This is a genomic window from Campylobacter sp. LR291e (genome assembly GCF_008633915.1).
Classification (GTDB): Bacteria; Campylobacterota; Campylobacteria; order Campylobacterales; family Campylobacteraceae; genus Campylobacter_D.
Genome location: NZ_VJNV01000035.1, coordinates 57,672 through 115,342, shown reverse-complemented (window position 1 = coordinate 115,342; position 57,671 = coordinate 57,672). Strand labels below are relative to the sequence as shown.

Sequence of the window (57,671 nt, the reverse complement as noted above, 5' to 3'; positions counted from 1 at the left end):
TGTAGTTTACAATACCCCACAAGTGCTAAAAAAAGCCGATTTTGCCTTTATTTGCAGTGGCACGGCTACCCTTGAGGCAGCTTTAATACAAACGCCTTTTGTATTAGCTTACAAGGCAAAGGTCTTGGATATTTTTTTAGCAAGATGCTTTGTAAAGCTTAATTATATAGGCTTGGCAAATATATTTTGTACCTTTGCAAATAAGGGCGTGGTGCACCCTGAATTTATACAAGAAAGTGTAAATGTAAAAAATTTATATTCAGCCTATCTTAAATATGATTATAAAGATTTTTTTGATAAAGTTTCATTTTTAAAAGAGTATTTAAAATTTGGTAGTGCGTCAAATTTGGCAAAAATGCTTAATGGAGTTAAAGGATAGATAATGAAAAAAGAACCTATGAGTCAATTTGGTTACGATAAAGTAGTAAGTGAGCTAGAAGATTTAAAGACAAATCAACGTCCACAAGTGGTTAAGGAAATTGATACCGCAAGAAGTCATGGTGATTTAAAAGAAAATGCTGAATACCACGCAGCAAGAGAAAAACAAGGCTTGATTGAAGGTAGAATCAAAGAACTTTCTCATATTTTATCAACCGCTCAAGTAATTGACCCTGGAAGTTATGAACATGATAAGGTAAAATTTGGTTCAACTGTTGTTATAATGGACTTAAATACAGAAAAAGAAAGCAAATATACCCTAGTTGGAATTTGCGAAGGAAATTTAGAAAAAGGCTATATTTCCATTGCTTCTCCTATTGCTAGGGCTATGCTTGGTAAGGAAGAAGGCGATGAATTTAAGGTTGTTTTACCTAAGGGTGAGAGTGAATTTGAGATAGTTTCTATAAGTTATGAGCCTTTAAAGTTTTAATTTGCAAGAAATTGTCTTAAAAAAGGGTGCTTTTTTAGTAGCTGATGCACATGAAAATACACAAAGAAAGGGATTTTGGGAATTTTTACAAGCCTTAAAAACTGATAAATTACATACCACTCAACTTATATTAATGGGCGATATCTTTGATGTCTTAGTTGGCGAAATAAAGGCATCTTGGGAATTTGCAAAGCCTTATATTAATCTACTTGAAGAACTTTGCGACAAAATGGAGATTGTTTACATAGAGGGCAATCATGATTTTAATCTTTCTTCCTTATTTAAAAGGGTTAAAATTTTTAGCATAAAGGACCAACCTATCAAGGCTATTTTGCATATAAGTAAAGTTAAAAAAGAAGAAATTTTTCTAGCACACGGGGACATTTTTTTAAATCCATTTGTACAATTTATCTTAAAACAGTTAAGAAATCATACTTTACTAAGCTTTTTAAACATATTTAACGAATTTAGCAAACACATATTTTTTGATAAAATTCTAATAAAACAAAGGGAAAAAAACCTTTTTTATAAGATAGAAAATTTTAAAAATTTAGCACAAAAAAGATATTTAAAATATGGAGTTTCAGGCATTTGGGTAGTAGAAGGGCATTATCATCAAAATTTTATTTTAAAGGAAAAAGAATATAAATATTTTAATCTTTCTACTTTTGCACATAAGAGAAGTTTTTTTGTAGTAGAATATAACCAAGAAATTAAATTTCAAGAACAGAAGGTGTCAAATGTTTGATGAGCAAATCGTGAAAACGGGTTCGAATGAAATGGAGCTTGTCGATTTTCGTATCTTTAAGCAAAGTGCTGACAAGGTGTATGAAGGAATTTATGGGATCAATGTTTCTAAAGTAAGAGAAATCATTAAAATTCCAACCTTGACAGAACTTCCGGGCGTTCCAGACTATATAGAAGGGATTTTTGACCTTCGTGGCGTGGTGATTCCTGTTGTTAATCTTGCTAAATGGATGCAAATCACTGAGCCAGAAAGTGCTACCTTAAAACCTAGGGTAATTATTACTGAATTTAGCAATATACTAATAGGCTTTATAGTGCATGAAGCTAAAAGAATTCGTAGAATTAACTGGAAAGATATAGAACCAGCAAGTTTTTCTACAGGTTCAGGTGCACTTGATAAGGGTAAAATAACAGGTGTTACTCGCATTGAAGATGATGAGGTTTTACTTATTTTAGACCTTGAAAGTGTGGTTGAGGATTTAGGAATTTATACGCCTAAAACCGAAGTAGAATACGATAAGATAGAAAAATTTAGTGGACTTACCCTTATCCTTGATGATAGCTTAACAGCTAGAAAACGTGTAAGGGATATGATGCAAAAAATGGGTCTTCAAGTTATCGAGGCAAAGGATGGCGTAGAAGGGATTAATAAATTAGAAGAATTAAGTCAAATTTATGGCGATTCTTTAACTGATAATTTAAGGATAATTATAAGTGATGTTGAAATGCCACAAATGGACGGCTTTCACTTTGCAGCAAGGATTAAAGAAGATGCAAGATTTAAGAATATTCCTATAGTCTTTAATTCTTCTTTATCAAATGAATTTATGAATGAGAAAGGCGTTCAAGAAGCAGGAGGAGAAGGTTATTTGGTTAAATTTAATGCAAGTAGCTTTTTCAATGAAATTTCTCGCATCTTGAAAAAAAGCCAAACTCAAACACAGGGGTAAAAAATGGAAGATATGCAAGAAATACTAGAAGACTTTTTGGTCGAGGCTTTTGAACTAGTTGAGCAAATCGACCATGATTTAGTGGATTTGGAAAATAGTCCGGAGGATTTAGAGTTATTAAATAGAATTTTCCGTGTTGCACATACAGTTAAGGGTTCATCAAGCTTTTTAAATTTTGATGTTTTAACTAAATTAACTCACCATATGGAAGATGTTTTAAATAAAGCAAGACATGGGGATTTAAAAATAACACCTGATATTATGGATGTGGTTTTAGAATCAGTTGATAAGATGAAAACCTTATTAAATTCTATACGCGATAATGGTAGTGATACAGCTATTGGAATGGATATAGAACCAATTTGTACTAGACTTACTGCTATTTCAGAAGGGGAAGAAATTCCTGGTAAAGAAGAAGTTGCACCTGCATCAGAAGCTCCTAAAGAAGAAGTTAAAAAAGAAGAAAGTCCTGCTACAAGCAATGAAGAAGAAGTTGATGTTAATCAGTTAAGTGATTCAGAAGTTGAAGCAGAGATTGAAAGACTTTTAAAGGTTAGAAAGGCAGAAGACCAAGCAAGACGTGAAAGGAAAAAAAGCGAGGCTACGTCTAAGCCAGCTACTCCTAAATCTACACCACAAGTAAAGGCAAGTGGGGCTGATGATAAAAAGGTACCTGCTTCAGGTGGGGGTTCTGGTTCGATGGATCAAACCATACGCGTTGAAGTAAAAAGGCTTGACCATTTAATGAATTTGGTTGGAGAGCTTGTTTTAGGCAAGAATCGCTTGATAAAAATTTATGATGATACTGAAGAAAGATATGAGGGTGAGAAATTCCTTGAAGAATTAAATCAAGTAGTAGCAAGTTTAAGTACTATTACTACTGATGTACAACTTGCTGTTATGAAAACAAGAATGCAGCCTGTTGCTAAGGTATTTAATAAATTCCCTCGTGTTGTACGCGATTTAAGCCGTGAGCTTGGAAAGCAAATAGAACTTGAAATTTCAGGTGAAGAAACTGAGCTTGATAAGTCAATTATCGAAGAAATAGGCGACCCTATTATGCACATGATTAGAAATTCTTGCGACCATGGGGTTGAAGAACCTGCTACTCGTTTAGCAAATGGCAAACCTGAAAGAGGCGTTGTTAAACTTAAGGCATATAATGAAGGTAATCATATCATTATAGAAATTACTGATGATGGTAAGGGACTTGATGCAACAGCTCTTAAAATGAAGGCTATGGAAAAGAATTTGATTACCAAAAAAGAAGCTGATCAGATGAATGATAAAGAAGCCTTTGCTTTAGTATTTAAGCCTGGTTTTTCAACAGCTGTTAAGGTGACAAATGTTTCTGGACGTGGTGTTGGAATGGATGTTGTAAAAACAAATATTGAAAAGCTTAATGGAGCCATTGAGATTGATAGTGAGGTTGGAAAGGGAAGTATATTTAAACTTAGAATTCCACTTACCTTAGCTATTATTCAATCCTTGCTTGTTGGAACTCAAGAAGAATATTATGCTATTCCATTAAGCAGTGTTGTAGAAACCGTGCGTGTGCCTGTTGATGATATTTATACTATTGAGGGTAAGAATGTATTGCGTCTAAGAGACGAGGTGCTTTCTCTTGTTAGACTTTCTGATGTATTTGGCGTTAAACAAGTGCTTGAAAGCGAAGATAAAACTTATGTTGTAGTTGTAGCTATTGCTGAAAATAAGCTTGGAATTATCGTTGATACCTTGGTGGGTCAAGAAGAAATCGTTATTAAGTCAATGGGCGATTACTTGCAAAATATTAGAGGTATTGCAGGGGCTACAATGAGAGGTGATGGTAGAATTACCTTAATCGTAGATATAGCTGCCATGATGGATATGGCCAAAGAAATTAAGGTAGATATTAAGGCACAAATTGAATCAAATGCTAAGAAGCCAAAAGAAAAACCAGCAGATTACAAGGTGTTAGTAGTTGACGATTCTAAGATGGATAGAACTTTAATGCAAAAGGCTTTAGAACCAGTTGGCATTAGTTTGATTGAAGCAACTAACGGCGTTGAGGCCTTAAATGTTATTAAATCAGGTGAACATGATATTGATGCTGTGTTAATTGATATTGAAATGCCTAAGATGGATGGTTATACCTTGGCTGGTGAGATTAGAAAATATTCTAAATATCGCTACTTACCATTGATTGCAGTTACTTCAAGGACAAGTAAAACTGATAGATTAAGAGGTGTTGAAGTTGGTATGACAGAATATATTACTAAACCTTATTCTCCTGAATATTTGGAAAATGTGGTTAGAAAAAATTTGAAATTAGGATAAGACAATGGCAAATGAAAAATTAGAACAAATTTTGCAAAAGCAAAAGTCTCAAATTGTAGGTCCTACAGAGCAAGGAGATGATGATATTGTCCAACTTGTAGGCTTTATTGTTGGTGATGAAGAATATGCTATTCCTATCTTAAATATACAAGAGATTATTAAGCCTATTGAATATACTAGGGTTCCCGGGGTCCCTAGCTATGTTTTGGGCGTTTTTAATATGCGTGGTAATGTAATGCCTTTGGTTGACTTAGCACAACGTTTTAATCTTGGTACTTCTAAGATTACTTCACAAACTCGTTATATAGTGCTTAGAGGTGATACTACCTCAATAGGCATTAGAGGAAGTGCTGGTTTTGTTATAGATAGACTAACAGAGGCTATTAAAATTCATAAAAGCAGGATTGACCCGCCACCTGAAACTTTACTTAGGGATAAGGGTATGATATATGGTATCGGTAAAAGAGATGATAGCATACTTACAATTTTAAAGGTAGAAGCTTTATTAAAGCGTGAGTTTTAATGATAAAGCTTTGTGTTTTTGATTTTGACTCTACCTTAATGGATGGCGAAACTATAGATATTTTCGCCGGTGCCTATGGAGTGGGTGATGAGGTAAAACTTATCACTCATAAGGCAATGAATGGTGAATTTGACTTTTTTGAAAGTCTTACAAAGAGGGTTTCTTTATTAAAGGGAATGCCTTATGAAAAGGTGCTTGAACTTGGGCAGAATTTGCCTTTAATGAATGGGGCAAATGAACTTCTTGCGTATTTAACTTCTAAAAATATTTTAAGCTTAGTTTTAAGTGGTGGCTTTCACGAAGGAATTGACCCTGCTATGAAAAAATTAAATTTTAATCTTGGCTTTGCAAATTATTTACACCATAAAGATGGCTTTTTAACAGGTCTTGTTGGTGGTGAGATGATGTTTTCAAATTCAAAGGGTTTAATGATTAGGGCTATGAAAAATTTTTTAAAATTAAATTCTAGCGAGGTAGCTTGTGTGGGCGATGGGGCAAATGATTTAGCAATGTTTGAAGAGTGTGGTTTAAAAATAGCCTTTTGTGCAAAGGCCATACTTAAAGAAAAGGCTGATATTTGCGTAGACAATAAAGATTTAAAAGAATTAATAAGGCTTATAAAATGAGTAAATTTTCTTTGTGGTGTGATTTTATAGAACATAGTTTTTTAGATAATGAATTTTTAAACTTGTTAAATAGGGGGATTAATGGGGCTACTTCAAATCCTGCTATTTTTAAACAAGCCATTTTAAATTCGAGCATTTATAAGGATAAAATAGCAAAATCAAAGGTAAAAAAGGCAAAGGAACTTTATGAAGAACTTGCCATTGCTGATATTAAAAAGGCGGCCGATAAACTAGCTTATAAATTTTTTCAAAATGATGATGGCTTTATAAGTTTGGAGATTGACCCAAGATTGCATGATAATACAAGTTTGAGTTTAGCCGAGGCAAAACGTTTATATAGCGTGATTGCAAAAGATAATGTAATGATGAAAATTCCAGCTACTAAAAATAGCTACGAGGTTATGTATGAACTTATGAAAATAGGCATTAATGTCAATGCTACCTTGATATTTTCAACAAAACAATGCCAAGAATGCTTTGACGCGCTAAATTTAGGCTTAAAAGAATTTCGCAAACAAAATCCAAGATTAAGAGCCCCACAAGGAGTTATAAGTATTTTTGTAAGTCGCTTTGATAGACTTTTAAAAAATGATAAAATAGGCATTTTAAACGCGAATTTAGCTTATAATTTAATTGAAAGAAATAAAGAATCAAATATTAGGGCACTTTTTGCTAGTACAGGTGTTAAGGGTGATGATTTAGCTAAGGATTATTATATTAAAGAATTGCTTTTTGATAATGCTATAAATACTGCCCCACTTGAAAGCATTCATGCCTTTAAGGGTGAATTTAATTTTAAAAAGCCTTTGTATAATGATGAACTTTACAAGGAATTAAATTTATTAATTAGCCCTGACAAAAAAGAAGAAGTAGATAAATTTTTACTTGATGATGGCTTAAATCAATTTTGCTTGGCCTTTGAGGATATTTTAAAAGCACTTTGGTAATTTTTTTTTATGATAAGATTATTTTTACTTTGTTTATGTGTGCCTTTTTTTGCTAGTGAGTTTGAAAATTTAAGCCTTGAAACTTGCATTCAAAAAGCAAGGGTATATTATCCTTTACATAAAAATACTGCACTGCTTGAACAAGCCCTTAATCTTAGCCTTGATAAAATCAATCTTACCTTCGTGCCTCGCCTTAAATTTACAGGCAAATTTACTCATCAAAATGAAGTAACTGATGCTAGATTTTTAGGGGTTAGTAGCCCACTATATGAACCAATTGATAAAACTCAATATCAAGTTGCAGCTGAACTTTCCTTGCCTATAATTGACTCAGGAAGTGCATGGGCAAATAAGGCATTGCAAAGGGCATCAAATGCTGTTTCAAAGGCAAGTGTGCAAAATGAGCTTTATAAGGTGCAAGAAAGTGTTATAAATGCCTTTTTTAGTTCTTTATTGTTTGATGAACAATTAAAACAAAATGAAATTTATATTAATGATTTGCAAAAAGATTATGAAAATATGCTTTCAAGGTATAAAAATGGCGTTGCTTTAAAGGATAATGTGGATAAAATTTCAATAGAACTTTTAAACGCAAAGCAAGATAAGCAGAATTTGCAAAGTCAAAAAGATATCGCAAATGATACCCTAAGCCGTCTTATAGGCTTAAAAGATTTTAATTTAGAAATACCTAGTTTTGAAAATTGTAAGGAAGAACTTTTTAAATTTGAGTTTGATTTTGAAAATTCAAGGGGTAATATTTTTAGCAAAAGACCTGAGCTTGATTATTTTTATCTAAGAAAAGAAGAAGCACAAACTCAAAAAAAACTTGAACTTTCTAAAAGTTTGCCCTATGTTGATGCCTTTGTACAAGGAGGGTATGGAAATCCTGGTCTTAATATGCTAAAAAATGGGACCGATAGTTTTTATATAGTAGGACTTAGATTTACTTGGGATTTTAGCAATCTTTACTCAAAATATCAACAAGATGAGTTAATTCGCAAAGAACAACTTCAAATAGGCTCACTAGAAGATGAATTTTATTTAAATGCTAAAATTTCCTTAAATTCAAATATCAAAACAGCCAAAAGCCTTATTTTTCAACTTAGCCAAGATGATGAAATAATAGCTTTGCAAGAAAAAATCGTATTAAATTCTAAGGCAAAATTTTTAAATGGAGTTTTAAGCATTAATGATTTTTTAAGCGATGTTAATCAATTTTATATTGCTAAACTTCAAAGAAGTTATAGGCAAATTCAATTTTTATCTATTATTTATCAAATAAAACAGCTTGTAAATGAGTGGAATTTAAGGAATTAAAATGAAAAATTTTTTGTTTTCTTTAATAGCTTTATTTTTTATGTCTTGTAGTTTAGATACAGATTTTGATGCAATGGGTATCTTTGAAAGCGATGAGATTTTGGTAAGTTCTGAGATTAGTGGGATAATAGAAAAGTTAAACTTTAAAGAAGGCGATGAGTTAAAAAAGGGCGAGTTGGTAGGAAATATTGACAATACGCAGTTAAGGCTTGAAATAAAACGTTTAGAAAGTGAAATTGTAGTTTTAGAAAATAAAAAATACAATATTGACAAAGAACTAGCCCCCTTAAGAGAACAAATCAAAAAGGCTAATCGCGAAAAATTAAGGCAAAGTAGGCTTGTAAGTGCAAATTCTAGCACTCAAAAATCCCTTGATGATGCGACTAGTGAGTTTGAAATTTTAAGCAAGGACTTAGATGCTAAACTTTCTAGTATGACTCTTTTTAATAATAGCTTAATGGCACAAATTGAAGAAAGTAAAACTCAAATTGAAATTTTGCAAGATAGGATTGAAAAAAGTTTGATAAAAGCACCAATTGATGGGGTTGTACTTGAAAAATACGCTTATGAAGGCGAGCTTAGTAACGCACAAAGGGCTATTTTTAAGATAGCAGATATTAAAATTATACGTTTAAAGGCTTATTTGATTGATACTGATTTAACGAGAATTAAGCTGGGTGATGAGATTAGGGTATTTAGTGATTATGGCAATGAGTATAAAGAATATAAGGGCGTTATTACTTGGATATCATCTAAGGCTGAGTTTACGCCAAAGACTATTATGAGTAAGGATGAGAGAAAGAATTTAGTTTATGCTATAAAGGTTGATGTGCAAAATGATGGCTTTTTAAAAATCGGTTCTTATGGTGAGATAAAGCTTAAATAAATGTTTAGCTTAAAAGTAGAAAATATAAGTAAAAATTTTGGCAAGATTAAGGCCCTTGACAATGTTAGTTTAAATGTCCCTTTAAATTCTATTTTTGGCATTATAGGACCTGATGGGGCAGGTAAGAGTACGCTCTTTCGTATATCTACTACACTTTTATTAAGTGACAGTGGAAAATGCTTTGTAAATGGCTTAGATAGTAAAAAAGATTTTATGCAAATTCGACAAATTGTAGGTTATATGCCAGGAAATTTTAGCTTGTATATGGATTTAAGCGTTGAAGAAAATTTAAATTTTTTCGCAGGGGTTTATGGCATTGATATAAAGGAAAATTATAATCTTATTAAAGTAATTTATGAACAATTAAGACCCTTTAAAAATCGTCGCGCCAAAGCACTTTCTGGAGGAATGAAACAAAAATTAGCCCTATGTTGTACCCTCATTCATAAGCCTAAAATTTTATTTTTAGACGAACCAACCACAGGCGTTGATGCAGTTAGTAGAAAGGAATTTTGGGAAATTTTACAAGAACTTAAAAAGCATATGAGTATAATAGTTTGCACACCTTACATGGATGAAGCCAGTATATGTGATGAAATAGCCTTAATGCATGAAGGCCAAGTTTTAAGTACAAATTCCCCTAGCAAACTTTGCAAACAATATCCAAGAAAACTTTTTAAGCTTTCAAATGTGCCTGTTAATACTTTAAGTGAGTTAAGAGTTTTGCCTTATGTGCAAAGTTGTTATTTATTTGCAAATAGTTTTCACATAAGTTTTAAGGATGAAAATTTTAATATTAATGAGTTTTTAAAAAAATATAAAGGTGCCCTTTTAGAGCCTATAAATGCAAATGTTGAAGATTGTTTTATGGAATTTTTAAGATGAGTGAAAATATCATAGAGATTAAAAATTTATATAAAATTTTTGGAAATTTTTATGCTGTAAACGATATTAGCTTTAATGTAAAAAAGGGTGAAATTTTTGGTTTTTTAGGGGCTAATGGGGCAGGTAAAACAACGGCTATTAAAATTTTATGTGGCCTTTCTTATCCAAGTAAGGGCGAGGGAATGGTGGCTGGTTTTGACATAAGAAAGGAAAATGAAAAAATCAAGCAAAATATAGGATACATGAGTCAAAAATTCTCACTTTATGAGGATTTAAAGGTATGGGAAAATATATATTTATTTGGTAGAATTTATGGGCTTAGTAAAAAGGAGATTAAGTTAAGAACTGAACTTTTATTAAAACGTTTAAACTTTGAAGATAAGCAAGATGCCTTAGTTTCAAGCTTACCTCTTGGTTGGAGACAAAAACTTGCCTTTTGTATAGCAAATTTTCATTCTCCAAAGGTGATTTTTTTGGACGAACCAACTGGTGGGGTTGACCCCATTACAAGAAGGCAGTTTTGGGAGTTAATCCATGAAAGTGCTCAAATGGGAACTAGCGTTTTTATAACTACTCATTATATGGACGAGGCTGAGTATTGCGATAGGGTGAGTATAATGGTTGATGGCAAGATTGTAGTTTTGGGCACTCCACAAGAATTAAAAACTAAATTTAATGTATTAAGCATGGATGAGGTTTTTTACATAGTGGCTACTAAAAAAAGATGAATATACAAGCATTTAAGGCCTTTGTAAAAAAGGAATTTTTTCATATTTTTAGAGATACTAGGACCATGATGATAGTATTTTTAATGCCTATTGTGCAAATTTTAATCTTTGGCTTTGCTTTAAGTGCTGAGGTTAATAATATAAATTATGCTGTATTTAACCCTGATAAAAATATCTTTACTCAAAAAATTTTAGAACATTTTTCTAAAAATATTTATTTTGATTTTAAAAAAGAACTTTTTAATAAAGATGAAATTCAAAGGGTTTTTAATGATAATAATATAGACTTAGCCCTTATCTTTGAAAATGATTTTTCAAAGGGGGCAAATATACAATTTTTGCTTGATGCAAGTGACCCAAATTATGCAAGTATAGTAAATTTATATGCAAGTAGTGTTTTGCAAAATGCTATTTTGAGTGAGTTAAAAATTAATAATGATAGTGTTATAAATATCCATTCTACTATGCTTTTTAACCCAAGTTTAAAAAGTGCTTATAATTTTGTCCCTGGTTTATTAGGGCTTGTGTTAATGTTAATTTGTGCTATGATGACTTCTATATCAATAGTGCGTGAAAAAGAACAAGGCAGCATGGAAATTTTGCTTGTTTCTCCTGTAAAGCCTATTATTATGATAATGGCTAAAATTTTGCCTTATTTTGTTATATCTTGCATTAGTTTAGGCATTGTTTTATTAATAACTATCTTTGTTTTAGAGGTAAAAATTAGCGGGAATATATTTTTTGTAATTTTTTATTGTATGCTTTTTATAAGCCTTGCTTTAAGCATAGGTTTATTGGTTTCTACCCTTGCTAAAACTCAAGTTGTAGCTATGCTTGTTTGTGCTTTAATGTTTATGTTGCCCGTGGTACTTCTTTCTGGCATGATTTTTCCTGTTGAAAGTATGCCCTTAATCTTGCAATATATCTCTTATGTAGTACCTCCTAGGTGGTTTGTAGCAGGGATTAAAAAAATTATGCTTGAAGGGCTTGGATTTGAATTTGTCTTAAATGAGTTTTTAGTTTTAAGCTTTATGTTAATTTTAGTGCTTTTCATAAGCATTAAAAATTTTAATATAAGATTGGAAAAATAAATGCTTTTTTTGATTGAAAAGGAATTTAAGCAATTTTTTAGAAATAAATTTTTTCCAAAAATGATTTTTGTCTTCCCTTTAATGATAATCTTAGTTATGCCTTGGGCAGCTACCTTGGAGGTAAAAAATATCTATATAGGCGTTTTAGATAATGACAAATCAATGCTTTCAAAGGATTTAATAACAAAGATTAAAGCAAGTGATTATTTTATTTTAAGCAAACATTTACAAGATAAAGAAGAGGCAAATAGGTGCATATACGAAAATAAATGCGATATTATATTAGAATTTCCCTTAAATTTTGAAAAGGACTTTTTAAAGGCAAAAAATGCAAATTTAGCTCTTTATGCAAATGCTATAAACAGCACTAAGGGTTCTTTAGGTAATGGGTATTTAAATAATATTATTTTAAAATTTAGCAATGAAAAGGCATCGCAGGGGCAAAAAGTAACAATCAATAATACTCAAATTTTAAGCACTTATCGATTTAATGCAAATTTAGATTATAAACAATACATGATTCCAGCCCTAATGGTAATGGTTTTAACGCTAATTTGTGGCTTTTTACCAGCCTTTAATATAGTACTAGAAAAAGAAAAGGGCAATATAGAACAAATCAATGTAACACCCATTTCTAAATTTCAATTTATACTATCAAAACTTATACCTTATTGGATAATAGGGCTTTTAGTAGTTAGCCTTTGTTTTATTTTAGCCTTTTTAGTTTATGGATTGTTACCAAAGGGAAGTTTTTTGTTAATTTATCTCTTTGTTTTTGTGTATATACTTGTAATAACAGGCTTTGGCTTGGTTATTTCAAATTACTCAAATACCTTGCAACAAGCCATGTTTGTGACCTATTTTTTTATACTTATTTTAATATTGCTTAGTGGTCTTATGACATCTATTAAATCAATGCCACTATGGGCTCAAAATATTACCTTTCTTAATCCACTTCGCTATTTTATAGAAGCCTTGCGTTTAATTTATTTAAAGGGAAGCGGGATAAGTAATTTATGGCCAAATTTACTTATCTTACTTGCTTTTGCCTTTATTTTTTGCCTTTGGGCTATTTTAGGGTATAAAAAAAGAAATTAATGCAAAGTGCTATTTAAAACAACAACCTTTTTATTTGCACTTACTATCATAGCCCCACTTATTGAATCTTGGCGAAAATGTAGCCCATTTAAGCCCTTTAACTCAATACCCTTATAAATTTCTTTGCTAAAATCAAAATTTGTATTTATCTTTTTAAGCTTTTCTTTATCTTTTAATAAGAATTTAGTACCTTCTAAAACGGCTATTCCTGCATCAACTATGCAATTATCCCCTAATGGAATTCCAGTAACTGAATTTGCCCCAAGTAAACAAGCCTTACCCACGCTTATAGCATTGCCACTTGTCCCACTTAATACGCCTAAAATGGATGCCCCTCCTCCTATATCACTTCCTTCTCCTACTATGGCTGATGAACTTATCCTACCTTCTACCATGCAAGCACCGGTTGTTCCAGCGTTGAAATTTATATAAGAAGCACCCGGCATTATAGTAGTACCAGCTGCTAAACTAGCACCCATTCTAACCTTAGCAGTATCTAAAATTCTAGTATTATCATCAGGTATAATATGGGCTAAGAAACGAGGGAATTTATCTACAAAATCAATCTTAGGATACTCACCTTTCATTTTTAAACTAAGTTCATTTTCTCTTAAATAATCAAGTTCTATAGGCTTATCATTACTCCACGCAACATTGCTTAAAAGTCCAAATGCCCCGTCTAAATTCACACTTCTTAAAGGCATTTTTTTATGAGAAAGTAAGTAAAGCTTTAAATAAACTGCTTCAACGCTTAACGGGGCTTCGTTTTCAAATAAACACACAAAGACAAAGCTTTCATTTTTAAAATTTTCTTTAATAATCTTTAATAAATCTATATTTTTATGTCCTTCTTCTTCTATAAAAGGGGCAAAACACTCAAGGGCAAAATTTATATCTTGGATTGTTAAATTTTGAGTAAATTCGCTTAGATTAAAGTCTATGTTTATTCCTCTTTGCATGAAAGATTCAAGCAAGATTGCAGCTGAGCCATAATTTTGTTCGTAATTTATCAAGGCAAAATTAGCTTGTAAAATTTTATCCTTATTAATTTGTCCTCTATCAACTCTTGCTATACCAAAGGCTTTAGGTTTTTTATAATTTGTTTTTTGTTCTATTTGTTTTACAAAAAGTATAAAATTTTCTTTTGATTGTATTTGCATTTTAATCTCCTTTTTAATGCGAACAGGCACTCTTGCCATTTGTGATAGGCTGAATTTGTGAATTATCAGCCAGACCTTCTTTATTAACCTTTTCTATAAATTCCCAAAGTTTTTCAGCAGCCTCTAAGTATCTTTTTGCACTCACACTCTCACTTTCATAAAAACTTATAGGCTTACCATTATCTCCACCTTCTCTAATATTCATTTCAATAGGAATTTGTGCCAAGCACTCACAGTTATATTCCTTAGCTAAATTCAAAGCTGCCCCTTTTCCAAAAATTTCATATTCTTTATTATTATCAGGGCAGATAAAGCCACTCATATTTTCTATTATACCAGCTACTGGGATATGTAATTTTTCAAACATATCTAGCGAGCGTTTGCTATCATCTATTGAAACAAGTTGAGGGGTACTAACGCAAATTCCTGTTGTAATAGGTATGCTTTGTGCTGCCGTAAGTTGTGCATCTCCTGTGCCTGGTGGCATATCTAAAAATAATACATCTAAATCATCCCATAGCACGTCGCTTAAAAGTTGTTCAACAGCCTTCATTATCATGGCCCCTCGCCAGATAAGTCCTTGACCATCTTCCATAAAAACGCCCATACTCATCATATAAATTCCATGGCTAAGTACAGGCTTTATTTTTTCCCCTACTACTTCTATGTCATCTTTACTAACTCCAAGCATTCTAGGGATATTTGGTCCATAAATATCCATATCTAAAAGTCCAACTTTTTTACCAATCTTTGCCATAGAAATAGCCAAATTTACAGCAGTGGTACTTTTTCCAACTCCACCCTTTCCACTTGAAATCATAATGAAATTTTTAATTTGTGGGGCTATATTTTTTTTAGTCCTTGAATTGCTTTTTTCATCTGGAATTTTAGGTGTTTTAATGTTTAAATTTATATCCTTTAAATCTAGGTCCTTTAAGGTTCTTAAAATATTTTCTTTAAGTTCTTTTGCAAGATTTGGGTTTGAGGATGGAATTTCTAAGTTTATAAAAGCGATTTTTTCTTTAACCTCTATATTTTTTACAAAATCAAAGCTTATAATATCCTTTTCAAAACCAGGATATTTAACGCCTTGAAGTCTTTGTTTGATTTTATCTACCATAATTTATCCTTGAAATTTTTTGCGATTATAACCAAAAAAATTTAAATCCATTTAAAATAAAAGAGTGTAAATTTATTAAATTTAAGTTAAATATATCGTGTAATATGGTAACATTGCATAAAAAAGAAATTGAAGGTAAAATATGTTAGATATTAGCTTGATAATGCTTGCTGCTGGTAATTCTTCGCGTTTTAATCTTGGTGTAAAAAAGCAATTTATTCGGCTAGGCGGTCTTCCATTATGGCTATATGCTACTAAAAATTTGAGTTCTTTTTATCCATTTAAAAAGATAATTGTTACTTCTAGTAATACTTCTCATATGCAAAAATTTATACATCATAACGAAAAATATGAATTTGTTAAGGGTGGTGATACTAGAATGCAATCTTTAAAAAATGCCCTTGATTTAGTGACAAGTGAATTTGTAATGGTTAGTGATGTTGCTAGGGTACTAGTAAGCAAGGAATTATTTGAAAATTTGATTGAAAATATAAATAATGCTGATTGTATAACACCTGCCTTAAAGGTTGCTGATACCACGCTTTTAGAAGATGAAGTAGTTGCTCGTGAAAAGATTAAACTCATTCAAACTCCACAACTTTCACGCGTATCCTTATTAAAAAAGGCACTAGCTCAAAATATCGAATTTAGCGATGATAGTACGGCAATTGCAAGTGTGGGTGGTAAAATTTGGTTTATAAAGGGCGAGGAAAAAACGCATAAAATTACCTTTGATGAGGATTTAAAAAAGCTTGATTTACCACCACCTAGTAGTGAAATTTTTACAGGCAATGGTTTTGATGTGCATGAATTTGGCGAAAAAAGGTCCTTGATTTTAGGTGGGGTTAAGGTGCATGAAAGCATGGGTTTAAAGGCACATAGTGATGGAGACGTACTAGCCCATTCTTTAACCGATTCTTTATTAGGGGCTGCTAGTCTTGGCGATATAGGAGAACACTTCCCAGATACTGATAAGGCCTATAAAAATGCTGATTCTATGAAGCTTTTAAAAAAGGCCTATGATTTAGTGAAAGAATATGGCTTTGAACTTGTGAATGCTGATATTACTATTATAGCTCAAACTCCTAGATTAAAGGATTTTAAGGATAAAATCGCCTGTAATATAGCTAGCGTATTAAATGTTGAAAATTTTAGAATCAATATAAAGGCTACTACTACTGAAAAACTTGGTTTTATAGGTAGAAAAGAAGGCATTGGGGTGCTTAGTAGCGTGAATTTAAAATATTTTGATTGGATGAAAATATGAAAGTTTTGATTGTAGAAAATGAAATTTATTTAGCACAAAGCATTAGCATGAAACTTGCTGATGTGGGTTATGAATGCGATATAGTAGGTTCATTTAATGAGCTTAACACGGATAAATATTATGATATAGTCTTGCTTTCTGCAAGCACTAGTAATTTTTTAAAGGTGGTTGAAAAATTTAAAAACTCAATAGTAATCTTGCTTATTTCTTACATTAGCACAGACACGGTTTCAAATCCTTTAAATATAGGGGCAAGCGATTACATACAAAAGCCCTTTATGATAGAAGAATTAGTTAGAAAAATCAAGCATTATCAACATTTTAAAAAAATTTCTAGTCTAAATAATGCGTATAAAAACTATATAAAATCTCGCTTAGAAACGATTCAAATCCCTGAATTTAATTACAAAAAAATCAAACTTCCCTTAATTATAAAAGCAGATAAGCAAATTCTAGCTGATACCTTTGTCTTTAATTATATAAATGAGTGTGATATTAGCTTTTCTTATATAAATCTTTCTACAAATAATGCAGTTTATAAGGCCTTAAAACAATTAGAAGCTAATAAATTATTATTTTTAAGCAATTTTCAAGTACTAAATGCAAATGAAAAGGAAAAGCTTCTAAGTTCTATTAAAGATAAAAATGTTATTTTGCATACAAATTCTAATATACAAGATTCTCAGATAAATGTTTTAAATTTTAGCACTAATGAAAAAAATATGGATAATAACGAAATTTTAACTATTGATGAATATGTAAAATATATCATCTTAACTTATCAAAATGTCTTCCCTGATACTGATTTATCAAAGAAGTTAGGCATTTCTCGCAAGTCCTTATGGGAAAAAAGGAAAAAATATGGATTTAGCAAAAAAAGATAGTATTTATATAGATAAAAGAGAATTTGGCATACTTTCCTTAATAAAAGAAGGTTTGCTTGGTAGTTGTACGCATTTAATGAATGAAAAAGAAAGCGAAAATGTGCTTAAAACGGGCAAATTTAATAATGAAAGTTTTCCTTATCCACTAAGCTTTGCCCCAAGGATAAAAAATGAAAATTTAAAAAATGTAAAGTCCGGTCAAAGGCTTAATTTATGTCTTGATAATGAGATTGTAGGGTTCATTGATATAGAAAGTAAATTTAAAAATGATAAAGATAGACCTAGTATTTTTAATCCTAATACTTGCATTTTAGATGATATTAGCGAGTTTTGTTTAAGTGGGGAATTTGAAATTTATAATTCAGATATTAAAAAATCTAAAAATGAATTTATTGAGCTTAAAAAAAGTCACAATGCAAGAAGAATTACTGCTATTGTTTCTAGTTTTGACCCCTTGCATAGAGCACATGAGCGAATTTTTAGGTGGACCATTGATAAGGCTGATTTTGTAGTTGTTTTTTTGATTGAATCTTATGAGGATAATGGCTTTAATTTTGAATTAAAAGAACAATATTTAAGAATTTTTGCACAAAAATATCTGCCAATGGATAGAATTTTTATCTTTCCTTTAAAGGATATTGATATCTTTCATGCACATTTAAATCCGGGGCTTGAGAGCATTTTAGCTAAGGGTTTGGGTTGTACTAAGCTTGTAGTTGGGCAAAATCATAGTGGTCTTGGAATGCATTATTCTCACAATCAACCTTGCACGATTTTAGACCAATTTTCAAGGGATTATAATATAGAAATTATCATTTTACCCGAATTTGTCTTTTGTGATAAATGTAAAATGATAGTTAGTACCCATTCTTGCCCACATGGCACGCATCACCATTTGCATTATAATAGCCATTCTTTAAAAGAACTTTTAAGGGCTGGTATAATACCTCCTGTTGTCTTTGTTAGAAAAGAAATTTCAGCCCTAATTTTAGCTAAGCTTTTTTCTCATCGTTTTAAAAATATGCAAACAATTTATAATAGTTTATTTTCTACAAATGGAATTTTAGAATACAAAAAAGATGAGGAATTTTATGAAAAGCTTTTAGAATTACACCAAACTTCTTATATGGCTTAGGAAAGATTATGCAAAGATTATTTTTAACCTTTTTTTATTCTGGGGCTATTAATTTTGCCCCGGGTACCTTTGGGACAATTGTAGCATTAATACCTGCTTTTTTTATTTTAAAATATTTAGGAATTCAAACCTTATTTTTACTTTCTATTCTTATCTTTGTTGTTTCTATTAAAATCATAGATGATTATGAAAAAAAAACAAAAAAGCACGATGATAAGCATATAGTAATTGATGAGGTAGCTGGAGTTTTCTTAGCTTGTAGCATAGCAGCAAGTACTAGTAATTCTATATTAAATTTTATTCTAGCCTTTGTATTTTTTCGCCTTTTTGATATTACTAAGCCCTCAATCATAGGCAGGGTTGACAAAGGTGTAAAAGGTGGGCTTGGCGTTATGTTAGATGATATGTTAGCAGGTTTATTTGCCGGGCTTTTAACGGCTGTAATTTATGGATTTTTGCTTAAATTTGACTTGCTTTTATGGGATTTAAATTTAAAAGATATTTTTTAAATTTGGATAAATTTGCTTATTTTAGGTTATAATATTTGCATTGTTTAAAAAAGGATAGGGAATATGTCTAAGGTAGATATTGTTGTAGGAATTCAATGGGGCGATGAAGGAAAGGGAAAAATCGTCGATAAATTATGCGCAAATTATGATTTTGTTTGTCGTAGTGCTGGTGGGCACAATGCTGGGCATACTATTTGGGTTAATGGCGTTCGCTATGCCTTGCACTTAATACCTAGTGGAATCTTACATACTCGTTGTATAAATGTTATAGGAAATGGTGTTGTTGTAAGTCCTGAAGCACTTATTGCAGAAATAGCTCAATTTGAAAATTTACAAGGAAGACTTTATATAAGCGATAGGGCACATTTAAATTTAAAACACCACGCCTTAATAGACATAGCACAAGAAAAGCTTAAAGGAAAAACTGCTATAGGTACCACTGGAAAAGGCATAGGACCAAGTTATGCTGATAAGATTAATCGTAGTGGTTGTAGGGTTGGAGAGCTTTTAAATCCTGAAAAATTATGTGAAAAATTAATGGATTATTTTAATACCTATCAAATTTATTTTAATAGTTTAGGTATTGAATTACCCGATGAAAAAAGCTTACTTGAAGAATTAAAAAATTATTCTTTGATTTTAAGTCCTTATATAACAGATACTACTCGTTTATTGTGGAGAGCAATTGATGAGAATAGGCGAATTTTACTTGAAGGGGCACAAGGTTCTATGCTTGATATTGACCATGGGACCTATCCTTTTGTAACTAGTTCAAGTACTATTAGTGCAGGAGGACTTACCGGACTTGGTTTAAATCCTAAGGATGCTGGTTCTATAATAGGCGTGGTAAAGGCTTATACAACTCGCGTTGGAAATGGGGCTTTTCCTAGTGAAGACCTTACAGAAGATGGAGAAAAAATCGCACAAATAGGTAAAGAAATAGGGGTTAGTACTGGTCGTAAAAGAAGGTGTGGGTGGTTTGATGCAGTAGCAGTAAAATACACTGCTAGGTTAAATGGGCTTGATAGCTTATCTTTAATGAAGCTTGATGTGCTTGATGGTTTTAAAAATGTTAAACTTTGTTATGCTTATAAATATAAGGGGCAAATTATTGATTATATGCCCAGTGATTTAGAAAATGTTGAACCAGTTTATGAAGAATTTGAGGGCTGGGATAAGGTTTTTGGTATTAGAGATTATGATTTATTGCCTCAAAATGCTAAAAAATATCTAGAAAGAATTCAAGAATTAGTCGGTGTTAAGATAGAATTTATATCCACAAGTTGGGAAAGAGAAGATACTATAGTATTATGAAAACAAATAAATATAGCGTGATTGTAAAGGTAAGAAAACAGCAACTTGATGATGCTGAAAATAATCTAAATGTAGCCAAACAAAGACAATTACAACACCAAAGGCTTTATGAGCTTTGTTATGCTGAATTTTTAATGGCAAATTCCTTGCCAACTCAAGGAAGTATTAGTGAATTAAAATCTAGTGTAGAATTATCTCACATAGGGCAAGATACTTTAAATAGGGCAAAAGAAAAGGTTGAACTTAGTAAAAAAGAAATGGCACATTATCAATTTTTATATAAAAAAGCCTATATGGATTATGAAAAAATCAAGGCCCTTGAAGGCGAGGAGCTTAAAAAAATTCAAAAACAAATGTTAAAAGATGAGCAAAAATTTCTAGATGAAATCGCTATAACACGTTTTTTTACAAAGGATAAAGATGTTAAAGAAAGCTAGTTTATGTGCTATTTTGCTTTGTTTGAGTGTAGCACAAGAAGGCGTTGATTGTGCTAAATATTTTGAGGCAAGAAAAGAACAAATAGAACTTCAAACAAGGGAATTTGACGAGGCTAGGCAGTCCTTAGAAGCTTATAAGGCTTCTTTTGAAATTTTACATAATCAAAAATTACAAGCCTTAATTGAAAAAGAAAGCGAGGTAAATGCTACATTAAAAAGGATTGAAAATTTAAAAAAAGAAAACGAGGCCTTGTTAGCTCAAACCAAAAAACTTCAAGATTCTATAAATGAAAAAACAGATGGCAGGATAAAAGAAATTTACTCACAAATGAAAGATAGTGCCGTGGCAAATGTATTATCTACAATGGATACGGACGAGGCCAGTAAAATAATGCTTTCACTAGAAACTAGAAAGGTTTCAGGCATACTTTCAAAAATGGAGCCTCAAAAGGCTAGCGAACTTACTTTATTGCTAAAAAATTTAGATAGCAATGCTACAAGGGAATAAGTGAATTTTAGCCTGGAACAAATCATCATAGCTATGATTTTAACCCTTTTTGCAGGTTTTTCTACCTCAATAGGTGCGATTTTAGCCTTTTTTTCAAAAAAAGATGATTTAAGAATTTTATCTCTTGGGCTTGGTTGTTCAGCAGGGGTTATGATATATATAGCCTTTATGGAGATGTTGCCAAGTGCGTTGAAAGATTTTTCTACTTATTTTAATTCTCAATGGGGCGAGCTTTTAGCCTTGCTCTGCTTTTTTGGTGGAATTTTATTTGCCTTAATTATTGATAAATTAATACCAGAAGATGTTAACCCTCACATTCCAAAGGATGATTTTAGCGAACTTAAAATTTGTCCCTTGCCTAAAAATCCTAAAAAAACGCCTAAATATCACCCAGGAATCAAGCCAATAAATGTCCATACCCTAAAAAGAACGGGAATTTTTACAGCCCTAGCCATTGCTATACATAATTTTCCAGAAGGCTTTGCTACCTTTATGTCAAGCCTTGAAAATTTAACCCTTGGCGTTGCCATTGCAATAGCCGTTGCTATACATAATATACCCGAAGGACTTGCCGTTTCTTTGCCTATTTATCATGCTACAAATGATAAAAAAAAGGCCTTTGTTTATTCTGTGCTTTCAGGCTTTGCTGAGCCTTTAGGTGCTCTTGTTGGGGCTTTGATTTTACTACCCTTTATAAACGAACTAACTTTGGCTATTTGCTTTGCCTTTGTAGCTGGGATTATGGTTTTTATATCATTAGATGAACTTTTACCAGCAGCAAAGACTTATGATAGGGCACACGATAGCCTTTATGGCTTGTTAATGGGCATGGCTATAATGGCCCTATCCTTAGTCCTATTAGCGACCTAATTCCTTTTTAAGCTTTCTATACTCAAAATAAAATTTAATAAAGCCACCCTTATACCAGTTTTTATAAGCCTTACACCAAGCAAGTCCAAGTTTATAGGAAAAATAATTTTGTATCTTTAAGGCTTCTTTGTAATCACAATACTGGTTTAATGGCTTTAAATTTGGCTTTGAATCTTTTAAATTTTCTTTGTGAAATTTGTTTATAAAATATAATTCTATGGGTAGTATCATATAACCCATTAAGGATTTTGAGTTGTTAGCTAAGCTTTTGCCATCTTATAAGCAAGATGATTTTTAACCCTAGTTGTAGCTAAAATTTCTTTGTTTAAAGTATCGATTTTTATGTTTAAAGGCCTTGTAAATCGTGGTACTATTCTTTGTTCGTACTCGTTTATTAAATCAGAATATGCCTTAATATCAGGCAAGATATGATTAAAATTATATTTTTCATCTATTAAAATATTATAATCATTTAACTTTTCAAAATCAATTTCAGGGGCTTTCTTTTCATCTTTTACCAGCAAAAAGACTACTATATCACAAACACTCAGCCTTTTTGAGTTTTTATCCCAGCTATGACAATTATGAGCATACTCGCTAAATTCATCACTCTCATTTAAACTCACAAAGTTTTCATCATCTATAATAAATTCATTGCAAACATTGATAAAGGCGTTATTAAATTTAAATTCTTTGCTAAAATTTTTTGTTTTATTTTTAAATAATATACTAGAAAAGCACTTTGTAGGATTTATTTTTGGTTCAAATTCTTCTTGCCACTTCGTTGCATCATTCCAAGTACGAATGCCTATAAGTTTATAGCCCTTGTATTTTTCATTAAATTTTAATAGGGTATTTTTATCTATCCTAAAGGTTATCTCATTAAAGATAGAATTACTTTTATGAAGTTCTTCTAAACTCCCTTTTATTAAGTTCATTTCATTTGGCTTAACTATGATAAATTTAGAATTTTTTAAATTTTCTTTTAAGGGCTTTGGTGCGTAAAAATTATCTATATTTAAGGCTACTTGCTTTCCAATATTTCTTGAAATAGTGTTAAAGTGGTGCCAAGTATCTAGCATATTACACAATTTGCTTAAATCAAATTTTTGATAATACCTTTGCAGATCAAGCACATTAAAGCCAAATTTCAAGGCATAAAATCTATGTAAATTTGCTATCACATTCGCATTTTTATATTTGTCACAAGGATAGATTTAAACAACAACCTTTTGTTGCGTAAGATACAAGCTTTCATAAAGCCAGTACAAATAACTGTTTATCTTTTCTAAGGATAATTGTTCGTAAAGGTTGATATGATGAGATATATCATTTATATTACTAGCAACTATTATAAGTTTTGTATTTTTGATATTTTCTTTATTTTTTATGAGTTTGTATAAAGCCATTGCTCCTTCAAGGCTTTCGTTTATACACTCAACCCCTCCTCGTTAGTTCACCTTGAAAGCCGTCAAAAAAGCTATTTTTAGCCATAAGATAACAATCTCCAAATAGTAATACATTTTCTTTCATTAAATCTCCTTAATTTTCTTTGAAAAATTTAAATATTATATTGATAAAAAAGCCAATACAAGCAATTATTATAATGCTTGCCCCACTTGCTAAATTTAAATAATAGCTTAAAAATAAGCCTAAAATGCAAAAAATAGCACTAAGAAAAGAGGCTAAAATCATCACTAAGCCTAGTTTTTTTGCAAGATTTTCAGCTATAAAGCTTGGAATACTAAGCAGTGCTATTACTAGTACAATGCCAACTAATCTTATACAAATTACTATACAAAAAGAAAGCATAGCAATTAATAGATAATAAAAAAAAGTTGTCTTTACTCCTTTTAAACTTGCAAATTCCCTATCAAAGCTAAGGGCTTCAAATTGTCTAAAAAAGCATACTAAACATAGGATAATTAAGCTATCAACCCCAAACATTAGCCATAAATCAGCACTTGAAACGGCTAAGATATTGCCAAATAAATAAGCCATTAAATCAGCATTATAACCAGGGCTTAAATCAATCAGCAAAATTCCAATAGCCATTCCAAACGCCCAAATAACAGCTATAAAACTATCGCTTCTATTTTCAAAACGAAGGGACAAAAAGGCTAGTATAAAGGCTAAAAAAAGGGTAAAAGCACTAACGCTTAGCATTAATGGCAAGGAAAAATAAAGGGCTATGCCAATGCCTCCAAAACTTCCATGCGTTATACCTCCAGCCATTGAAAAAAGGCGATTAATCATAATCAAAACGCCCATAATGCCACAGGCTACACTGACTAAAATAGCAGCAATTATTGCATTTTGAAAAAAGGTAAAGCTAAGAATTTCCATTTTGTTCTCTAAAATTGTGTAAATTTGTAACTATAGGTTTAAAAATTTTACTTTTTAAAATAGTTCTTTTTTGAAATTCCTTTTCGCAAATTTTTTTATCCTTACAGCCTAAATCATCGCATAGACAATTATGTAAACTCATCTCAACATCGCAAAAATGTGAGTGATTTTCATACAAATGCTTTAAAAATACATTTTTATCACTTGCCTTTGTATTAGAATGCAAAAATAATTCTTTGTTTAAATAAGCTACCTTATCGCTATAGGCAAGGACAAAATTTATATCATGGCATACTATTAAAATGCCTATTCCTTTTGTGTGTAAGTCGTTTAATAGTTCAAAAATTTGCAAGGCTGATTTGCTATCTACGCTAGCAGTAGGTTCGTCTAAAATAAGCATCTTGCACTCATCAACCAAGGCCCTTGCTATAAAAACCCTTTGTTTTTGACCTCCACTTAAGGTGTTTATTCTTTTATCCCAAAAATTTTCTAAATTTACTTTTTTAAGGACATCTTTAGCCTTTTCTTTATCTTTTTTAGTATAAAAGCCAAAAATTTTTTTCCCTAAAAGCCCCATTAAAACTATATCAATAACACGAGCAGGGAAATTTTCATTAGCTATAGTATGTTGAGGTACATATCCTATCTCACTTCTTTTAAGCTTATTAAATTTAATACTTTTTTTATCATCAAGTAAACCAAGAATAAGCTTTAAAAGCGTTGATTTACCTGCCCCGTTTGGTCCTATGATAGCCATAAAATCTTTGCTATCATAGCTTAAATTTACATTTTTTAAAATTTCTTCATTATCATAAGCATAACTTAAATTTGAAAGTTCAAAAAATAACACTTTTATTCTTTCAAGCTATTAGCTAAATGTGTTGCTAAACTTAAAAGCTCCTTTTCTAAATCATAAGATAAATGATTAATATAAAGAATTTTCGCGCCACATTCTTTAGCTATATTTTGTGCTGCATTTTGTGAAAAGCCAGGTTGCATAAAAATAATCTTTATATTTTCATTTTTTGCTATATTGATTAATCTTTGTAAATCCCTTGGTTTTGGTTCTTTACCCTCTATTTCAACAGGAATTTGTTCTAAATTATATCTTTTTGCAAAATAGCCCCAACTTGGATGATAAACTATAAATTTATTTGATTTAATGCCTGTTAAAAGTGTTTTTATCTTAGAATTTAACTCATCAAGTTCTTTTACAAGGCTGTTTAAATTTTCTTCATACATTTTAGCATTTTGTGGATATTTATTGCTTAGTGCCTTGCTTATATTTGTAGCTTGAATTTTAAGTAAAATAGGGTCAAGCCAGGTATGAATATCTAAATTTTCGTGGTCTTTATGGTCGCTATGTGCTTTATGCTCATGTCTCTCGTGTTTGCTTGACATTAAAGAGATATTTTCTTGCATATCAACTATAAGTAAATTTTTAAAATTATCCTTAAATTTATCTAAAAATACTCTTTCAAATTCTAAGTCTATAGTAAAATAAATATCGCTTTGTTCTAGGGTTTTAATATTGCTTGGTTTAAATTCAAAGCTGTGTTCGTCTATATTTTTAGGGATTATCACATTGATATTTACACTATCTTTGGCGATTTTTTGCACTAAAAAGGCTTGTGGTTCAATGCTTACGCTAATGGTAGGTTTTGCGTATACAAAAAGAAAAGAAAGTAGTAAAAAGAGAAGTTTTTTCATGGTCATTCCTTGTAAAAAAATAGCAAAGATTATAACATAATAAATTAAAAACTTTCCTTGCCATCAAGCACGGGCACAAATAAGCATTCTTCTAAAATTTCTCTTTGTAAAGAGGTACCATTTTTTGTTAGGCGAGTTATAAATTGTCTGTTATCGTGCAAGATTGGGGCTACTAAAATTCCTCTATCGCTTAATTGATCAAGTAAAATTTCAGGTATTTGTTTTGTATAAGCTGAAAATAAAATTCTATCATAAGGGGCATAATTTTTCCAACCATTTTGTCCATCATCAAAGCGTACATTTATGTTGCTATAGCCTAAATCCCTAAAGGTTTGTGCTGCTGTTTTTGCAAGTTTTTCTATCCTTTCAATGCTGAAAACTCGTCTTATAACCTTGCTTAAAATGGCTGCTTGATAGCCACTTCCACAGCCTATTTCTAGCACGCTATCGGCATCTTTAAATTCTAATGCCATAGTCATTTTTGCAACCGTTAAGGGCGAGCTAATCCACTGCGAATTTGCTAGTGGCATAGCATCAAGTCTATAAGCATGTGTTTTAAGAGGAGAAAAAATTTCACGAGGTACCTCGCAAAAGGCGTTAAAAAGGGTTTCGTTTATAAAAATTTGTTGTGAAATTTCTTCTGCCATATTTTTACAACGTTTATATTCAAAAGCATCCATTATTAATTCTCCTTTAAAAAGCCTAATTGTAACTAAAAAAATTAAATTTTTAATCTTATTTTGCTATACTAGCCTTGAAAAGGAGAGTATATGTTGATTAAATTTAAAAAAATTAAGCCTAAAATTGGCAAAAATGTTTTTATAGCAAAGGGTGCTAAGGTTATTGGTAATGTAAGCATTGGTGATGATAGTAGTGTTTGGTTTAACTGCGTTTTAAGAGGGGATGTAAATTTCATTAAAATCGGCAAAAGGACAAATATACAAGATTTAAGCACTATCCATGTCTGGCATAAGGAATTTAACGAAGATGGTAGTATAAAAGGTAATGGCTTTCCTACTATAATAGGCGATGACGTAACCATAGGGCATAATTGCGTAATCCATGCTTGTGTGATTAAAAATCGCGTTTTGGTTGGTATGAATTCAGTTGTTATGGATGATGCTTTGATTGATGATGATAGCATAGTTGGGGCTGGGGCTGTTGTGACAAAGGGAAAGAAATTTCCACCTCGTTCTTTAATACTTGGCAATCCTGCTAAATTAGTTCGCACCTTAAAAGAAGAAGAAGTGGAATTTTTAAAAGAATCAGCTAAAAACTATGTGAGTTTTAAGAATGATTTTTTATAAGGTGCTTAATTTTTCTTCAACCTTTTTTGCAAATGCACTAAAGGTTTTTTTATAATGTTTTTGAAAGCCAGGCTTTACTACCATTTTATCAAAAATTCCATTATAACTTCCCCCTAAAAAATGCCTGGTAGCCTTTGGTCTTATTAAAATAAAGCTCGGAATTTGTAAGATATCACATAAATGAACATTACCTGTATCAATGCTTATAAAATAATCTAACTTGCTTGAGATTGCAACTAAACTAGCAAAAGACTCATCGTTTGTAAATACCCTTAAATTTTCACTTTCATCTATATTAAAATTTATACTTTCAAATTTTGCATGCATTAAAATAACAAGAAAATTTTTATGAGTAGAGGCTACATTTTGGGCTAATCTTATCCAATCCCTTATAAAAAAATTAACTCCTTCATTTTGGCTATGATAAGAAAAGCAATTAATGCCTATGATTTTATCGTATTTAATACTATTTAAAAAGCTATCAACTATGCTAAAATCCTTATATATATGTTCTTTAACCTGTGAAAAGTCAATATTTTTAATATTTTCATCAAAGTGCTTTTTATCAATCTGCCTTACTAAGCTTAAAATAAATTCGCTTAAATGCTTATTTCTTATAATGCTTGGAAAGGGGGTTTTGAAATTTTTATTGAAAATATTATAAAGATTTGTAAAGCTTATAATTTTTTTAATATTTAAACTTTTAGCTATCTTATCTAAGGTTTTATGCAATGTGGTACTTCTTCTAGGAATAATTAAAATATCACAATTTAGCTCTTTTAATTTTTCATAAAAATCGCCTTCTTTATCACTTTCTATCCCCTTATAACTTACAATCTCATCTACAAAATCTAATTTTATATCCTTAAAATTAGTCCTATACAATAAGCTTAATTTTGCATTAGGGTAAAGTTTTTTAATAGCATATAAGGCTTTCATATATATCATAGAATCACCAAAGCCATAAGCACACATAACTATACTTTTAATATCTTCTTTTTTCATCTTACTTCTTTCTTAAAGCCATTTTTTATCAGCTGTTAAACTTACTAAAAGCCAAATTCTATAACTTGGAATTTCAAGCTGGGATAAAATTTTATCCCTTATTTTATCAAGTTCGCCACCTGAAATTTTCTTACTTGCGTTTGAACTTAAAATATTTACTTCTATCATAAAAAATCGCCCACTTTTTGCTACATGCGTATCATAATCTTCAAATTCATACTCATTGCTTAAAGCCTCCATTACCTGTGTAATCTTCTCATCAAGCAAGGGTGGGGCTATCATCATTAAATCCTTTAAATTTGAGATACAAATTCGCATAGGAGTAAAGGATAATATCAAAGAAAGTATAACTAAAAGAGCAGGGTCTATAAATTTACTAAGTGCTAATTCTTGCAAGGGATCCATTATATAAACAGCTCCAAAGGCTAAAATTCCACCCATATATAAAACACAATCTATAAGCCATTCTGCCTTATCTACGCCTATTAATTCTGAGTCTAAAATTTTAGAATAAAAACGTATATAAATATAAATTATAAAACATACCATAAAGGCACAAATTGTATAAATAACGCTTTTTCCAAGGTCTAAGGTATAGCCTCCTTGTATAATGCTTGAAATTCCACTTATAAAGGCATATATGCAAACTATCAATAAAACAAGGCTTTTAAAAAGATTAACAAGGGGTTCAAAGCGAACATAGCCATATTGAAACACGTCATCGTCCTCTTTATAAATAAAACGAGAGGTTAACACACTTAAAAAGCCCAAAGCTACGCTTACAAGGCAGACAAAGCCATCAAAAATAATGGCTGAACTATTTGCAAAAACTCCAAATAAAACGCCAAATATAGCTAAAATTAAGGCAAAATACATAGAAATTTTAAGTACGAATTGTTCTTTTAAGGATTTTGCACTCTTATCTTGTTGTAGGCTTAAAATTTTTTTACGAATTTTTTTACCATAATTTCGGCTAAACAGAATGTATCCTTTAAAATCAAAATTAAGGTATTATACTAAAATTTAGTTAAAATTAAGTCATTTTTCTTTAAAATGAATCATAGTTTATTTTATAAATAAAGAAGGAGGGAATATGCTAAGTTCTAGGAATATTTTAAAGGTAAATGTTAAAAAGCTAAAATCTGATTCTGTTTTAACGCAAGTTAGTGCAAGTCTTGGTGAAAACAAGCTTAGGGCTATTATTACAAGTGAGAGTGCTAAGAGATTAAAACTTTCAAAGGATAAGGCTATTTATTTTATCTTTAAGGCAAGTAGCGTAATTCTTGCTAAGGAAGAATTTAACATTAAAACAAGTGCGGCAAATGAGCTAACAGGTATCATTAGCGAAGTTCGCGAAGGTGCTGTAAATGCTGAAATTGATGTGAAATGTGGGGACTATACAATAGTAGCTATTATTACCATGCAATCTTTGCAAGATCTTGCTTTAAAACAAGGCGATAAGGTAAGTTGCCTAATTAAAGCAAACAATGTCATAGTAGGCGTTGATAAATAATTTATAAGCTACAATTTTGTAGCTTATAAATTAATTTTAAATCGTTACAATTTTTGCTTCTATTATTTAAAAACAAGGTTTTATTAATGAATAAATGGACTTCTTTTGATACTCGTTGGGTGCTTTCTTTGTTTGGTACTGCTGTTGGGGCTGGAATTTTATATTTACCTATTAGAGCTGGTGGGGGAGGTTTTTGGCCAGTTGTTGTAATGTGTTTTCTTATCTTTCCTCTTGTATTTTTAAGCCATAGGGCATTATCTCGCTTTGTAGCACAAGCAAATGGGAGCGAAAAAGATATAACTCACGCAGCCGAGGAGTATTTTGGTTTTAAGACTAGTATTTTTATTTCTATCTTGTATTTTTTTGCTATTTTTCCTATATGTTTGGCATATTGTGTGGGTATTACAAATACCTTTGAAAGCTTTATTTATCATCAATTACTACCACTCTTAGATACAAATTTTGCAAATTTCATAAATCAAGCTTATATTAGCACCGATAAAGGAATGGTACTGCTTCCTTTTTATAGGGCTTTGCTAGTATTTATTTTGGTAAGTATTTTTATGCTTATCATGCTTTTTAGCGAAGAATTTATCACAAAGGTTTGTGAATGGCTTGTTTATCCTTTATGCTTTGTTTTATTTGTTTTTTCTTTGTATTTAATACCACAATGGAATTTATCAAGTCTAGTAAATGTGCCAAATTTTAAAGATTTTATTATAGTAGTATGGCTAACTCTGCCCGTGCTTGTTTTTGCCTTTAATCACTCTCCTGCTATTTCAACCTTTTCTTTAAGCGTTAAAAGAAAATACGATGATTATGATAAAAAATCAAGTCAAATTCTTTTTAATACCTCTGCTATGCTTTTAGTTTTTGTAATGTTTTTTGTATTTTCATCTGTTTTATCATTAAGTCCACAAGAACTTCAAATGGCAAGGGTCCAAAATATCCCTGTTTTATCATATTTTGCAAATAAGCTCGATAATGCCTTTATTTCCTATGGAGGTCCCTTAGTAGCCTTTTTAGCTATTTCAAGTTCTTTTTTTGGTCATTATTTTGGGGCTAGAGAAGGGGCTTATGGAATTGTTAGAAAATGCGTAAAACTTAGTGGTAAAAATCCAAATTTAAAATTTATTTCTATAAGTTGTACTAGCTTAATGTATGTGATTATGCTTTTGGTTGGCTATTATAATCCTAGTGTTTTAGGCTTTATAGAAAATTTAGGTGGTCCAATCATTGCAGCGATTTTATTTTTAATGCCTATAATTGCTATATATTCTGTTTCAAAACTTAAAAAATTCCAAAACAAAGCCCTTGATGGCTTTGTTTTCATAATGGGAATTTTAACCATTGTAACGGTTATTTATGTTTTTTAGTGAATTTAAAATTTTAATAGAATTTTTTTAAGTCCTAAGCTAGAAAGTGTTAAACCAAAGGTTGCAGTTACTCCCATGAAAGAACCTAAATCCTTGCAAAGTGGTTCTTCATCTGAAAAAACTACGTCAAAATCGCCTATAAAGCCACTTTTTCTAAGTTCATAACGAAATTTTTTAGCTAAGGCATCGCCATGAGTTTTAAAGATACTAGCTATTTTTACGCGAGTTGGGTCAATCTTTCTAGCCCCTCCAGTTGAAGAAATAAAAATTTGCTTTGAAAAATCAACGCTATTTACTAAAGCAATCTTAGCAGGTATATCATCAATGGCATCTATGATTAAGTCAAAATCATTTAGATTAAAATTTGCTAAAAATTCAGTATTAATCTTAGCATTTAAGCCCTTTATATTATATTTTTTAATAAAAACGTCTACTTTGGTTTCTCCTAAATATTCGCTATGAATTTGGCGATTTTGATTGGTTATTTCAAAGCTATCACTATCAATTACAAAAATATTATTTACCCCGCTTCTAAACAAAGAATCAACGCACATGCCACCAACGCCACCAAGTCCACAAACTAGCACCCTTATATTATTTAATTTTTCAAAATTACTCTCACCTATAAGCCATTTTATACGCGTATATCTATCATACATTTTTATCTCCTTTTAACCATAAACTAACTTCTTTTAGTCTTTGATAAGCTGTTAAATCAAGCATAATAGGTGTTATAGTAGCATAACCCTTTTTTAAAAGTGCTAAATCACAATTCTTATCCGGTTCAAAATCAAAATCAGCAACACAAAGCCAAAAATACTCAACCCCTCTAGGATTAATATTAGAACTTGCCTTATAATTATAAACCCTTTTTGCTACCTTGCATACTTTCATGCCCTTAAATTCTGTCTTTGGTGAGGGGAAATTTACATTTAAAAATTCCTTCTCACCTAATGGAAAACCACTTTTTTCAATCTTTTTTATTAAATATTTTGTAATCTTTAAGGCATTGTCAAAATTTAGTTTTTCTATATTTTCATTTTTTTTATAAAATTGCGATAAGGCTATGCTTGGAATTCCTTGCAAAACGCCCTCCATAGCACCAGCACAAGTACCAGAATAAGTAATATCCTCTCCTATATTTGCCCCCTTATTAATACCACTTATGATTAAATCGGGCAAACGCGTTTTATATAAGGCATGTAAGGCTAGATAAATACAATCAGCAGGGGTTCCATCATCAAGCTTATAAAAACGTTTTGCAACCTTGATAAATTTTAAAGGTTTTGTAAGGGTTATAGAATGAGAACAAGCTGATTTTTCACTAGCAGGGGCGACAATGGTGGTTTTTGCCTTAAATTCCTTTTTAAGCATTTTAACAAGCTTTTTAAGACCTATGCTTTCATAGCCATCATCGTTTGTAATAAGTATTTCTTTGATTTTCATATTATTCCTTTATTAAAATTATACAAAAAATTAGTTATAATAAGTCTTTTAAAAGTTAAAAAGGATAAAAAGTGCAAAATACGCAAATTCTAGTAAGCATGTTAAAACTTCAACAAAAATTAAACGATGAAACAAATGGGATAGGTTGGGAAAATGGCTATACAAAAGAAGGTAAGCTTATTAGTTTTAGAAGGTGCGTTTATATGGAATGTGCCGAGTTAATCGACTCTTTTGCGTGGAAGCATTGGAAAAATATAAACGCCCCTGTTAATTGGGAAAATGTACGTATTGAGATAGTGGATATTTGGCATTTTATAATGAGTTTGATTTTAGAAGAAAGTAAGGATAAAAATTTTGATTTTTTAGCCATGCAAATTTCAACCCTGCGTCCTTTTATGGATTTTTGCAAGGAAGAAAATAATCCTAATGAAAGCAATGTTTATGCGATTTTAAATGATATAGAACTAATCATTCATAAGTGTAGTGGCTTTGGTTTTGATTTAGAAGAACTTTTATCAGCATACTTTACCCTAGCTATAAAATGTGGTTTAAATTTGTATAGTCTATATAAAATTTATATAGGCAAAAATGTCTTAAATGCCTTTCGTCAAAACCATGGCTACAAAGAAAATAAATATATTAAAAACTGGAATGGTAAAGAAGATAACGAGGTTTTAAGTGAAATTTTAAATCAAGAATTAGAATACGATGAAATTTATAAACAGCTAGAAGAAATTTATAAAAAATTATGAGTGAAATTTTAAAACTTTCAATAAGCGATTCTTTAAGCAAACAATTTTTAAAATTCTCGCTTTTACCCTTATTTTTTAGCTTTGTTTTATTTATCTTGCTTTGTTATTTTGGCTTTTCAAGTTTGTTTGATTATTTTGATGAATTTTTTAGTGGTTTAGAAGAAGGTAGTTTTTTTGCTTGGCTTTATAGCCTTGCCTTTGTACATGTTTTAATAGTGATATTTAGCTTTTTACTATCATCTTTTGTAGTAATTATTGTATCTGTATTTTTTTCTATGTTTATAGTATCTTTTTTAACGCCCTTTATAGTTGCTAGTATTAATAAAAAACACTATCATTATAAGCAAATAAATTCTGTAAATTTTTTCAAAATTATCCTTAAAATTATTTGGATTTTTGTTAAATTTATCTTTTTATTTGGTGTGGCTAGTTTTTTGCTATTTTTTCCCTTTGTGAATTTATTTATTTATAATGTGGTGTTTTACTATCTTTTTCATAAGCTTTTAATGCTTGATGTTGCAAGTTGTGTTTTAGATAAAGATAATTTTGAAAATTTCTATGCTAAAACTAGTCCTATTGAGTTTAAATTTGCTACCTTAATTTTTTATATAATTGCTTGCATACCAGTATGTGGGCTTATCTTTCAAGTATTTTTTGTAATCTTTCTAACTCATCTTTTTTATCAAAGAATATTAAAATTAAAAGCTTAATTTTGCTGACTTAAAAGCTGATTTTTATCAATGCACAAACTTTGCCAATTTGAAGTAGCATTTACTTCCATACATTGTTTAAGGCTTTCATTAAGCCCGTTTATATTGCCTAAGGCTTCATAAGCTAGACTTTGAGTATATAATGCCCTGGCCCTATCTTCTGGTGATAATTTTAATTTTAATAAATCCTTTAAGACCTCAAGAGCTAATTCGTTTTGCGAACTTTCTTTTAAGGCTTCAAGATATAAGAATTCTAAAGTAGGACTAAATAAATTTATGCCTCTTAAATTTTGGTAATCAATAGCCTTTGGGGCATAGGTTAAAATAGTAGTTTGCATATTATTATCCTTTGCAAAGCTAAGCAAAGAATCATAGGCTTCAACCATATTAAAATTCATAGGATAGCTTTCTAAAATGCGTAAAATTTTTATAGCCTCGTTATACTCATTCATCTTTAAAAGCGAAACAAATTGTATATAATAGGCCTTAAAATTTTCTTCTTCACTCTTTAAAAGCCTTGAACTTGCTATGTCTTGTCCTATTTTAATGCTAGATTTATAATCTTTATTATCATACAAAATATAAGCCTTTTTAAGCCCATAATAAATAAGGTCATCGTTCAAATTTGTATCAGCATACTTTAAAGCCTCGTTTATCTTAGAAGTCCTTTCTAAGCATTCAAACATTTTCTTTTTATCATTGATTTTTTGCCCTATATTATAACTTGCAAAATCATCAAAAACAGCCACAGCTTTTAAACACTCATCATCTTTTAAGTCATTATTTAAAGCATTTATAGCAGCTTCTTCTAAAAGCTTAGCAGAATCATTAAGCCCTGCTTGTTCAATCTGGTCTTTATAGTCTAAAATAGCATTAAAATTACCCTCGTCATAATAAAGCTTCATATCCTCATCAAGTGCTTGTTTAGCTATGTTTTCATCTTCTGTTTGATATTGTTTTATTAGGGCTTGATAACGTTGGTGTAAATAACTTGCGTTATTATCTTTAAGGCTTAAAAATACTTCATCATTTGCCTTATGAATTTCACCTAAAAACGCCCCGTCTACAAATTCATTTAAATATAAATCAATATATTTTTTAGCATCAACCCCTCTTGAAGTGTGGCTTAGGGCTAGGGCTAAGTCTTTTAAGGTATGTTCGTAATTTTCATCAATCCTAGGCATTTTTTTAAAGACACTTTCATAAATCACAGCACTTTCATCGTAAAGCTTTTGTTGATATAAAATTCTTGCAAGTTCTAAGGACCTTGTTATATCTTCTCCAAAATAATTAGGGTTTGCTCTAAAAATAGTGTTTATATAAGTAAGTGCACCTTGAGTATTGTTATTAGCTAGTAAATCCCTAGCCAAAGACATAGCAGCCTTTGCTGCAAGGTGTAAATTTGCAGTATTATAATAAATATCTTCATAAATTTGCATGGCCTTTGGTTTTTCACCTAAATTATAAATATAATCAGCAAATTCAAGCCTTGAAAGTTCGGTAAAATAACTATCGCTTTGTTCATTTTCTAAAATAGACATGGTATAATCAACATCAGCCCTTTGGGCTAAGGACATATAAGTTTTTAACATGATATGCAAAATTTCAGGAAAATGCCTATCGCTTGTATAGGTCCTAGTCCAGTTTTTAGCATCATTTATCATGCTTTCTAAAACTTGTTGGTCACGCATTTCTATATTGTTATTATAAATTTTATCTTGTGCCCTAAGCTTATAAAGTATAAACTCACTCATAAAAATACTATTTACATAACGAATAATAGCATTAGCACTATCAGTTGCAACTTGGGCATAATTTCCCTTATCATATTCTTCTTTAATGCGTAAAAAGGTGTTTATATCAGCACTTTGTGGGATTACTACGGGATCTGAGTTTAAATCAAGTGCACCAACATAAGGCATGCTTTGGTGAGGAAAATCTATACTAAAATTTAAGCCATCAACTTCTTTTGCCTTTATAATATCCTTTGAAAATAAAAAAGTAAAGCCTTTTGATTTATGTGTAGTAGAAAGACTAAGTTCTTTATCTAAATAAATATTTTGAGATAATTCAAAAAGTCGGGCTGGAATTTTTGGGTAAATAATTAATCTTATTTTTTGTTCTTCTTTTATAAATTTTAAATCAAAGTTATCAAAACTTTTATCTTTTAATTCATTATCAAGTGAGCCTGGAATTTCGCACTCAAAATGCATTTTTGCATCAATAATGATAGATTTACAAGTAAATTCTTGGTCATTTTTTGCATGTAACACGGCAAAGGCTTGATTATTTTCGCGTCCAGTATTTAAAATAAGTTCAAAGCTGCATAGCCAAGAAAGGCTGATTAAGCATAATAATAAAATTCTCATATGTTATTATATCATAAACTTACAACATAGAAATAACAGCAAAAATTCCAGCACAAACGCAAAGACTTAAAATCAAATTTTGCTTTAAATCTAGTTTTTGCATAGGGCTTGTTTCTCCTTTGATAAATAAGGCGTGAATGATTAATTTAAGATAAGCATATAAGATAATAACTGAACTTAATGCTATTATAATTGCTACAAACCAATAACCACTGGTAATAGTAGCAACTAAAACCATAAATTTACCCCAAAATACGCCAAATGGAGGAATTCCAGCTAAAGAAAGTGCACAAGTTCCAAGGCAAAAGCCGGTTAATGGTTTTTTTGCTAAAAGTCCATTTAAAGAACTATAATTGCTATCTTTTAAGGTGCTTAAAATCAAAAATGCCCCATAATTTGCAAAGCCAAAAAGAGTCCAATACCCAAAAACTGGCAATAAGCTAAATTCAAGTATATTTTTAGCAGGGGTAAGCAGTGGCACTATAGCAGTTACTATAAAAGAAGAATGCACTATAGAACTATATGCAAACATTTTTTTAATATCTTTTTGAGAAATTGCCCCGATTGCTCCCATAAGCATAGAAAAACAAGCTAGTATTAATATAGGAAGTTCAAAGCCTGTATTTTTTAAATAATCAAACAAACGAACGATTACAGCTAGCATTGCTATTTTTGGAACAACTGAAATAAAGGCTACTAAATTAGCATGTGAAGCATAATACACATCTCTTAACCAAAAATGAAAAGGTACTAATGAAAGCTTTATAGCACATAAGATAAAGATTAACACCCCAGCACCTAAAAGCCAAACGTCCTTTGTGGAATTTTGCAACAAAACAGCTAAATCTAAACTAGCACTTCTTGCATAAAATAGGGCTACTGCCATTACAAAAAAGCCAGAACCAACGGCTGCAACACTAAAATATTTAATGGCTGAACTTATAGCATTATTTGTGCTTCTCATGGCTATTAAGGTATAAAGTGCAAGAGAAGAACTTTCAAGGCCTATAAAGATTAAGGCTAAATTTGAACTTGATACCATTAATAAAAAAGAAGCACTCATAAATAAAAATAAGGCATAAAATTCGCCTTGATTTTCTTCTTTTTGCATTAAAATATATAAAAATGAAAAAATTAATATAATGCTACTTGCACAAAAGGCTATTAAATCATTATTTAAGGTACCTAAAAAGGCCTTTGCCTCAAAGCCTTGGTCATTTACATTTGAAAGCATTAATAAAAAGCTAACTAGCAAGGATAAGGCACTTACACTTATATAAAAACTTCTATGAAATTTATAAAAACAAGCACAAAGTAAAAGTATGCTAGCTACTGCAATTAAAAATAAAAAAGGGTAAGCTAGACTTAGATTTAATTCTTGTAAATTTAATAATTCATTCATTTACTAGCTCCTAACGCATGTAAAAAATTTATAGTATCTTGTTCAACAGCCCTGATATTCATAACTTCTAAGATTTTATCAACATCTTTTTCAATAGGGTATAAAAGTACTTTTGGGCTAATTCCTAGATAAAAAACAAGACAAACCATAGGGATTAAGGCTATGATTTCTCTTGAGTGTAAGCTAAAATTTATTAAGCTTGATTTTTCTTGCATAAAACAAATTTTTCTCAATACATAAAGCATATAAATGGCACCTAAGATTACTATTAATCCAGCAAAAAGTCCATAAATTATATGTAGTTTTGCTATACCTAAAAGCACCAAAAACTCGCCAACGAAATTTATAGTAATAGGTAAGGATATACTTGCAAAACTCATAATAGCAAAGAAAAGTGTAAAAAGTGGGGCTTTTTGAGCTAGTGAGTGAAGTTTATCAAGGCTTGTTGTATTGTATCTTTCATAAAGGCTTTGTGCTAGTAAAAATAGGGCTGCGGTTACAATGCCATGTGCAAACATATAAAAAATTGAACCACTAATTCCTATGGTATTAAAGGAAAAAATTCCAAGTACCATAATGCCAAGGTGAGAGATAGAACTATAAGCGATTAATTCCCTTAAATCATCAGCCTTAAAGGCTATGAAGGCTGTGTATAAAATGCTTAATATGCAAAAAGACGCAATCATAGGCAAAAAATACACACTTGCATCGGGAAAAAGTGGTAAGCAAAAACGCAAAAAGCCAAAGGGCGACATTTTAAAGGCTACTAGCATTACAGATACTAAAATAGGTGAATTTGCATAAACCTTTGGAGCCCAGGTGTGAACTGGAAAAAGTGGGGCTTTAATGGCAAAGGCAAAGAAAAAGGCACAAAAAAGGATTAATTGCTGGGTAAAACTTGCTGCTGAGACATTATTTTTCCAAATTTCAATATCAAAGGTCCAAATTCCTAATAATTGATAATTTAAATAGGCTAAATAAACCATAGAAACAAGCATTAATATCGAACCTGCAAAGGCATAAATAAAAAATTTCAAGCCTATAATATATTCTTTTCCATAAACGCCTATTATAAAAATAAGTGGTAAAAGTGAAAATTCCCAGAATATATAAAAAAGCAAGGCATCAAGGGAGCTAAATAGTCCCATAATGGCAAATTCTAAAAAGAAAATAGCTGCTACCATTGATTTTTGTTCTACCTTTAAAAAAATAAAGGCTAAAAAAATCATTAAAGAACAAAGTATCATTAAACTTAAGGCTATACTATCAACGCCTATATGGTAGCTGAAAAAATTTAAAAGCTTAAAAGGTAGTTTAAATTCAAAGCTATTTTCAAAGACTAAGTAATCATAAAAAATTTTTAAGTTTAAGCCTAAAATCATTAAAGAAGCAAGAACGCTAAAAAATTTTACTCCACCACGATTTAAACAAAGTACAACAAAGGCTACGATTAAAGGAAAAAATATTAAATAATTAAGCATTTAAATACCCCACACTATCAAAAGTAAAAGCACAAAGGCAAGAACTATAAATTTAAGCATTAAATTTAAATTATTTGGCATGATTAAACTTTGAGAAGTTTTCATAAAAGAATTTGCTATGCCTTGGACAAAGTTATCAATTACTTGTATGTCAAAGTCTTTTAAAAGTACGCACAAGCTTGAAAATTTAGTAACAAAGTATTGATGATATAATTTTGGAATAAAATAATCATTAGCTAAAATTTTATAAAACCACCTTTTTTCTAAACTAGGTTTAAACCAGTTATTTCTATAAGCTAGGATTGCAAAAAGAATTCCTAGCAAGGTAACACTAAGGGCAAGTATTATAACTAAGGTATTTTTGGCATCTATAAAAGGTAAATCAATACTTACAAAGTTAAAAAATTGGTGTTCAAAAAAGCCCATTATACAAGCTAAAATCATTAAGGGAGACATTGCTAAAATTGCTAGTTTACTTGCTTCGTGTGCGTGATTAAAATGTCGAGCTGGTGTGAAAAATACTAGCATTAATAATCTAAAACTATAAAAGGCAGTTAAAAAAGTAGCTATTAAAAGCCCTAAAAATAGCCCGTGATTGTGGCTAATAAAGGCATAGTCCATAATTAAATCCTTTGAGAAAAATCCAGCAAAAGGATAAATTCCAGCCAAAGCTAATGAACCCAAACACATAAAAATAGCTGTTATTTTCATGCTTTTATAAAGTCCACCCATTTTTTTAATATTTAATTCATTATCTATAGCATGCATAACATTTCCAGCCCCTAAGAATAAAAGGGCCTTGAAAAAGGCATGAGTTGCAAGGTGAAAAAGTGCTATTGAGTAAGCCCCAAGACCAGCTGCTACAAACATATAGCCAAGTTGCGAAAGGGTAGAATATGCAATAATTCTTTTTAAATCCTTTGCTACAAGTGCCATAGAAGCAGCAAATAAGGCTACAAAGGTACCAAGTATGGCTATAAAATAGCTTACTTCAAAGACTAAATCATAAATTGCACTTGCCCTAATTACCAAGTAAACTCCTGCAGTTACCATGGTAGCAGCGTGAATTAATGCAGAAACAGGGGTAGGACCTGCCATGGCATCGGCTAACCAAGTGTGAAAAGGAAATTGGGCTGATTTTCCCATAGCTCCTATAAAAAGGCAACTTGCAATTAAGATTAAAGAAGTGTGGTCAAAGCTTGAAATATTAGCAAAGACCTCGTTAAATTTTAAACTTCCAGTTTGTAAATAAAGCCAAAAAATGCCAAGTAACATACCTAAATCAGCCATTCTATTCATAATAAAGGCTTCATTTGCAGCAAAAGAATAGGTATTGTTTTGATACCAAAAGCCAATTAATAACCAAGAACAAAGCCCAACGCCTTCCCAGCCTACAAAAAGCCCCAAGAAATTATCACTCATTACCAAAAATAGCATTGAAAATACGAAAAGTCCTAAAAAGGAAAAGAATTTATTAAATTTCTCATCACCTGCCATATAAAAAATACTATAAAAATGAACGCAACTTGCAACAACCCCAACAACGCTCATCATAACAAGGCTTATAGTATCTATATTAAAACCAAAAGAAAGATTTATAAGTCCTATCCATTCTATAAATTCAATATTAAAATTTTGCCCCATAAATAATAAAATTATAGAACATAACGCACTTAGACTTATTAACAAAGAACATACAAAGCCAAGCACAATACTTTTTTTAGCAAAGGAAAAAGTCCCTGCTAATAAAAAAGATATAAAGGGTGCAAATAAGGCAATTAAGACTAAATTTTGCATTTTATGCCTCCACTTCTTTTAGACTTGAAAGTTCTAAGGTACCAGTTTTTCTATACCAAAGTACGCATAAGGCTACGCCAATTGCTACCTCACAAGCTGCTACACCCATGACAAACAAAGCAAAGGCTTGTCCATTTAAATCAGAATGCAACTTAGACCCTGCTACAAGGGCTAAATTTGCACTATTTAATAAAATTTCACTTGATATAAAAAGCATGATTAAATTTTGTCTTTTTAAAATGCCTATTAAGCCTATTATAAACATTAAAAATGCTAGTATGAAGTATTTTTCTATCATTATTTTTTATCCTTAATAAGTTCTTTATGAGTTAGTACAATAGCACAAACTAGGGCTATTAAAAGCAAGATTGCTATAAATTCAAAGGCTAAAAGGTATTTTGAAAAAATAGCTAAGCCAAGCTGTTTATTAAAATCAAAGATATTTTCATCAATTAGGGTTAAATTTGCATTTAAACCTTGAGGATTAAAGCCTTGTATAATAGCAAGTAGCAAGATAGCACTTAAAATAATTAAAATAGAGATTGTAAATTTTGAACTTAATTTTTCTTTTAAATTTTTTGAAGCATCAAAAAACATCATAGCAAAGCTGTAAAGTCCTAAAACTGCCCCACTATAAACAATGATTTGAATTACTCCTAAAAATTCAGCATCAAGTAAAAAATAAAAACTAGATAAAAACACCATGCCACCAGCTAAAGAAGATAGGGCGTAAAGCATATTTTTACTAAACACTGATATTAAGAAAAAGCCTAGGGTTATTATGGTAAAAAAATAAAAACTTAATTCTTCTAACATTCTTTTTCCTTTATCGCATCATAATAATTTGGCGTTTTTTTAACAAAATTATCTGCATCACTTCTTAAACTACCTGCCCCTTGAAATTCAACTTGGTTTTTTAAATTATCAAGTGGGGTTAAAAAATCTTCCTTAAAACCATAATAAGATCTTTGCTCGGCCGCATTTTCAATCTCAGTACCATGAACAATGGCTAACTCAGGGCAAACCTCTGCACAAAAGCCACAATATATACAACGACCCAAATTTATACTATAATTATTTACCTTTTTTCTACCATCTTTACCTAATGAAGTTTCCATTCTAATGCAATTGCTTATACAAATTTTCTCACAAAGCCCACAACCTATACACCTTTCATTTTCACTTTCAATAAAACGCATTAAACGATGAACGGCCCTGTATCTATTGTCAAGTTCTACCATTTCAAGTGGGTATTTAATGGTAGCTGAATTTCCTTTTTTAAGTAATTCTCTCATCATTACATAAAGACCTACGAATAATTCTAATTTAACGCAACGAATTAAGCATTGTGAAATTTTTTGCCAAGTTGTATTTGGATTTTTCCTTTTTTCATCTACTATAAAATAATTTTTCATTATACTTTCCTTATATCAAAATAGCTAAGGCTGTGAAAAGTAAATTTAAAACAGCCAAAGGTATTAAGATTAAATAACACATTTTCATTACTTGGTCGGGGCGAAGTTGTGGAAAGGCAGCCCTTGCCCAAAAATACCAAAAGAAAATAAAGCTTGATTTAAGTATTATCATAATCCAACCAGGAATAAACCAAAAATCGTTATATCCTCCTAAAAATAAAAGGGTGATTAAAATCGCCCCTGCTATCATGGATGCATATTCTCCTATGAAAAACATTCCCCATCTTAAACCAGAATACTCAGTACCATAACCTGCAACTATGTCAGCCTCATTTTCACTTAAACAAAGAGGAGTTCTATTTGTTTCTATAAACATAGCTATAACAAAAAGTATAAAGGCTAGGGGTTGTTTAAAAATTAACCAAGATAAAATTCCATCCTTTTGATAATTGCTAATTTCAACCAAGGAAAAAGAACCAACCAGCATAATCACAGCAATTAAAGCAAGAGCACTAACGCTTTCATAAGAAATAACAGATACCAGACCTCTTGCCCCACCTATTATGGACCATTTATTATTACTAGCAATACCTCCTAAAAAGGTAGCGTAAAAACAAAGCCCAGAAGTCCCTATTACAAAAAGAACAGCTACATTTATATCAGCAATTATAGGCTTTATAGTATGTCCAAAAAGCGTAAATTCAGGTAGCATAGGAATGGCAGCTAAGGATACAAAGGCACAAATTGCAGCTATTAATGGGGCTATTGCAAAGATAATTTTTTGTGAATTCGTTGGGATTATATCTTCTTTTGTGAAAAGTTTTATCATATCAGCTACAAGTTGGATAAGCCCGAAAGGTCCTACCATATCAGGACCGATTCTTCTTTGAAAATATCCTAAAACCTTTCTTTCTGCATAGGTTGCAAGTCCTGCTAGGGTTGCAAAAATAGCTATTACAATAATACATTTTATTATAGTTTCAAGTGCAAAAAAACCAAATTCACTCATTATTTACTCCTATTATTTTTGCCTTTGTAAATCTTTCATCAAAAAAGCTTAATGTATCGATTTTATCATCAAAATAAGGCAAATACGCACCATTTTTTAAATCCTTATCAATGCGAACACTTAGCGTTAAGCTATGATTTTTAACTATTAATTTAACTAAATCTTTGTTTTTTAATCCTAAATCATTTGCTAAACTTTCACTAAGTCCTAAAAATATAGTCTCGTTTATACTACTTGCCCTATTTGAAAATCTACCAAATTGATAACTAGGATTTGCACTATAAAGTAAAATTTCATCTGTATTATCTTCTTTATTTTCTAAATTTGGCATTTCAAATTCAAATTTTGCCTCTTTTTCAAAGTTTTTTAAATTTAAAATATAGCCTCTGTGATTTACTCCACCATTGTCGTAAAAATTGCTTAAATCATCAAAATTTATAGGCAAAAAGCCCTTATTTGTAGGAAGTCTTTTTGTATAATCAATGGTATATTTTTCATCAAAACCTAAGGCATTTGCTAAATCATTTAAAAAATAACCCTTAAATTCAAGGGCTGCATTTGTTGGGACTAGCCTTTTATCGTAATTTACAAAGCTTCCTTCTTGTTGGTTTAAACTTGAACTTGCCAAATTTGCCCCTTCTTCATAAGAAAAGCTAAAATCGCCTTTTTCATTGTAACCTAGAATTTTACCTTGAGTGCTTTCATCTAAATCGCAAATCAAACTAACGCCTAAGGTATTTGTATGCGTTGGGTTTAAAAATACCTTAAAAGGCGTTGTACTTTGTACTAGGGCTGCTAGTTTTGCAAGTTTTAAGGCATTTTTAGAAAAATAAAAATCACTACCTATAATAAGGGTAAAATTTGATTTTTTCAAAAGCAAGTCATCAAGCTTATTTTCATCTAAATTTAAAGCTTTAGCAAAGATAGAATTTTTTACCTTTATAGTTTTTTTCACCTTTTTTGTAATAGTTTTTTTAACCATTTCTTTTATCTCTTCGCAATTTTCATTTTGCTTACTTACTTCTTCTTCAATCTCTTCTTTAATATCTTCTTCGATTTCTTTGTCTACTTCTTCATAAAATTCATTTAATTTTTCTTTTATGCTTTCATAAGAACTAAATTTTTGAAGTATAAAATATAAAATATTTTCTTCATCGCCCACTCTATGAATACAACTTAAAAAATTCTTAGAATACTTTGCCACGCCACTATCTTCAAGTGGGTGAAAGTAAATACCAGCCCCCTTACTCATAACAAGGGCATTATTTACCTTATAACTAAGGGTTGGGGCATCATATCTTAAAAGCGTGCCAGCTACTATTATAAAATCACTTTTTATAATGTCCTTACTTGTACCATTATAAATAAAACCTGCATTGTCACAAAAGCAAGTTAAAAATTTTTGATAAGCTAGTGCCTCATCATTTACAAGCTTTAAGTTAAATTTTTGCTTTAAATTTTGCAAGATTAAGGCTTCTTCATTTGTGATAAAACTATTAAATTTAATGCTTTGAATTTCTTTGTTTTCAATTAAATTTATTAAATTTTTAAAGGCTTTTTCATCCTTTAAGGTAATATTTTGCGTATCAAAGCCATATCTTGCAGCCTTATTTAAGGTAGCAAAGGAAAAATCATTACTAACCCTATAAATTTTAGGATTATTATCATTAATAGCACTTTGTTTAATATCATAATACATTAATTCACAATCGCTAGAATGAGGATTAGACGCAGGTATTCTTTTTAACTCCCATGCGTTTGAAGTATATTGAAAATTTGCCCCAATCAAAGCACCCGTTGGACAAACACTAGTACACTCTCCACAAAATGAACAATCAAGCACATCGCCAGCACTTGGAGTAATCAAGCTTTTTTGAAATTTTGTCCAAATAGCTAGGGCATCCTTACCCATGCTTTCTTTAAAGGATGCATCAGGGGCAACCCCACCACGAGATGTAGTTTTTAGGGCACTTTCTCCTATATTATCTTTGCAAATTGTAATGCACCTTTCACACACTATACAAAGGCTTGGGTCATAATTTATAAAGCCCCATTTTTTATGTGGTTTATGCGTATCTTGTATCCATTGATTTTGTACGTTTACCCTAGCCTTATGTGTGAAATTTTGTAACTCACATTCCCCGCTTTTATCACAAACTCCACATTGTAAGGGGTGATTTATGCAATATGCTTGCATAATCTCGTTTCTTTCTTGCCATAAATTTTCTAAATTACTTTCTACAACCATTCCATCTTTTGCTTTTGTATTGCAAGAATACACTTTTTTTCCATCTGCTTCAACCATACACATACGACAGGCTAAAGTTGGACTACAACCACTTAAATAACAAATTGCAGGTATAAAAATATCGTTTCGTCTTGCTATATTTAAAATATATTCACCATCTTCAAAGCTACATTCTATGCCGTTTATAACAAGCTTCATTTTGCTTCCTTTACACGAATTTTCATAAAATCAAAGCTTTTATTTTCAAAGTCTAAAAAGGCTATTGTACCTTGTAAATTTTCATCTAGAAAAAGTTCTTTTTCAAGCGTTAAATTTTTTGCTTCTATAATGATTTTTGCGTGGTTTTGGCATTTGGCAATTTGTAAAAACTGCTTAGAACAATGTAAGAATTTATCGTTTAATTTTGTGCGAAAAAGTACCAAGCCATCATAATTATCAAGTTCTTTTAAGTCGTTAAATTTAGCCTTTGAAAAATCTTGTTTGTTTTCATTAGAATCTAAAATTTCACAATTAAATTTATTAGCTAGAAAATTTAAAAAATATTTTATACTTTCATAATCTTTATGAAATTTTAAATTTTCATCTATGATAATAGTTTTTGCATTCTTTAAAAAGTCTAAAAGTTCAAGGGCCTCTTCTTCTCCAAGGCAAGATTCAGCACTTAAAAAACCCTCATCAAAGTCACTAAAATGCTTACTGTCGCTTAATTTACAAAGCAAGGCTAAAACAAAGCTTAAACTTGCAATCTCGCATTTATAAAATTTAGCCTTTAAATTTTTATCATCAAGGCAAGAAATATTGACATTTCGCCCCCTTATTTTTTCACATAAATTTTTATTTTTAAGACTTAACATATCTACACAGCAAAACACATTTTCATAATTCATTTACTAACCTTTTTTAATGTGATAGTCCAGTCAACTTGATTAAATTTTAAAGAATTTAAAAGCTCACAACCATGTTCGCTAACAAAGGCAAAGCTTTTTTCAACCACGCTAAAATCGCCTATTTCAAACAAAACTACCAAGACCTCGTTTATCTTAGCTTTTTTTATGGTATTTTCTAAATCCTTAAAAAAATCCTTGCTTTTTCTTAAATCCACCCGTCTCATCTATCAATCTCACCTAGTACAATATTTACATTTCCCATAATAGCCACGACATCAGCTAAATAAGTTCCCACAAGCATTTCTTCAAAAAAACCACAATGCCAAAAACTAGGGGTTCTAGCCTTTAAACGATAAGGGCGACTGCTACCATCAGAGTGTATAAAAAAGCCAAGCTCGCCCTTGGGACTTTCAGTAGGCACGTAAACTTCACCCTTTGGTGGTTTTAAGCCTTGAGTTATTAAAACAAAATGTTGCATTAAAGAATAATTTTGAGTTAGAATTTGTTCCTTTGACGCACTTACATATTCAGGGTGATTGCATAAAAGCTCAGGTCCTGTATCTTTGTAAAGCAAGGCACATTGTTTTAAGATATTTAAACACTGCCTAAATTCTTGCATATAAACCTTGTATCTTGCATAAGAATCACCTTGCGTAGCATAAGGAATGCTAAATTCAATCTCATTGTAAAGTAAATATGGCTCTTCTTTTCTAATATCGTATTTTACGCCACTTCCTCTAAGCATAACTCCAGTACAACCCCAATTTAACGCCTGTTCTTTGCTAACTACGCCTATATTTTCAGTTCTAGCACGCCAAATTCTATTATCATCAAGCAAGGCCTCATAATCTGCTATGTCTTTTGGAAATTTATTACAAAAATTAAGCATTTCTTTTAAAAAGCCATCGGGTAAATCAAGCATTACCCCACCAATTCTCATTGAAGAATGAGTTAATCTAGCGCCACAATATTTTTCTATTAAATCAAGTATATATTCTCTTTCCCTAAAACAGTACAAAAACACACTCATAGCACCTATATCAAGGGCATGTGTAGCAAGCCAAAGCAAGTGAGAGGCAATGCGATTTAATTCTAAAAGTATCATTCTAATAACAGCTGCACGCCTTGGAATTTCAAGTCCACAAAGCTTTTCAACCGTGGCACAATAAGCATAATTATTTGAACTTGCAGCTATATAATCCATTCTATCAGTAGTAGGAATAAATTCTTGATAAATCATATTTTCAGCCATTTTTTCCATGCCTCTGTGCATATAGCCTATGCAAGGTCTGGCTTTTTTAACCTGTTCTCCATCAAGTTCTAAAACAAGTTTTAAATTTCCATGTGCTGAGGGGTGTTGAGGACCTAAATTTATAATCATATTTGTATCATCGCGTTCAAAGGCTATATTTTCATAATATGGTTTTAATTTACTAGGAATTTGCATTTTAACGCCTTGTATTTAGTATTTTTTTATTAGCTCTCTTTAGCTTTTTAACAAAGGCAACGCCTTCTTCTTCTTGGTATTCTTGCTTGCTAACGTTTTGAACTCTAGGTTGACCCTTTGGAGTTTCATGGTAAAGCTTTGCGAAATTTATAGTATCTTTTTCATTTACAAAGCCACTATCTCGTTGTTCAGCCCCCACTACCTTTCTATGTTCTTTGCCAAAAATTTTATCAATCTCATACCATTTTGCAAATTCATCACCTTGCAAAGGATAGCTTTTTAAAAGTGGGTGAGAATACCAATCATCAGGCATTAAGATACGTTTTAAATTTGGGTGATTTATGATAAAAATTCCAAACATATCATAAATTTCTCTCTCACTCCAATTTGCCCCCTTAAATACGCTAGTAACACTATTTAATCTTTCTTTTACACCTACAAAGGTTTTTACCCTAACCCTTGTTTTATTTTCTAAATTTAAAAGTTGATAAAACACTTCAAAGCCGTTTTTACTTTCCATAAAATCAATAGCACTTGCTTCTGTAAAGCTTAAATATCCAAGGGTTTTAAGTAAATTTAAGGTTTTAACATTATCTTCTTTTTCTATGTAAAGTACCCAAAAATCAAGCTCAACAAAGGAAGATATAATATTTATCTGTGTTTTTAAAACTTCAAAATCATCTTTAAATTTACTTTCTTTAATGTCTATTTTTGTAGTGCTTGGGGCGTGATAAAATCTATCTTGATAATAATTTTTAAGTTGAGCGTTTTTTTTATTTGTATATTTTCTCATTTTAAATTAGCCTTTTTACTTGAATTTTATGACTTGCCTTTTGTTTTCGTATCTTTTTTTGTAAAATCATTAAGGCAAATTGAAAACTTTCAGGTCTTGGTGCACAGCCTGGTACATAAATATCAACAGGTATTATTCTATCTACACCTTGCACGGTTGAATAGGTATTAAACATACCACCCGTATTTGCACAACTTCCCATAGAAATAACCCATTTTGGATCAGGCATCTGGTCGTATAACCTTCTTGTAAATTCAGCATGTTTTTTACATAAAGTACCTGCTATTATCATCACCTCAGAATGCCTTGGACTAGCCCTAAAAATAGTACCAAAGCGATCAAAATCATAACGCGAGGCACCAGTTGCCATCATTTCAATAGCACAACAGGCCAAGCCATAAGATAGAGCCCATAAAGAATTACTTCTGCCCCATTGAACTAATTTATCAACGCTTGTTAAAACAACAGGCAAACCATTTGTATAATTTACTTGATGCTCTGCCATTGAAAAGCTCCTTTTTTATAAGCATATAAAAATCCTATGCCTAAAAGCAATATAAAAACAACCACTTCTAAAAACCCAAACCAGCCTAAATCCTTAAAAATAAGTGCCCATGGAAACAAAAATACAACTTCTATATCTAAAAGTATGAAAATAAGGGCTACTACGAAAAATTGAGAATTTATTTTATTAGCTTGTTTTACAGGGATTGGACCACACTCATAAATTCCAAGTCCTAATTTTTTACGATTTTTAGCTGCTAGGTTATTGCCTATTTTAGCTGCTAAAAAAACTAATCCAAAAAATATAATCACAGCACAGGCTAACATAGCAAAAATACCAAAATATGGGTGTTGAGTGCTAACAGACATTTTATAAACCTTTTTTGTCTTTAATAAAATTGTATTTTACTAAAAAATTCTTATATAAAAATTTAGCTTTATTATTTTTATATAATCTTGTTTCAATTTTTCACATTTTAAAGGCTTAAATTTTTGTTAAATGCTTTTAATATATTTAAAAATAGTATTTAGTATAAATTTTATCTCTTTTTTTGTAAAAAGAATTTATTAAATAAAACTTAAAAAAGCATTTTTTAAAACTTTAGAATAAAAAATAAGAAAGATTACAAAAAGTTACAAAAGGCTTTAAAAAATTAAAGCCTTAAATTTAAATAGTATTTGCATTTATTGCTGGTGCGATATCAGTTGGGACCTTATCTTTTTTGATAAGATTGTCAAGTAATTCGACCTTTAAATCTATCTCAACTAGAATTTCTAAAAGATTTTTTATATCTTTAATGATATCTTTTCTAGTCTTTATATCTTTCTCAGAGAAAAAACTAAGCTTTGTTTTATTCAATCTTTCCATAGTTTCCAAAATGTTAAGATTGTGAAGTTCATCTAAACGAATGCAAATAGCTTCTTTTATCTCACCTAAACGTTCCTCAAAGCTCCATTTTTCATTTTCTTGTTCTATGGCCCTTTCTTTGAGTTGTTCTTCTATAGCTTCTTTGATTTTATCAGCTAATTCTTTTTTCTTTTTTGCTTTCATAATTTCTCCTTTATGAATTCTTAGAATTTGCCTATTAATAGGCGTTTAATAATGCTAAATGCATTAAATAGACTTTTTAACTTTACTAAACTTTTGCTTAATAAAATATTAATCAAAGGCAATGCTTTAAGTTAAATTTAATATTGCCTTTTTTCTAACTTAAGTAAAAAATAGCTACAATTGCAAGATTTTTTATAAGGCTTAATATGTTAAGGATAATAAAACACAATCTTAGCATTTATTTTATGATACTTGCTTGTTTAGATTTTGCATTTATGGGTGCTTGTGTGAAAATTTTAAGCACTGATATTCCTTCTGTTGAATTAATGTTTTTTAGAAATATTATAGGGCTTGTTTTTATGCTTTATTTGATTAAAAAATCAAAGGTTCATAAAGAAGGTAAGCATTTTTTACTCTTAGTTTTTAGAGGAATTTTTGGGACTTTGTCTTTGTATTTATTTTTTTATAATGTATCTAATATAACGCTTGGTGGGGCTTTTGCCTTTCAAAAAACTGCACCCATTTTTATAAGCTTAATAGCTTTTTTATTTTTTAAAGAAAATATAGGCATAAAGGGCTGGTTAGGAATTTTTATAGCCTTTATCGGCGTACTTTTTATAGTTCAACCCTTTGCAAATGATGAAATTCATACTGGCTTTGATTTTAAAAACTCAAGTCTAGGTATTTTAAGCGGCTTTTTTGCAGCCCTTGCTTTAACTAGCGTTAGAGAACTTAGAAAATTTTATACTACAGAAAAAATCGCATTATCTTTTATCTTTATAGGCACTATAATGCCTTTAATTTCTATGATTTTAGGGGAATTTTATCATTATGAAAAATTTGATTTTATAATAGCAGCCTTTGTAATGCCAAACATATGGGAGTGGTTTATAATAGCCTTAATGGGTTGTTTTGGAACACTTTATCAAATTCATGCTACAAAATCTTATGGCATAGCAAAACAAGCTGGGATTGTGGCCGGGATTAGCTATTTAGACGTGCTTTTTTCTTTAATAGTTGGTATTATTTTAGGGGATAATTTACCAAGCTTTATGGTTTTTATAGGTATATTAGGTATAATTGTCGGTGGATTAATTTTAGTTATTAAAAAGAAAAAAAGGGAAAAATAATGCAAAAAATGATTTTAATAGCAGGACCTTGCGTAATAGAAAGCAAGGATTTAGTTTTTAAGGTTGCAAAGGAACTTGAAAGTTTTAGAGATGATGAAAGGATTGATTTTTATTTTAAATCAAGCTTTGATAAAGCAAATCGCACTAGTATAAATTCCTTTAGGGGACCTGGGATTGATGATGGTTTAAAAGTACTTGAAAGTGTAAAAAAAGAATTTAATATGCAAATTCTAACTGACATTCACGAAAATAGCCAAGCAGAAATAGCTGCAAATGTTGCTGATGTTTTACAAATTCCAGCCTTTTTATGTAGGCAAACTGATTTACTTGTAAGTGCTGCAAGGACAAGGGCAAAGATAAATATCAAAAAAGGACAGTTTTTAAACCCTTATGATATAAAATATAGCGTTAAAAAGGTGCTTCAAACTAGGGGCATTGAAGAAGAAGGAAAGGAAGTAGCTTGGAAAAATGGAGTTTTTGTAGCTGAGAGAGGTTCTAGTTTTGGCTATGGAAATTTGGTTGTAGATATGAGAAGTTTAGTTATAATGCGTGAGTTTGCCCCAGTTGTTTTTGATGCAACCCATAGCGTACAAATGCCAGGGGCAGCAGGAGGAAGTAGTGGGGGAAAAAGCGAATTTGTAGAACCTCTTGCAAGGGCAGCTGCTGGGGTTGGGGTAGATGGCTTTTTCTTTGAAACTCATATAAATCCTTGCGATGCCCTATGTGATGGTCTAAACATGCTTGATATTAAACGATTAAAAAAATGCGTTGAAAGTATATTTAGGATACAAGATAGCTTAAATGACCTTTATTGATTTTTGTTCAGGCATTGGTGGTGGAAGATTAGGACTTACGCTTAATGGTTTTAAATGCTTAGGTTTTAGTGAAATTGACAAAGAGGCTATTAAGACTTATAAGAGTTTTTTTGATACTACAAATGAATTAGAATTTGGGGATATTACTAGTATTAATCCTAAATTCTTGCCCGATTTTGATTTATTAATTAGTGGTTTTCCTTGTCAAAGTTTTAGCATTGTTGGCAAAAGAGAAGGGCTTGAAAATACACAAAAGGGACAAATTGTTTATTATTTAGCAAAAATTTTACAAATAAAACAACCTAAATTTTTTATACTTGAAAATGTAAAAGGGCTTATCAATCACAATGAGGGCAAGACTTTAAAAATTATCTTAGAACTTTTGGAAAATTGTGGTTATAAGGTATCTTATCGTTTAATAAATTCTTTAAATTTTAATTTGCCACAAAGTAGAGAAAGGATATATTTTATAGGTATTAGAAATAATTTAAATAAAAAATTTTATTTTGAAGCACCAAGTATATTAAAAGAAGTTAAATTAAATGATTTTTTATCTCCAAGCAAGAAAAATATTTTTGATAAAAATACGACAAACTATCAAACATTTTTAGCCTATCTAGAAAATAAATATAATAAGAAAAAATTTGGTAATAAAATAAATTTAAATGATATTTTAAAAGAAAATTATTTAGTGCTTGATACTAGGCAATCTGATTTAAGATTATATCGCAATAATTTTCCAACTCTGCGTAGAGATAGGCAAGGAATATTATATGTTTTTAATAAAAATCTTTATAAGCTTAATGGCTTAGAAGCACTTAAATTACAAGGATTTGATAAGATTGAAAAGCTTGAATATAAAATTTCAAATCTTAGTCAAAACAATCTTTTAAAACAATGTGGTAACGCAATGAGTGTAAATGTTATTGAAAATTTAGCCTATAATATAAAGAAAATAAATGGATAAAATTTTAGGGTCAAAAACAGCAAAAAATGGTTTTAAAAATGAAAATTTTGTAGTAGCTACTTTTAATGATTGGAAAAATAATTTATTAGCACAAGAATGGCTTAAGGCAATGAATTATAATTTAAAAGAAATTACACAAGTACAAGCAAGAAAAATTAAAGAAAGTTATAAGGCTGATGTGCAAGTAATTATTTTAATACAAATTAAATTTCAAAATTTACAAGATATACAAAATATCCAAGTAAAACTTGTTTCAAATCCAAGTGGCTTTAATCAAATTGATAAAAGATAGCTTAAATCTTATAAAGAATTGTGGAATATACCAGATGATATTTTAGAACTTTTACAATATTTTGTTGGAGAAAAAGAACCAAAAATCAATAATCCCAAAGATTGTCGTAGAATGTTTTTAAATGAATTTGACTTGAAAGAACAAAGCTTACTTATTGATTTTTTCACTTTAAATCAACCCTTAATTTTAAATGATATTTTAAAAGGACGTGGACAATTTGCAAGTGAATGGTTTTTAGTGATTTTAAAAATCAAAGAAGAGCCATTAAAATGGATTTTAAAACCCATTAATGAAGTAATAAATTTTTATAGTGGCAAGGTAGAACTTTCTAAACAAGGTAGTTTAAAAATTGGTAAAATTACTATGCAAAGAAAGGGCGGGGATAATGGCAGAAAAACTGCTAAAATGCTACAATTTAAAATAAATCCTTGTGAGTTGTTTTAATAAATTTAGTAATAAGCTTAAATTTATAAACCAGCTAAAAACATAACATTTTTTTAACTACAAAGCTATTAAGGGCTTTGTTTTGACATTTTAGATAATAAACACAATAAATTTAAAAATAAAGTTTAAATCAACTTTCTTTTTTCAAGCACGTCTTGTAAAGGCATAATAGAAATTTTTAAGTGTTCGTTTTGGACATCTATTAAGTCGATTATACTTTCAAGTAAGGATTCATGTGCATAAACCCAAGCAAGCATTTTATTTTGTTTATCGCCTTCATTTTTTACACTTCTTGCATAAATAGGGGATAGTAAATTTTGTTCGTGATAAAGGGTAGATCCTAAAATCTCAAATAAAAACTCATATCTTTTATTTGCAAGTTTTTCTCTAAATTTATCAATGGCGACAATGGTTTCTTTTAATTTATTTGCATCGTGTTTAAGGGTTATTTTTTGAATTTGGTTTAATAGCTTTTTAGTTGTTTTTTTAAAGGTCATGCTTAAACTCATATTTTTTTTGATTATTTTATAGGTATTTAGTATTAGTTCATTTTGTTCTTTTCTACTTATCTTTTTTACCCTTTTAAAAGGTCTTTTTAACTCACTTGTAAGCAGTTCTTCGCAAACTTCTTTAAAAGGCTTTTCAGTGGCACCTTCAATTCTAGCCCCACCTTCTGTACAATTATAAGTATTAACAAAAAATTTATTTGCATTTATGTAAGATTGAAAGAGATTTCTAAACACGGTCCAAACCTTAGTACTATGAACAATGCCTTCTCCTCCATAAGCAATGGTATCAAATTGATGGTCTATTTCTTCTTTTGTATCAAAATCACTTCCTAGCATATAATCCTTTGAGTGTGACATTCCATCCTTAGCATAGGCTAAGTCTTGCCCTATTAAAATGATATTTGTACAACCCATAGCTTGTGCACACTCATATCCAACATGTGCTACGCTCATTCCTCCTCCTAAGCCACCAAATCTTTTTCCAAGTTTCAAAGATATAGCAAAGGGTAAATTTCTTAAAAAGGCAGCATAGTTTCTTTTATATTTTTCAAGGTATTTTATGGTATTTGGATGCGTTAGGGTAGGTACCATAAAGATAATATCCTTATCAAATTCGCCAAAATCATTATTAAAAAACTCACTAGTTAAAGGTACTCTTTCTAGGGATACTACATAATCAGGCTTTATACCATGTTTATGTAAAATAGTATAAGAAGAATCGGCACAAAAGATTATAGCATTTTTAGCGTATTTTTTAAGTAAGGGAAGTTGCTTTGCAAGGCTTGGTCCAGTAGCTACTATGATAGCATTTTTTGAGATATTTCTTCTTTTTTCAATAACATCTTTATAGCTTAAATTTGAAAGCATATAAGGCATATTATAAAGCATTTGGTCAATGCCAATCATTGCATCACGAGGATCATTCCCTCTTTGAAGGGACCTTGTAACTATCACTTGGTGATTGTATTTATTAATTTCTTTTATATTTTCTTCATATCTTTTATAAAATTCACAATGTAAATTAATATTATAGGTTCTATAAAATAAAACAAAGTCTTTTATATTAAATAAAGCATTTGCAATAGCATAGTGATAGTGTTTAGAATAAATAATAATCAATCTACCTCTATATAAATCTTGTGAAAAATCAAATAAGCTTAGCACTAAATATATAAGTTCAAGTTCTTTTTCATAAACTATTATTCTTTTATGAAAGGTATTTTTGAGTAATGCCTTGTAAAAAATCCCATTTCCTAAGCCATAAAAAAACAAAATAGGCATATAGGAAGAATCTTTAAATTTGTCTAAGTTTTGTTGAAGTTCTAAGAGTGTATCTTTATACATTAACTCGCCAGTTTCATTGTCTATAAAGTTTATATCCAAGCTATCCTTGCCAAATTTTATGCTAAATTTTTTTGTTTTTTCTATCTCTAACAAGGCTTCTTTTAAATCTTTATTAGCCCTTCCAAGCATTGCTTCTAAATTTTTTTCAAAAATTTCATTTTTTATCATTTTTTATCCTTTTTTGGAGTACTTAAACAAAATCGTTACTTTCCCAAATTTTTAAAGTCTTTTCAATCACTTCATTTTGTTTTTGCAAGTACGATAAGCCTTGTAAAAACCAATGCCTTTGAGAGAGTAAAAAATTTATCAAATATTGAGTCTGTTCTTCATCATTTAAAACTTCAAATTTAACTATATTTGCTTCGTTGTGAAAATGTAAAGACTTAGTAAGCTCGTTAAAAAGTTTTAATTTTTTAAAGTCTTTAAAATATGATAAAAGTTTATCTTTAATCTTATTTAAGTTACTATAATTTGGGTTTTCTTGCCTTAGTTCTGGTTCTAGTTTGTCTAGTTCTTTATTGACCTTAATTATATAATTTTTGCTTTCTAAGAGATTTTTTTTGATAAGTTTTTTCATTCTTTGTGCTATTTTTTTAATCTTTTCTTCATTAAAGGAATCTACAAATTCAAAGGGCTTTTGTAAATCTTGCGTTAAAAACTGCTCACAAGCATTTTTAAAAGGAAGTTCTTTGCACCCTTCAATCCTAGCCCCACCTTCTGTACAATTATAAGTACTAAGTCCTAATTTAGTCCTAGCAAAAAATATATCTCTTTCAAAGGTCTTTCTAAATCCTTCCCAAGTAATTTGCGTTCTAACCTGCCCAACCCCTCCATAAGCATTTGTGTAAAGGTGTCCTCTTATTTCATCACCTTGTGTTCCATAAATATGTTCTTTTGGATGAGAACTACCATCATTTGCATAGGCTAAGTCTTGCCCTATTAAAAAAACATTTTCAAATTTAAGCAAGGCAATTAATTCAAATGCCATATTTGCCACACTTCCCCCAACGCCTAAATAACCAAAATCATCAAGCTTAAGGGTTAAGGATGATTGCAAGGGTCTTTGTACTAGCATGTATTTTCTATTATTTTTTTCTAGATATTTAATGGTATTTTCATGCACTAAGGAGGCCAGTATAAAAATTATATCTTTGTCAAATTCGCCAAAATCATTATTAAAAAACTCACTACTTAAACTTACCCTTTCAAGAGAAAAAACATAATCAGGCTTTATATTATGCTTATAAAGTATAGGGTAAGAAGAATCAGCACAAAAAATGGCAACTTTGTTTTGATATTCTTTTAAAAGCGGTAGTTGCTTTATAAGACTTGGACCAGTTGCTACAATAGCTGCATTTTTAAGCTTACTAGTTCTTTTTTTTAATAATTCCTTAAAAGGCGTGTGAGTTAGCA

The 57,671-nt window shown here is 30.5% G+C and carries 61 protein-coding genes and 1 pseudogene (2 of these 62 cut by a window edge); 31 read left to right on the top strand and 31 right to left on the bottom strand.

Going from position 1 to position 57,671, the window contains the following annotated elements; all coding sequences use genetic code 11:
- The 14 genes in view from lpxB to FMM58_RS08810 are tightly spaced (at most 9 nt apart) and all read left to right on the top strand, a layout consistent with a single transcriptional unit that may run on beyond the window.
- Positions 1–379, top strand: partial view of a lipid-A-disaccharide synthase gene (gene lpxB / locus FMM58_RS08080; protein WP_150140592.1) — the 3' end only. The gene continues 740 nt to the left of window position 1, outside the view; 379 of the gene's 1,119 nt are visible here — the last part of the coding sequence; its start codon lies off the left edge, out of view; the stop codon is at positions 377–379.
- A 3-nt stretch (positions 380–382) separates the two neighbouring features.
- Positions 383–868, top strand: a complete 486-nt coding sequence (gene greA, locus FMM58_RS08075) for a transcription elongation factor GreA (protein WP_150140594.1) — start codon at positions 383–385, stop codon at positions 866–868.
- 1 nt (position 869) lies between these two features.
- The gene (locus FMM58_RS08070; RefSeq protein ID WP_411675311.1) at positions 870–1,616 is read left to right on the top strand and encodes a metallophosphoesterase; all 747 of its coding nucleotides are present in this window, start codon (positions 870–872) and stop codon (positions 1,614–1,616) included.
- Positions 1,609–2,565: a chemotaxis protein gene (locus tag FMM58_RS08065; protein ID WP_150140596.1), complete on the top strand. Its 957-nt coding sequence runs from the start codon at positions 1,609–1,611 to the stop codon at positions 2,563–2,565. The genes FMM58_RS08070 and FMM58_RS08065 overlap by 8 nt, the downstream gene beginning before the upstream one ends.
- Before the next feature lie 3 nt (positions 2,566–2,568).
- Positions 2,569–4,884, top strand: coding sequence for a chemotaxis protein CheW (locus tag FMM58_RS08060; protein ID WP_150180563.1), 2,316 nt, complete (start codon positions 2,569–2,571; stop codon positions 4,882–4,884).
- A 4-nt stretch (positions 4,885–4,888) separates the two neighbouring features.
- On the top strand, positions 4,889–5,407 hold the full coding sequence (locus FMM58_RS08055) for a chemotaxis protein CheW (RefSeq protein ID WP_150140600.1): 519 nt from the start codon (positions 4,889–4,891) through the stop codon (positions 5,405–5,407).
- Positions 5,407–6,033 carry a phosphoserine phosphatase SerB gene (gene serB, locus FMM58_RS08050; RefSeq protein ID WP_150140602.1) on the top strand — a complete coding sequence of 209 codons (627 nt, stop codon included), beginning with the start codon at positions 5,407–5,409 and terminating at the stop codon, positions 6,031–6,033. Before FMM58_RS08055 ends, serB begins: the two co-directional genes overlap by 1 nt.
- Positions 6,030–6,980 (top strand): transaldolase, encoded by a 951-nt coding sequence (locus FMM58_RS08045; RefSeq protein WP_150140603.1) that lies wholly within the window; start codon positions 6,030–6,032, stop codon positions 6,978–6,980. Before serB ends, FMM58_RS08045 begins: the two co-directional genes overlap by 4 nt.
- 9 nt (positions 6,981–6,989) lie before the next feature.
- The gene (locus tag FMM58_RS08040; protein ID WP_150140605.1) at positions 6,990–8,297 is read left to right on the top strand and encodes a TolC family protein; all 1,308 of its coding nucleotides are present in this window, start codon (positions 6,990–6,992) and stop codon (positions 8,295–8,297) included.
- A gap of 1 nt (position 8,298) precedes the next feature.
- Positions 8,299–9,183, top strand: a complete 885-nt coding sequence (locus tag FMM58_RS08035; protein WP_150140607.1) for an HlyD family secretion protein — start codon at positions 8,299–8,301, stop codon at positions 9,181–9,183.
- Positions 9,184–10,068, top strand: a complete 885-nt coding sequence (locus FMM58_RS08030) for an ABC transporter ATP-binding protein (RefSeq protein ID WP_150140609.1) — start codon at positions 9,184–9,186, stop codon at positions 10,066–10,068.
- The gene (locus FMM58_RS08025; RefSeq protein WP_150140611.1) at positions 10,065–10,796 is read left to right on the top strand and encodes an ABC transporter ATP-binding protein; all 732 of its coding nucleotides are present in this window, start codon (positions 10,065–10,067) and stop codon (positions 10,794–10,796) included. Before FMM58_RS08030 ends, FMM58_RS08025 begins: the two co-directional genes overlap by 4 nt.
- Complete coding sequence (locus FMM58_RS08815) at positions 10,793–11,887, top strand: ABC transporter permease (protein ID WP_223810212.1); 1,095 nt, start codon at positions 10,793–10,795, stop codon at positions 11,885–11,887. The genes FMM58_RS08025 and FMM58_RS08815 overlap by 4 nt, the downstream gene beginning before the upstream one ends.
- Positions 11,888–12,985, top strand: coding sequence for an ABC transporter permease (locus FMM58_RS08810; protein WP_190317974.1), 1,098 nt, complete (start codon positions 11,888–11,890; stop codon positions 12,983–12,985).
- Here the strand turns inward: FMM58_RS08810 and FMM58_RS08015 are convergent.
- Positions 12,982–14,145, bottom strand: a complete 1,164-nt coding sequence (locus FMM58_RS08015) for a tetrahydrodipicolinate N-succinyltransferase N-terminal domain-containing protein (RefSeq protein ID WP_150140615.1) — start codon at positions 14,143–14,145, stop codon at positions 12,982–12,984. The genes FMM58_RS08810 and FMM58_RS08015 overlap by 4 nt on opposite strands.
- 13 nt (positions 14,146–14,158) lie before the next feature.
- On the bottom strand, positions 14,159–15,265 hold the full coding sequence (locus FMM58_RS08010) for an Mrp/NBP35 family ATP-binding protein (protein WP_150140616.1): 1,107 nt from the start codon (positions 15,263–15,265) through the stop codon (positions 14,159–14,161).
- A 142-nt stretch (positions 15,266–15,407) separates the two neighbouring features.
- Between FMM58_RS08010 and FMM58_RS08005 the strand changes: the two genes are divergently transcribed.
- The 8 genes from FMM58_RS08005 (at position 15,408) to zupT (ending at position 22,189) form a co-directional block, all read left to right on the top strand.
- Positions 15,408–16,532 (top strand): bifunctional 2-C-methyl-D-erythritol 4-phosphate cytidylyltransferase/2-C-methyl-D-erythritol 2,4-cyclodiphosphate synthase, encoded by a 1,125-nt coding sequence (locus tag FMM58_RS08005; protein ID WP_150140618.1) that lies wholly within the window; start codon positions 15,408–15,410, stop codon positions 16,530–16,532.
- A complete protein-coding gene (locus FMM58_RS08000; RefSeq protein WP_150140620.1) occupies positions 16,529–17,416 on the top strand; it encodes a response regulator in 888 nt (295 codons plus the stop codon). The genes FMM58_RS08005 and FMM58_RS08000 overlap by 4 nt, the downstream gene beginning before the upstream one ends.
- Positions 17,394–18,551, top strand: coding sequence for a sulfate adenylyltransferase (locus tag FMM58_RS07995; RefSeq protein ID WP_150140622.1), 1,158 nt, complete (start codon positions 17,394–17,396; stop codon positions 18,549–18,551). Before FMM58_RS08000 ends, FMM58_RS07995 begins: the two co-directional genes overlap by 23 nt.
- 8 nt (positions 18,552–18,559) lie before the next feature.
- The gene (locus tag FMM58_RS07990) at positions 18,560–19,060 is read left to right on the top strand and encodes a phosphatidylglycerophosphatase A (protein ID WP_150140624.1); all 501 of its coding nucleotides are present in this window, start codon (positions 18,560–18,562) and stop codon (positions 19,058–19,060) included.
- A gap of 63 nt (positions 19,061–19,123) precedes the next feature.
- Positions 19,124–20,374 carry an adenylosuccinate synthase gene (locus FMM58_RS07985; protein ID WP_150140626.1) on the top strand — a complete coding sequence of 417 codons (1,251 nt, stop codon included), beginning with the start codon at positions 19,124–19,126 and terminating at the stop codon, positions 20,372–20,374.
- Positions 20,371–20,811, top strand: a complete 441-nt coding sequence (locus FMM58_RS07980; protein ID WP_150140627.1) for a flagellar export protein FliJ — start codon at positions 20,371–20,373, stop codon at positions 20,809–20,811. The genes FMM58_RS07985 and FMM58_RS07980 overlap by 4 nt, the downstream gene beginning before the upstream one ends.
- Positions 20,795–21,319, top strand: coding sequence for a MotE family protein (locus FMM58_RS07975; protein ID WP_150140629.1), 525 nt, complete (start codon positions 20,795–20,797; stop codon positions 21,317–21,319). Before FMM58_RS07980 ends, FMM58_RS07975 begins: the two co-directional genes overlap by 17 nt.
- On the top strand, positions 21,320–22,189 hold the full coding sequence (gene zupT, locus FMM58_RS07970) for a zinc transporter ZupT (RefSeq protein WP_150140631.1): 870 nt from the start codon (positions 21,320–21,322) through the stop codon (positions 22,187–22,189).
- Here the strand turns inward: zupT and FMM58_RS07965 are convergent.
- The 7 genes from FMM58_RS07965 to FMM58_RS07935 all read right to left on the bottom strand — a co-directional run bounded on the left by FMM58_RS07965 (position 22,178) and on the right by FMM58_RS07935 (position 26,925).
- The gene (locus tag FMM58_RS07965; protein ID WP_150180562.1) at positions 22,178–22,420 is read right to left on the bottom strand and encodes a hypothetical protein; all 243 of its coding nucleotides are present in this window, start codon (positions 22,418–22,420) and stop codon (positions 22,178–22,180) included. The two genes, zupT and FMM58_RS07965, sit on opposite strands and share 12 nt — an antisense overlap.
- Positions 22,421–22,449: 29 nt before the next feature.
- Positions 22,450–23,373 carry a hypothetical protein gene (locus tag FMM58_RS07960; RefSeq protein ID WP_150180561.1) on the bottom strand — a complete coding sequence of 308 codons (924 nt, stop codon included), beginning with the start codon at positions 23,371–23,373 and terminating at the stop codon, positions 22,450–22,452.
- 33 nt (positions 23,374–23,406) lie between these two features.
- Entirely contained in the window at positions 23,407–23,598 is a 192-nt protein-coding gene (locus FMM58_RS07955) for a hypothetical protein (RefSeq protein ID WP_150180560.1), read from the bottom strand.
- 133 nt (positions 23,599–23,731) lie between these two features.
- Entirely contained in the window at positions 23,732–24,535 is an 804-nt protein-coding gene (locus tag FMM58_RS07950; protein WP_150180559.1) for a metal ABC transporter permease, read from the bottom strand.
- A complete protein-coding gene (locus FMM58_RS07945) occupies positions 24,522–25,385 on the bottom strand; it encodes a metal ABC transporter ATP-binding protein (protein WP_150180558.1) in 864 nt (287 codons plus the stop codon). Before FMM58_RS07945 ends, FMM58_RS07950 begins: the two co-directional genes overlap by 14 nt.
- A gap of 2 nt (positions 25,386–25,387) precedes the next feature.
- Complete coding sequence (locus FMM58_RS07940; RefSeq protein ID WP_150140639.1) at positions 25,388–26,245, bottom strand: metal ABC transporter solute-binding protein, Zn/Mn family; 858 nt, start codon at positions 26,243–26,245, stop codon at positions 25,388–25,390.
- A 44-nt stretch (positions 26,246–26,289) separates the two neighbouring features.
- Positions 26,290–26,925, bottom strand: a complete 636-nt coding sequence (locus FMM58_RS07935; RefSeq protein WP_150140641.1) for a protein-L-isoaspartate(D-aspartate) O-methyltransferase — start codon at positions 26,923–26,925, stop codon at positions 26,290–26,292.
- 90 nt (positions 26,926–27,015) lie between these two features.
- Between FMM58_RS07935 and FMM58_RS07930 the strand changes: the two genes are divergently transcribed.
- Positions 27,016–27,552 carry a gamma carbonic anhydrase family protein gene (locus FMM58_RS07930; RefSeq protein ID WP_150180557.1) on the top strand — a complete coding sequence of 179 codons (537 nt, stop codon included), beginning with the start codon at positions 27,016–27,018 and terminating at the stop codon, positions 27,550–27,552.
- On the opposite strand, the gene FMM58_RS07925 is transcribed toward FMM58_RS07930, so the two are convergent.
- Both FMM58_RS07925 and FMM58_RS07920 read right to left on the bottom strand, forming a co-directional pair.
- Positions 27,547–28,557, bottom strand: coding sequence for a glycosyltransferase family 9 protein (locus FMM58_RS07925; protein WP_150180556.1), 1,011 nt, complete (start codon positions 28,555–28,557; stop codon positions 27,547–27,549). The two genes, FMM58_RS07930 and FMM58_RS07925, sit on opposite strands and share 6 nt — an antisense overlap.
- 12 nt (positions 28,558–28,569) lie before the next feature.
- Positions 28,570–29,433, bottom strand: a complete 864-nt coding sequence (locus tag FMM58_RS07920) for a cation diffusion facilitator family transporter (RefSeq protein ID WP_190317973.1) — start codon at positions 29,431–29,433, stop codon at positions 28,570–28,572.
- A 217-nt stretch (positions 29,434–29,650) separates the two neighbouring features.
- On the opposite strand from FMM58_RS07920, the gene FMM58_RS07915 reads away from it, so the two are divergent.
- The gene (locus FMM58_RS07915) at positions 29,651–30,070 is read left to right on the top strand and encodes a molybdopterin-binding protein (RefSeq protein ID WP_150140649.1); all 420 of its coding nucleotides are present in this window, start codon (positions 29,651–29,653) and stop codon (positions 30,068–30,070) included.
- An 86-nt stretch (positions 30,071–30,156) separates the two neighbouring features.
- Positions 30,157–31,446 (top strand): aromatic amino acid transport family protein, encoded by a 1,290-nt coding sequence (locus FMM58_RS07910; protein ID WP_150140650.1) that lies wholly within the window; start codon positions 30,157–30,159, stop codon positions 31,444–31,446.
- 5 nt (positions 31,447–31,451) lie between these two features.
- Here FMM58_RS07910 and FMM58_RS07905 read toward each other — a convergent pair whose 3' ends face one another.
- Entirely contained in the window at positions 31,452–32,105 is a 654-nt protein-coding gene (locus FMM58_RS07905) for a ThiF family adenylyltransferase (RefSeq protein WP_150140652.1), read from the bottom strand.
- Positions 32,098–32,886, bottom strand: coding sequence for a 5'/3'-nucleotidase SurE (surE, locus tag FMM58_RS07900; RefSeq protein ID WP_150140814.1), 789 nt, complete (start codon positions 32,884–32,886; stop codon positions 32,098–32,100). The genes FMM58_RS07905 and surE overlap by 8 nt, the downstream gene beginning before the upstream one ends.
- A 77-nt stretch (positions 32,887–32,963) precedes the next feature.
- On the opposite strand from surE, the gene FMM58_RS07895 reads away from it, so the two are divergent.
- Positions 32,964–33,644 carry a dUTP diphosphatase gene (locus FMM58_RS07895; protein WP_150140653.1) on the top strand — a complete coding sequence of 227 codons (681 nt, stop codon included), beginning with the start codon at positions 32,964–32,966 and terminating at the stop codon, positions 33,642–33,644.
- Positions 33,641–34,354: an EI24 domain-containing protein gene (locus FMM58_RS07890; protein ID WP_150180554.1), complete on the top strand. Its 714-nt coding sequence runs from the start codon at positions 33,641–33,643 to the stop codon at positions 34,352–34,354. The genes FMM58_RS07895 and FMM58_RS07890 overlap by 4 nt, the downstream gene beginning before the upstream one ends.
- Here FMM58_RS07890 and FMM58_RS07885 read toward each other — a convergent pair.
- The 16 genes from FMM58_RS07885 to FMM58_RS07810 form a co-directional block, all read right to left on the bottom strand.
- On the bottom strand, positions 34,351–36,723 hold the full coding sequence (locus tag FMM58_RS07885; protein ID WP_150140657.1) for a tetratricopeptide repeat protein: 2,373 nt from the start codon (positions 36,721–36,723) through the stop codon (positions 34,351–34,353). The genes FMM58_RS07890 and FMM58_RS07885 overlap by 4 nt on opposite strands.
- 19 nt (positions 36,724–36,742) lie before the next feature.
- Complete coding sequence (locus FMM58_RS07880) at positions 36,743–38,125, bottom strand: NADH-quinone oxidoreductase subunit N (RefSeq protein WP_150151138.1); 1,383 nt, start codon at positions 38,123–38,125, stop codon at positions 36,743–36,745.
- Positions 38,122–39,606: an NADH-quinone oxidoreductase subunit M gene (locus tag FMM58_RS07875; protein ID WP_150140661.1), complete on the bottom strand. Its 1,485-nt coding sequence runs from the start codon at positions 39,604–39,606 to the stop codon at positions 38,122–38,124. Before FMM58_RS07875 ends, FMM58_RS07880 begins: the two co-directional genes overlap by 4 nt.
- On the bottom strand, positions 39,607–41,403 hold the full coding sequence (nuoL, locus tag FMM58_RS07870; protein WP_150180553.1) for an NADH-quinone oxidoreductase subunit L: 1,797 nt from the start codon (positions 41,401–41,403) through the stop codon (positions 39,607–39,609).
- A gap of 1 nt (position 41,404) precedes the next feature.
- A complete protein-coding gene (gene nuoK, locus FMM58_RS07865; RefSeq protein WP_150140665.1) occupies positions 41,405–41,701 on the bottom strand; it encodes an NADH-quinone oxidoreductase subunit NuoK in 297 nt (98 codons plus the stop codon).
- Positions 41,701–42,219: an NADH-quinone oxidoreductase subunit J gene (locus tag FMM58_RS07860; RefSeq protein ID WP_150140667.1), complete on the bottom strand. Its 519-nt coding sequence runs from the start codon at positions 42,217–42,219 to the stop codon at positions 41,701–41,703. The genes nuoK and FMM58_RS07860 overlap by 1 nt, the downstream gene beginning before the upstream one ends.
- Entirely contained in the window at positions 42,213–42,818 is a 606-nt protein-coding gene (gene nuoI / locus FMM58_RS07855) for an NADH-quinone oxidoreductase subunit NuoI (RefSeq protein ID WP_150140669.1), read from the bottom strand. The genes FMM58_RS07860 and nuoI overlap by 7 nt, the downstream gene beginning before the upstream one ends.
- Positions 42,819–42,828: 10 nt before the next feature.
- The gene (gene nuoH / locus FMM58_RS07850; RefSeq protein WP_150140671.1) at positions 42,829–43,827 is read right to left on the bottom strand and encodes an NADH-quinone oxidoreductase subunit NuoH; all 999 of its coding nucleotides are present in this window, start codon (positions 43,825–43,827) and stop codon (positions 42,829–42,831) included.
- Complete coding sequence (locus FMM58_RS07845; protein ID WP_150180552.1) at positions 43,820–46,273, bottom strand: NADH-quinone oxidoreductase subunit G; 2,454 nt, start codon at positions 46,271–46,273, stop codon at positions 43,820–43,822. The genes nuoH and FMM58_RS07845 overlap by 8 nt, the downstream gene beginning before the upstream one ends.
- A complete protein-coding gene (locus tag FMM58_RS07840; protein ID WP_150140675.1) occupies positions 46,270–46,962 on the bottom strand; it encodes a hypothetical protein in 693 nt (230 codons plus the stop codon). Before FMM58_RS07840 ends, FMM58_RS07845 begins: the two co-directional genes overlap by 4 nt.
- Positions 46,959–47,186 (bottom strand): NADH-ubiquinone oxidoreductase subunit E family protein, encoded by a 228-nt coding sequence (locus tag FMM58_RS07835; RefSeq protein WP_150140677.1) that lies wholly within the window; start codon positions 47,184–47,186, stop codon positions 46,959–46,961. Before FMM58_RS07835 ends, FMM58_RS07840 begins: the two co-directional genes overlap by 4 nt.
- A complete protein-coding gene (nuoD, locus tag FMM58_RS07830) occupies positions 47,183–48,409 on the bottom strand; it encodes an NADH dehydrogenase (quinone) subunit D (protein WP_150140679.1) in 1,227 nt (408 codons plus the stop codon). The genes FMM58_RS07835 and nuoD overlap by 4 nt, the downstream gene beginning before the upstream one ends.
- Position 48,410: 1 nt before the next feature.
- Positions 48,411–49,202 carry an NADH-quinone oxidoreductase subunit C gene (locus FMM58_RS07825; protein WP_150140681.1) on the bottom strand — a complete coding sequence of 264 codons (792 nt, stop codon included), beginning with the start codon at positions 49,200–49,202 and terminating at the stop codon, positions 48,411–48,413.
- A gap of 1 nt (position 49,203) precedes the next feature.
- Positions 49,204–49,707, bottom strand: a complete 504-nt coding sequence (locus FMM58_RS07820) for a NuoB/complex I 20 kDa subunit family protein (protein ID WP_150140683.1) — start codon at positions 49,705–49,707, stop codon at positions 49,204–49,206.
- On the bottom strand, positions 49,689–50,075 hold the full coding sequence (locus tag FMM58_RS07815; protein ID WP_150140685.1) for an NAD(P)H-quinone oxidoreductase subunit 3: 387 nt from the start codon (positions 50,073–50,075) through the stop codon (positions 49,689–49,691). Before FMM58_RS07815 ends, FMM58_RS07820 begins: the two co-directional genes overlap by 19 nt.
- Before the next feature lie 298 nt (positions 50,076–50,373).
- Entirely contained in the window at positions 50,374–50,757 is a 384-nt protein-coding gene (locus FMM58_RS07810; RefSeq protein WP_150140687.1) for a hypothetical protein, read from the bottom strand.
- Positions 50,758–50,963: 206 nt separating this feature from the next.
- Here FMM58_RS07810 and FMM58_RS07805 point away from each other — a divergent pair, with 206 nt between their 5' ends.
- The 4 genes and pseudogenes from FMM58_RS07805 (at position 50,964) to FMM58_RS07790 (ending at position 54,405) form a co-directional block, all read left to right on the top strand.
- Entirely contained in the window at positions 50,964–51,887 is a 924-nt protein-coding gene (locus tag FMM58_RS07805; protein WP_150140689.1) for a DMT family transporter, read from the top strand.
- The gene (gene kdsA / locus FMM58_RS07800) at positions 51,887–52,702 is read left to right on the top strand and encodes a 3-deoxy-8-phosphooctulonate synthase (protein WP_150151129.1); all 816 of its coding nucleotides are present in this window, start codon (positions 51,887–51,889) and stop codon (positions 52,700–52,702) included. Before FMM58_RS07805 ends, kdsA begins: the two co-directional genes overlap by 1 nt.
- Complete coding sequence (gene dcm / locus FMM58_RS07795) at positions 52,689–53,669, top strand: DNA (cytosine-5-)-methyltransferase (protein ID WP_150151126.1); 981 nt, start codon at positions 52,689–52,691, stop codon at positions 53,667–53,669. Before kdsA ends, dcm begins: the two co-directional genes overlap by 14 nt.
- Positions 53,662–54,405, top strand: a pseudogene (locus FMM58_RS07790) (type II restriction endonuclease). Before dcm ends, FMM58_RS07790 begins: the two are co-directional and overlap by 8 nt.
- Before the next feature lie 125 nt (positions 54,406–54,530).
- Here the strand turns inward: FMM58_RS07790 and FMM58_RS07785 are convergent.
- Both FMM58_RS07785 and FMM58_RS07780 read right to left on the bottom strand, forming a co-directional pair.
- Positions 54,531–56,426, bottom strand: a complete 1,896-nt coding sequence (locus tag FMM58_RS07785) for a motility associated factor glycosyltransferase family protein (protein WP_150140693.1) — start codon at positions 56,424–56,426, stop codon at positions 54,531–54,533.
- 22 nt (positions 56,427–56,448) lie between these two features.
- A protein-coding gene (locus FMM58_RS07780) for a motility associated factor glycosyltransferase family protein (RefSeq protein ID WP_150140695.1) crosses the window boundary here: on the bottom strand, positions 56,449–57,671 show its 3' portion. Its footprint extends 637 nt past the window's final position; 1,223 of the gene's 1,860 nt are visible here — the last part of the coding sequence; its start codon lies beyond the right edge, outside the window; its stop codon occupies positions 56,449–56,451.

Coding starts and splice junctions, on each gene's coding strand:
- FMM58_RS07910 (WP_150140650.1), top strand. CDS start 30,157: ATGAATAAATGGACTTCTTTTGATACTCGTTGGGTGCTTTCTTTGTTT.
- FMM58_RS07935 (WP_150140641.1), bottom strand. CDS start 26,925: ATGGATGCTTTTGAATATAAACGTTGTAAAAATATGGCAGAAGAAATT.
- nuoK (WP_150140665.1), bottom strand. CDS start 41,701: ATGATAGAAAAATACTTCATACTAGCATTTTTAATGTTTATAATAGGC.
- FMM58_RS07845 (WP_150180552.1), bottom strand. CDS start 46,273: ATGAAGCTTGTTATAAACGGCATAGAATGTAGCTTTGAAGATGGTGAA.
- FMM58_RS07980 (WP_150140627.1), top strand. CDS start 20,371: ATGAAAACAAATAAATATAGCGTGATTGTAAAGGTAAGAAAACAGCAA.
- FMM58_RS08025 (WP_150140611.1), top strand. CDS start 10,065: ATGAGTGAAAATATCATAGAGATTAAAAATTTATATAAAATTTTTGGA.
- FMM58_RS07880 (WP_150151138.1), bottom strand. CDS start 38,125: ATGAATGAATTATTAAATTTACAAGAATTAAATCTAAGTCTAGCTTAC.
- dcm (WP_150151126.1), top strand. CDS start 52,689: ATGACCTTTATTGATTTTTGTTCAGGCATTGGTGGTGGAAGATTAGGA.
- FMM58_RS07905 (WP_150140652.1), bottom strand. CDS start 32,105: ATGTATGATAGATATACGCGTATAAAATGGCTTATAGGTGAGAGTAAT.
- greA (WP_150140594.1), top strand. CDS start 383: ATGAAAAAAGAACCTATGAGTCAATTTGGTTACGATAAAGTAGTAAGT.
- FMM58_RS07930 (WP_150180557.1), top strand. CDS start 27,016: ATGTTGATTAAATTTAAAAAAATTAAGCCTAAAATTGGCAAAAATGTT.
- FMM58_RS07955 (WP_150180560.1), bottom strand. CDS start 23,598: ATGGCTTTATACAAACTCATAAAAAATAAAGAAAATATCAAAAATACA.
- FMM58_RS07990 (WP_150140624.1), top strand. CDS start 18,560: ATGCAAAGATTATTTTTAACCTTTTTTTATTCTGGGGCTATTAATTTT.
- FMM58_RS07920 (WP_190317973.1), bottom strand. CDS start 29,433: ATGTATTTTGCCTTAATTTTAGCTATATTTGGCGTTTTATTTGGAGTT.
- FMM58_RS07985 (WP_150140626.1), top strand. CDS start 19,124: ATGTCTAAGGTAGATATTGTTGTAGGAATTCAATGGGGCGATGAAGGA.
- FMM58_RS08035 (WP_150140607.1), top strand. CDS start 8,299: ATGAAAAATTTTTTGTTTTCTTTAATAGCTTTATTTTTTATGTCTTGT.
- FMM58_RS07825 (WP_150140681.1), bottom strand. CDS start 49,202: ATGAGAAAATATACAAATAAAAAAAACGCTCAACTTAAAAATTATTAT.
- FMM58_RS08065 (WP_150140596.1), top strand. CDS start 1,609: ATGTTTGATGAGCAAATCGTGAAAACGGGTTCGAATGAAATGGAGCTT.
- FMM58_RS07785 (WP_150140693.1), bottom strand. CDS start 56,426: ATGATAAAAAATGAAATTTTTGAAAAAAATTTAGAAGCAATGCTTGGA.
- FMM58_RS08815 (WP_223810212.1), top strand. CDS start 10,793: ATGAATATACAAGCATTTAAGGCCTTTGTAAAAAAGGAATTTTTTCAT.
- FMM58_RS08810 (WP_190317974.1), top strand. CDS start 11,888: ATGCTTTTTTTGATTGAAAAGGAATTTAAGCAATTTTTTAGAAATAAA.
- FMM58_RS07860 (WP_150140667.1), bottom strand. CDS start 42,219: ATGTTAGAAGAATTAAGTTTTTATTTTTTTACCATAATAACCCTAGGC.
- FMM58_RS07915 (WP_150140649.1), top strand. CDS start 29,651: ATGCTAAGTTCTAGGAATATTTTAAAGGTAAATGTTAAAAAGCTAAAA.
- FMM58_RS07975 (WP_150140629.1), top strand. CDS start 20,795: ATGTTAAAGAAAGCTAGTTTATGTGCTATTTTGCTTTGTTTGAGTGTA.
- FMM58_RS07805 (WP_150140689.1), top strand. CDS start 50,964: ATGTTAAGGATAATAAAACACAATCTTAGCATTTATTTTATGATACTT.
- FMM58_RS08030 (WP_150140609.1), top strand. CDS start 9,184: ATGTTTAGCTTAAAAGTAGAAAATATAAGTAAAAATTTTGGCAAGATT.
- FMM58_RS07875 (WP_150140661.1), bottom strand. CDS start 39,606: ATGCTTAATTATTTAATATTTTTTCCTTTAATCGTAGCCTTTGTTGTA.
- nuoI (WP_150140669.1), bottom strand. CDS start 42,818: ATGAAAAATTATTTTATAGTAGATGAAAAAAGGAAAAATCCAAATACA.
- FMM58_RS08005 (WP_150140618.1), top strand. CDS start 15,408: ATGTTAGATATTAGCTTGATAATGCTTGCTGCTGGTAATTCTTCGCGT.
- FMM58_RS08060 (WP_150180563.1), top strand. CDS start 2,569: ATGGAAGATATGCAAGAAATACTAGAAGACTTTTTGGTCGAGGCTTTT.
- FMM58_RS08000 (WP_150140620.1), top strand. CDS start 16,529: ATGAAAGTTTTGATTGTAGAAAATGAAATTTATTTAGCACAAAGCATT.
- FMM58_RS08055 (WP_150140600.1), top strand. CDS start 4,889: ATGGCAAATGAAAAATTAGAACAAATTTTGCAAAAGCAAAAGTCTCAA.
- FMM58_RS08015 (WP_150140615.1), bottom strand. CDS start 14,145: ATGCAAATACAATCAAAAGAAAATTTTATACTTTTTGTAAAACAAATA.
- nuoL (WP_150180553.1), bottom strand. CDS start 41,403: ATGCAAAATTTAGTCTTAATTGCCTTATTTGCACCCTTTATATCTTTT.
- kdsA (WP_150151129.1), top strand. CDS start 51,887: ATGCAAAAAATGATTTTAATAGCAGGACCTTGCGTAATAGAAAGCAAG.
- FMM58_RS07925 (WP_150180556.1), bottom strand. CDS start 28,557: ATGAAAAAAGAAGATATTAAAAGTATAGTTATGTGTGCTTATGGCTTT.
- FMM58_RS07840 (WP_150140675.1), bottom strand. CDS start 46,962: ATGAATTATGAAAATGTGTTTTGCTGTGTAGATATGTTAAGTCTTAAA.
- FMM58_RS07995 (WP_150140622.1), top strand. CDS start 17,394: ATGGATTTAGCAAAAAAAGATAGTATTTATATAGATAAAAGAGAATTT.
- nuoD (WP_150140679.1), bottom strand. CDS start 48,409: ATGCAAATTCCTAGTAAATTAAAACCATATTATGAAAATATAGCCTTT.
- FMM58_RS08040 (WP_150140605.1), top strand. CDS start 6,990: ATGATAAGATTATTTTTACTTTGTTTATGTGTGCCTTTTTTTGCTAGT.
- FMM58_RS07810 (WP_150140687.1), bottom strand. CDS start 50,757: ATGAAAGCAAAAAAGAAAAAAGAATTAGCTGATAAAATCAAAGAAGCT.
- FMM58_RS07885 (WP_150140657.1), bottom strand. CDS start 36,723: ATGAGAATTTTATTATTATGCTTAATCAGCCTTTCTTGGCTATGCAGC.
- FMM58_RS07890 (WP_150180554.1), top strand. CDS start 33,641: ATGAGTGAAATTTTAAAACTTTCAATAAGCGATTCTTTAAGCAAACAA.
- FMM58_RS07820 (WP_150140683.1), bottom strand. CDS start 49,707: ATGGCAGAGCATCAAGTAAATTATACAAATGGTTTGCCTGTTGTTTTA.
- FMM58_RS08010 (WP_150140616.1), bottom strand. CDS start 15,265: ATGGTAGATAAAATCAAACAAAGACTTCAAGGCGTTAAATATCCTGGT.
- FMM58_RS07835 (WP_150140677.1), bottom strand. CDS start 47,186: ATGAGACGGGTGGATTTAAGAAAAAGCAAGGATTTTTTTAAGGATTTA.
- FMM58_RS07950 (WP_150180559.1), bottom strand. CDS start 24,535: ATGGAAATTCTTAGCTTTACCTTTTTTCAAAATGCAATAATTGCTGCT.
- serB (WP_150140602.1), top strand. CDS start 5,407: ATGATAAAGCTTTGTGTTTTTGATTTTGACTCTACCTTAATGGATGGC.
- FMM58_RS07940 (WP_150140639.1), bottom strand. CDS start 26,245: ATGAAAAAACTTCTCTTTTTACTACTTTCTTTTCTTTTTGTATACGCA.
- FMM58_RS07965 (WP_150180562.1), bottom strand. CDS start 22,420: ATGATACTACCCATAGAATTATATTTTATAAACAAATTTCACAAAGAA.
- FMM58_RS07815 (WP_150140685.1), bottom strand. CDS start 50,075: ATGTCTGTTAGCACTCAACACCCATATTTTGGTATTTTTGCTATGTTA.
- FMM58_RS08045 (WP_150140603.1), top strand. CDS start 6,030: ATGAGTAAATTTTCTTTGTGGTGTGATTTTATAGAACATAGTTTTTTA.
- nuoH (WP_150140671.1), bottom strand. CDS start 43,827: ATGAGTGAATTTGGTTTTTTTGCACTTGAAACTATAATAAAATGTATT.